52 protein-coding genes and 1 tRNA gene (1 of these 53 only partly in view) are annotated in these 55,641 nt (G+C 67.2%); 28 read left to right on the top strand and 25 right to left on the bottom strand.

From position 1 onward, the window contains the following. Nucleotides 1–102, top strand: the 3' portion of a protein-coding gene (locus O0J15_RS01495) for an NYN domain-containing protein (protein ID WP_010481148.1). Its footprint begins 678 nt before the window's first position; the window shows 102 of its 780 coding nt (coding positions 679–780); the start codon falls outside the window, past its left edge; it ends in the stop codon at nucleotides 100–102. A gap of 34 nt (nucleotides 103–136) precedes the next feature. Here O0J15_RS01495 and O0J15_RS01490 read toward each other — a convergent pair whose 3' ends face one another. Further along, nucleotides 137–328, bottom strand: a complete 192-nt coding sequence (locus O0J15_RS01490) for a hypothetical protein (RefSeq protein WP_308304973.1) — start codon at nucleotides 326–328, stop codon at nucleotides 137–139. A gap of 79 nt (nucleotides 329–407) precedes the next feature. Here O0J15_RS01490 and O0J15_RS01485 point away from each other — a divergent pair, with 79 nt between their 5' ends. Continuing rightward, entirely contained in the window at nucleotides 408–1,028 is a 621-nt protein-coding gene (locus O0J15_RS01485; protein WP_019660796.1) for a glutathione S-transferase family protein, read from the top strand. 82 nt (nucleotides 1,029–1,110) lie between these two features. Here the strand turns inward: O0J15_RS01485 and O0J15_RS01480 are convergent, their stop codons facing one another. Then, a complete protein-coding gene (locus tag O0J15_RS01480) occupies nucleotides 1,111–3,288 on the bottom strand; it encodes a primosomal protein N' (RefSeq protein WP_308304972.1) in 2,178 nt (725 codons plus the stop codon). Nucleotides 3,289–3,700: 412 nt separating this feature from the next. Between O0J15_RS01480 and O0J15_RS01475 the strand changes: the two genes are divergently transcribed. The 4 genes from O0J15_RS01475 (at nucleotide 3,701) to sppA (ending at nucleotide 8,882) form a co-directional block, all read left to right on the top strand. After that, on the top strand, nucleotides 3,701–4,705 hold the full coding sequence (locus O0J15_RS01475; RefSeq protein ID WP_019660794.1) for a hypothetical protein: 1,005 nt from the start codon (nucleotides 3,701–3,703) through the stop codon (nucleotides 4,703–4,705). Next, nucleotides 4,698–5,273, top strand: a complete 576-nt coding sequence (locus tag O0J15_RS01470; protein WP_019660793.1) for a DUF3106 domain-containing protein — start codon at nucleotides 4,698–4,700, stop codon at nucleotides 5,271–5,273. Before O0J15_RS01475 ends, O0J15_RS01470 begins: the two co-directional genes overlap by 8 nt. A 206-nt stretch (nucleotides 5,274–5,479) precedes the next feature. Continuing rightward, nucleotides 5,480–6,844 carry an MATE family efflux transporter gene (locus O0J15_RS01465; RefSeq protein ID WP_155030195.1) on the top strand — a complete coding sequence of 455 codons (1,365 nt, stop codon included), beginning with the start codon at nucleotides 5,480–5,482 and terminating at the stop codon, nucleotides 6,842–6,844. Nucleotides 6,845–6,959: 115 nt separating this feature from the next. Continuing rightward, nucleotides 6,960–8,882: a signal peptide peptidase SppA gene (gene sppA, locus O0J15_RS01460; protein WP_134730050.1), complete on the top strand. Its 1,923-nt coding sequence runs from the start codon at nucleotides 6,960–6,962 to the stop codon at nucleotides 8,880–8,882. Between the two features lie 112 nt (nucleotides 8,883–8,994). Here sppA and O0J15_RS01455 read toward each other — a convergent pair whose 3' ends face one another. Then, nucleotides 8,995–9,207 (bottom strand): hypothetical protein, encoded by a 213-nt coding sequence (locus O0J15_RS01455; protein WP_058978748.1) that lies wholly within the window; start codon nucleotides 9,205–9,207, stop codon nucleotides 8,995–8,997. 111 nt (nucleotides 9,208–9,318) lie between these two features. Between O0J15_RS01455 and O0J15_RS01450 the strand changes: the two genes are divergently transcribed. After that, complete coding sequence (locus O0J15_RS01450) at nucleotides 9,319–10,095, top strand: SDR family oxidoreductase (RefSeq protein ID WP_019660789.1); 777 nt, start codon at nucleotides 9,319–9,321, stop codon at nucleotides 10,093–10,095. A gap of 94 nt (nucleotides 10,096–10,189) precedes the next feature. Here the strand turns inward: O0J15_RS01450 and O0J15_RS01445 are convergent, their stop codons facing one another. The 9 genes from O0J15_RS01445 to O0J15_RS01405 all read right to left on the bottom strand — a co-directional run bounded on the left by O0J15_RS01445 (nucleotide 10,190) and on the right by O0J15_RS01405 (nucleotide 19,775). Further along, nucleotides 10,190–10,936 (bottom strand): hypothetical protein, encoded by a 747-nt coding sequence (locus tag O0J15_RS01445; protein WP_111097652.1) that lies wholly within the window; start codon nucleotides 10,934–10,936, stop codon nucleotides 10,190–10,192. Between the two features lie 35 nt (nucleotides 10,937–10,971). Next, nucleotides 10,972–11,649, bottom strand: a complete 678-nt coding sequence (locus O0J15_RS01440; RefSeq protein ID WP_021203232.1) for a DUF4124 domain-containing protein — start codon at nucleotides 11,647–11,649, stop codon at nucleotides 10,972–10,974. A 43-nt stretch (nucleotides 11,650–11,692) separates the two neighbouring features. Further along, nucleotides 11,693–12,283 (bottom strand): Sua5/YciO/YrdC/YwlC family protein, encoded by a 591-nt coding sequence (locus tag O0J15_RS01435; RefSeq protein WP_019660786.1) that lies wholly within the window; start codon nucleotides 12,281–12,283, stop codon nucleotides 11,693–11,695. Nucleotides 12,284–12,380: 97 nt separating this feature from the next. Continuing rightward, complete coding sequence (locus O0J15_RS01430) at nucleotides 12,381–14,864, bottom strand: DNA topoisomerase I (RefSeq protein ID WP_021203233.1); 2,484 nt, start codon at nucleotides 14,862–14,864, stop codon at nucleotides 12,381–12,383. A 192-nt stretch (nucleotides 14,865–15,056) separates the two neighbouring features. Beyond that, entirely contained in the window at nucleotides 15,057–15,989 is a 933-nt protein-coding gene (locus O0J15_RS01425; RefSeq protein WP_021203234.1) for an RDD family protein, read from the bottom strand. Nucleotides 15,990–16,038: 49 nt separating this feature from the next. Next, complete coding sequence (locus O0J15_RS01420) at nucleotides 16,039–16,791, bottom strand: pilin (protein WP_308304971.1); 753 nt, start codon at nucleotides 16,789–16,791, stop codon at nucleotides 16,039–16,041. A gap of 39 nt (nucleotides 16,792–16,830) precedes the next feature. Further along, nucleotides 16,831–17,304: a DUF494 family protein gene (locus O0J15_RS01415; protein WP_005411195.1), complete on the bottom strand. Its 474-nt coding sequence runs from the start codon at nucleotides 17,302–17,304 to the stop codon at nucleotides 16,831–16,833. Nucleotides 17,305–17,347: 43 nt separating this feature from the next. Then, entirely contained in the window at nucleotides 17,348–18,475 is a 1,128-nt protein-coding gene (dprA, locus tag O0J15_RS01410; protein ID WP_134735064.1) for a DNA-processing protein DprA, read from the bottom strand. A 166-nt stretch (nucleotides 18,476–18,641) separates the two neighbouring features. Further along, nucleotides 18,642–19,775: a LysM peptidoglycan-binding domain-containing protein gene (locus O0J15_RS01405; protein WP_134735063.1), complete on the bottom strand. Its 1,134-nt coding sequence runs from the start codon at nucleotides 19,773–19,775 to the stop codon at nucleotides 18,642–18,644. Between the two features lie 126 nt (nucleotides 19,776–19,901). On the opposite strand from O0J15_RS01405, the gene def reads away from it, so the two are divergent. The 5 genes from def (at nucleotide 19,902) to O0J15_RS01380 (ending at nucleotide 25,935) form a co-directional block, all read left to right on the top strand. After that, entirely contained in the window at nucleotides 19,902–20,414 is a 513-nt protein-coding gene (gene def / locus O0J15_RS01400) for a peptide deformylase (RefSeq protein ID WP_111101735.1), read from the top strand. 120 nt (nucleotides 20,415–20,534) lie between these two features. After that, nucleotides 20,535–21,458, top strand: a complete 924-nt coding sequence (gene fmt, locus O0J15_RS01395) for a methionyl-tRNA formyltransferase (protein ID WP_164143981.1) — start codon at nucleotides 20,535–20,537, stop codon at nucleotides 21,456–21,458. Between the two features lie 3 nt (nucleotides 21,459–21,461). After that, complete coding sequence (rsmB, locus tag O0J15_RS01390) at nucleotides 21,462–22,793, top strand: 16S rRNA (cytosine(967)-C(5))-methyltransferase RsmB (RefSeq protein ID WP_021203239.1); 1,332 nt, start codon at nucleotides 21,462–21,464, stop codon at nucleotides 22,791–22,793. 23 nt (nucleotides 22,794–22,816) lie between these two features. After that, complete coding sequence (locus O0J15_RS01385; RefSeq protein ID WP_111098729.1) at nucleotides 22,817–24,526, top strand: glycosyltransferase family 39 protein; 1,710 nt, start codon at nucleotides 22,817–22,819, stop codon at nucleotides 24,524–24,526. Nucleotides 24,527–24,678: 152 nt separating this feature from the next. Next, nucleotides 24,679–25,935, top strand: a complete 1,257-nt coding sequence (locus tag O0J15_RS01380; RefSeq protein WP_134730130.1) for an O-antigen ligase — start codon at nucleotides 24,679–24,681, stop codon at nucleotides 25,933–25,935. Between the two features lie 30 nt (nucleotides 25,936–25,965). Here the strand turns inward: O0J15_RS01380 and O0J15_RS01375 are convergent, their stop codons facing one another. Then, nucleotides 25,966–26,772: a glycosyltransferase family 2 protein gene (locus O0J15_RS01375; protein ID WP_021203241.1), complete on the bottom strand. Its 807-nt coding sequence runs from the start codon at nucleotides 26,770–26,772 to the stop codon at nucleotides 25,966–25,968. On the opposite strand from O0J15_RS01375, the gene O0J15_RS01370 reads away from it, so the two are divergent. Next, nucleotides 26,771–27,829 carry a CDP-glycerol glycerophosphotransferase family protein gene (locus tag O0J15_RS01370; protein WP_308304970.1) on the top strand — a complete coding sequence of 353 codons (1,059 nt, stop codon included), beginning with the start codon at nucleotides 26,771–26,773 and terminating at the stop codon, nucleotides 27,827–27,829. The two genes, O0J15_RS01375 and O0J15_RS01370, sit on opposite strands and share 2 nt — an antisense overlap. 130 nt (nucleotides 27,830–27,959) lie before the next feature. On the opposite strand, the gene O0J15_RS01365 is transcribed toward O0J15_RS01370, so the two are convergent. The 4 genes from O0J15_RS01365 to O0J15_RS01350 all read right to left on the bottom strand — a co-directional run bounded on the left by O0J15_RS01365 (nucleotide 27,960) and on the right by O0J15_RS01350 (nucleotide 32,193). Further along, a complete protein-coding gene (locus tag O0J15_RS01365) occupies nucleotides 27,960–29,498 on the bottom strand; it encodes a PH domain-containing protein (protein ID WP_134735058.1) in 1,539 nt (512 codons plus the stop codon). Next, nucleotides 29,495–29,995 (bottom strand): PH domain-containing protein, encoded by a 501-nt coding sequence (locus tag O0J15_RS01360; RefSeq protein ID WP_021203244.1) that lies wholly within the window; start codon nucleotides 29,993–29,995, stop codon nucleotides 29,495–29,497. The genes O0J15_RS01365 and O0J15_RS01360 overlap by 4 nt, the downstream gene beginning before the upstream one ends. Before the next feature lie 75 nt (nucleotides 29,996–30,070). Beyond that, a complete protein-coding gene (gene ribA, locus O0J15_RS01355) occupies nucleotides 30,071–31,207 on the bottom strand; it encodes a GTP cyclohydrolase II RibA (protein ID WP_134735057.1) in 1,137 nt (378 codons plus the stop codon). A 65-nt stretch (nucleotides 31,208–31,272) separates the two neighbouring features. Further along, a complete protein-coding gene (locus tag O0J15_RS01350; protein ID WP_021203245.1) occupies nucleotides 31,273–32,193 on the bottom strand; it encodes a lauroyl acyltransferase in 921 nt (306 codons plus the stop codon). 60 nt (nucleotides 32,194–32,253) lie between these two features. Between O0J15_RS01350 and dtd the strand changes: the two genes are divergently transcribed. The 4 genes from dtd (at nucleotide 32,254) to O0J15_RS01330 (ending at nucleotide 36,496) form a co-directional block, all read left to right on the top strand. Then, a complete protein-coding gene (gene dtd / locus O0J15_RS01345) occupies nucleotides 32,254–32,694 on the top strand; it encodes a D-aminoacyl-tRNA deacylase (protein ID WP_019660769.1) in 441 nt (146 codons plus the stop codon). 91 nt (nucleotides 32,695–32,785) lie between these two features. Next, nucleotides 32,786–34,639 carry an RNA polymerase sigma factor RpoD gene (rpoD, locus tag O0J15_RS01340; protein WP_019660768.1) on the top strand — a complete coding sequence of 618 codons (1,854 nt, stop codon included), beginning with the start codon at nucleotides 32,786–32,788 and terminating at the stop codon, nucleotides 34,637–34,639. A gap of 283 nt (nucleotides 34,640–34,922) precedes the next feature. Continuing rightward, a complete protein-coding gene (gene yjjJ / locus O0J15_RS01335) occupies nucleotides 34,923–36,296 on the top strand; it encodes a type II toxin-antitoxin system HipA family toxin YjjJ (RefSeq protein ID WP_308304969.1) in 1,374 nt (457 codons plus the stop codon). Nucleotides 36,297–36,420: 124 nt separating this feature from the next. Next, nucleotides 36,421–36,496: transfer RNA gene (locus O0J15_RS01330), tRNA-Ile, on the top strand. Nucleotides 36,497–36,604: 108 nt separating this feature from the next. On the opposite strand, the gene O0J15_RS01325 is transcribed toward O0J15_RS01330, so the two are convergent. Together O0J15_RS01325 and O0J15_RS01320 are read right to left on the bottom strand one after the other, a co-directional pair. Further along, a complete protein-coding gene (locus O0J15_RS01325; protein ID WP_155030172.1) occupies nucleotides 36,605–37,117 on the bottom strand; it encodes a hypothetical protein in 513 nt (170 codons plus the stop codon). Then, the gene (locus tag O0J15_RS01320) at nucleotides 37,114–37,641 is read right to left on the bottom strand and encodes a hypothetical protein (protein ID WP_019660765.1); all 528 of its coding nucleotides are present in this window, start codon (nucleotides 37,639–37,641) and stop codon (nucleotides 37,114–37,116) included. Before O0J15_RS01320 ends, O0J15_RS01325 begins: the two co-directional genes overlap by 4 nt. A gap of 680 nt (nucleotides 37,642–38,321) precedes the next feature. Here O0J15_RS01320 and O0J15_RS01315 point away from each other — a divergent pair. Continuing rightward, nucleotides 38,322–40,097: a serine hydrolase domain-containing protein gene (locus O0J15_RS01315; protein WP_308304968.1), complete on the top strand. Its 1,776-nt coding sequence runs from the start codon at nucleotides 38,322–38,324 to the stop codon at nucleotides 40,095–40,097. An 18-nt stretch (nucleotides 40,098–40,115) separates the two neighbouring features. On the opposite strand, the gene O0J15_RS01310 is transcribed toward O0J15_RS01315, so the two are convergent. Next, nucleotides 40,116–40,508: a DoxX family protein gene (locus O0J15_RS01310; RefSeq protein ID WP_019660763.1), complete on the bottom strand. Its 393-nt coding sequence runs from the start codon at nucleotides 40,506–40,508 to the stop codon at nucleotides 40,116–40,118. Nucleotides 40,509–40,626: 118 nt separating this feature from the next. Between O0J15_RS01310 and O0J15_RS01305 the strand changes: the two genes are divergently transcribed. Next, nucleotides 40,627–41,046, top strand: a complete 420-nt coding sequence (locus O0J15_RS01305; RefSeq protein WP_019660762.1) for an H-NS family nucleoid-associated regulatory protein — start codon at nucleotides 40,627–40,629, stop codon at nucleotides 41,044–41,046. 49 nt (nucleotides 41,047–41,095) lie between these two features. Beyond that, nucleotides 41,096–41,503 (top strand): hypothetical protein, encoded by a 408-nt coding sequence (locus tag O0J15_RS01300; protein WP_019660761.1) that lies wholly within the window; start codon nucleotides 41,096–41,098, stop codon nucleotides 41,501–41,503. A gap of 23 nt (nucleotides 41,504–41,526) precedes the next feature. Here O0J15_RS01300 and O0J15_RS01295 read toward each other — a convergent pair whose 3' ends face one another. Beyond that, nucleotides 41,527–42,168: a glutathione S-transferase family protein gene (locus O0J15_RS01295; protein ID WP_308304967.1), complete on the bottom strand. Its 642-nt coding sequence runs from the start codon at nucleotides 42,166–42,168 to the stop codon at nucleotides 41,527–41,529. A gap of 472 nt (nucleotides 42,169–42,640) precedes the next feature. On the opposite strand from O0J15_RS01295, the gene O0J15_RS01290 reads away from it, so the two are divergent. Together O0J15_RS01290 and cml are read left to right on the top strand one after the other, a co-directional pair. Continuing rightward, nucleotides 42,641–43,093 carry a PA2169 family four-helix-bundle protein gene (locus O0J15_RS01290; RefSeq protein ID WP_005419568.1) on the top strand — a complete coding sequence of 151 codons (453 nt, stop codon included), beginning with the start codon at nucleotides 42,641–42,643 and terminating at the stop codon, nucleotides 43,091–43,093. 252 nt (nucleotides 43,094–43,345) lie between these two features. Beyond that, complete coding sequence (gene cml / locus O0J15_RS01285; protein WP_308304966.1) at nucleotides 43,346–44,533, top strand: CmlA/FloR family chloramphenicol efflux MFS transporter; 1,188 nt, start codon at nucleotides 43,346–43,348, stop codon at nucleotides 44,531–44,533. Nucleotides 44,534–44,597: 64 nt separating this feature from the next. Here the strand turns inward: cml and O0J15_RS01280 are convergent, their stop codons facing one another. Then, nucleotides 44,598–47,990 (bottom strand): autotransporter domain-containing protein, encoded by a 3,393-nt coding sequence (locus O0J15_RS01280; protein ID WP_308304965.1) that lies wholly within the window; start codon nucleotides 47,988–47,990, stop codon nucleotides 44,598–44,600. A 189-nt stretch (nucleotides 47,991–48,179) separates the two neighbouring features. Here O0J15_RS01280 and O0J15_RS01275 point away from each other — a divergent pair, with 189 nt between their 5' ends. Both O0J15_RS01275 and O0J15_RS01270 read left to right on the top strand, forming a co-directional pair. Further along, a complete protein-coding gene (locus O0J15_RS01275) occupies nucleotides 48,180–48,380 on the top strand; it encodes a hypothetical protein (RefSeq protein WP_031270690.1) in 201 nt (66 codons plus the stop codon). Between the two features lie 104 nt (nucleotides 48,381–48,484). Continuing rightward, a complete protein-coding gene (locus O0J15_RS01270; RefSeq protein ID WP_308304964.1) occupies nucleotides 48,485–48,835 on the top strand; it encodes a VOC family protein in 351 nt (116 codons plus the stop codon). Nucleotides 48,836–49,094: 259 nt separating this feature from the next. Here the strand turns inward: O0J15_RS01270 and O0J15_RS01265 are convergent, their stop codons facing one another. Together O0J15_RS01265 and O0J15_RS01260 are read right to left on the bottom strand one after the other, a co-directional pair. Further along, nucleotides 49,095–49,397, bottom strand: coding sequence for a KGG domain-containing protein (locus O0J15_RS01265; protein WP_180877493.1), 303 nt, complete (start codon nucleotides 49,395–49,397; stop codon nucleotides 49,095–49,097). Nucleotides 49,398–49,593: 196 nt separating this feature from the next. After that, the gene (locus O0J15_RS01260) at nucleotides 49,594–50,058 is read right to left on the bottom strand and encodes a MarR family winged helix-turn-helix transcriptional regulator (protein ID WP_206621551.1); all 465 of its coding nucleotides are present in this window, start codon (nucleotides 50,056–50,058) and stop codon (nucleotides 49,594–49,596) included. Between the two features lie 52 nt (nucleotides 50,059–50,110). Here O0J15_RS01260 and O0J15_RS01255 point away from each other — a divergent pair, with 52 nt between their 5' ends. The 3 genes from O0J15_RS01255 to O0J15_RS01245 all read left to right on the top strand — a co-directional run bounded on the left by O0J15_RS01255 (nucleotide 50,111) and on the right by O0J15_RS01245 (nucleotide 54,759). Continuing rightward, the gene (locus tag O0J15_RS01255) at nucleotides 50,111–51,022 is read left to right on the top strand and encodes a S41 family peptidase (RefSeq protein ID WP_308304963.1); all 912 of its coding nucleotides are present in this window, start codon (nucleotides 50,111–50,113) and stop codon (nucleotides 51,020–51,022) included. A 98-nt stretch (nucleotides 51,023–51,120) separates the two neighbouring features. After that, nucleotides 51,121–52,014: an NAD(P)-dependent oxidoreductase gene (locus O0J15_RS01250; protein WP_019660752.1), complete on the top strand. Its 894-nt coding sequence runs from the start codon at nucleotides 51,121–51,123 to the stop codon at nucleotides 52,012–52,014. Nucleotides 52,015–52,227: 213 nt separating this feature from the next. After that, the gene (locus O0J15_RS01245) at nucleotides 52,228–54,759 is read left to right on the top strand and encodes a methyl-accepting chemotaxis protein (RefSeq protein WP_308304962.1); all 2,532 of its coding nucleotides are present in this window, start codon (nucleotides 52,228–52,230) and stop codon (nucleotides 54,757–54,759) included. Between the two features lie 78 nt (nucleotides 54,760–54,837). Here O0J15_RS01245 and O0J15_RS01240 read toward each other — a convergent pair whose 3' ends face one another. Beyond that, nucleotides 54,838–55,224 carry a DUF2628 domain-containing protein gene (locus O0J15_RS01240; protein WP_019660750.1) on the bottom strand — a complete coding sequence of 129 codons (387 nt, stop codon included), beginning with the start codon at nucleotides 55,222–55,224 and terminating at the stop codon, nucleotides 54,838–54,840. Between the two features lie 214 nt (nucleotides 55,225–55,438). Between O0J15_RS01240 and O0J15_RS01235 the strand changes: the two genes are divergently transcribed. Further along, nucleotides 55,439–55,609, top strand: a complete 171-nt coding sequence (locus O0J15_RS01235; protein ID WP_308304961.1) for a hypothetical protein — start codon at nucleotides 55,439–55,441, stop codon at nucleotides 55,607–55,609. The last annotated feature ends 32 nt before the right edge of the window (nucleotides 55,610–55,641 follow it).

The raw sequence follows: 55,641 nt of genomic DNA, 5'->3' as shown, positions 1-55,641 counted from the left end.
TACGGCAAGCTCAGTGACCTGCTGGCAGCGATCGGGCTGTTCGAGCTGAAGAAGGACGGCAAGTCATCCTACGTGCGCGCGCTGCCGAAGAAAAACCGGTAGTGCTGGCCGCTGGCCGGCACATCACCCAAACGAATCAGATCACCCGTGCTTCCGAATTCGCATAGCCGTCGGTGAACCCGGTGGCGAAATCCTCAATGCCGTTGAAGGCCAGCAGCAACAGGCCCGCACACAGCAGCAGATTGCGATTGGAGCGGCGGTAGCCCAGCACCAGCATCCCCAGCCCTGCTGCCAGCAGAACGTAGTTCAAAGCATCCCATGCAGTCACGTCGTCTCTCCCTGTGGATGGGCGTATCGTAGCGTTTCCGCGCCACCGTGGCGCACTGCTGCAGGCAAGGAAATCCGCAATGTTGAAGATCTGGGGCCGCCGCAATTCCAGTAACGTCCGCAAGGTGCTGTGGTGCGCCGAGGAGATCGGCCTGCCGTATGAATCCATCGAAGTCGGTGGCAGCCACGGCGGCACGCAGACGCCGGAGTACCAGGCGATGAATCCCAATAGCCTGGTGCCGGTGATCGAAGACCATGGCCTGCCGCTGTGGGAATCGAACGCCATCGTGCGCTATCTGAGCGCACGCTACGCATTGGGCACGCTGTACGCCGAAGACCCGATGGAGCGTGCCCAGGCCGAGAAGTGGATGGACTGGAGCACCTCGCGAATGGCGCCGCTGTACAGCGACCTGATCTGGGGCATCATGCGCACCGCCCCGGCCGACAGGGACGAATCGCGGATCAATGCCGCGATCGTGCGCGCCGGCGATTACCTGGCGATGGCCGATGCCACGCTGGCCAAACAGCCATGGCTGTCGGGCGACAAGTTCGCGATGGGTGACATTCCGCTGGGCTCGCTGATCTACGCCTGGTACGAGCTGCCGATCCAGCGGCCGGAACTGCCGCACCTGGCCGAGTGGTACGCCCGCCTGCGCGAGCGGCCGGCCTACCAGCGCGGCGTGATGTCGCCGCTGACGTAAGCACTGCCCGGTGCTGAAACGCAGCCGAGCATGGCTCGGCTCTACGGTAGTGCCGAGCCATGCTCGGCAGTGCTCTACGGGATCAATACAGGTCCGTTGGATCCACATCCAGCGACCAGCGCACCTTGCGTGCTTCCGGCAGCGCGTACAGCTGTGGCACCAGCTGCGAAAGCACGCCATGCAGTGGCGGCCGCTGCATGGCAGACAGCAGCAGCTGCGTACGCTGGTAGCCAGCGCGGCGTGGCATCGGTGCTGGCATCGGCCCGTAGGCCTCGACCACGTCCTGCTCGCCCAGCAACTGTCGTGCGGCCAGCAGGAACGCATTGGCATGCTCCACCTGCTGCGCTTCGGCGCGCATCAGCGCCAGGTGCGCGAATGGCGGGAATCCTGCGGCTTGCCGCTGGTTCAACTCCGCCTGTGCGAACGGGTGGTAACCACCGCTGACCAGGGTTTCCAGCAACGGATGCCCGGGGTGATGGGTCTGCAGCCAGACCTCGCCGGGGTCACGTGCGCGCCCGGCGCGACCGGCCACCTGGATCAGCTGTTGCGCGAGTTTCTCGCTGGCGCGGAAGTCAGCGGAGAACAGGCCTTCGTCGATGCCCACCACCACCACCAGGGTCAGCTTCGGCAGGTCGTGGCCCTTGGCCAGTATCTGCGTGCCGACCAGGATGCCGGGCTGGTCGCCCAGTCTCGCCAGCTGCTGTTCCAGTGCATCGCGACGTGACGTGGTGCCGCGGTCGATGCGCACCACAGGGACGTCGGCGAAGGCCGCGGTGAGATGCTCTTCCAGGCGTTCGGTGCCGATGCCCTGCGGTTGCAGCGCCAGGCTGCCGCAGGCCGGGCATGCCAGCGGTGCCGGTTGTCGCGCGCCGCAGTGATGGCACTGCAGGCGGCGGCCGCCGCCATGCACGGTCATCGGTGCATCGCAGCGGTTGCACGGTGCGGTCCAGCCGCAGTCGTGGCACAGCAGTACCGGCGCGTAGCCACGCCGGTTCTTGAACACCAGCACCTGTTGGCCGCGCTGCAGGTGCTCGCCGATGCCGGCCAGCACATCAGCCGAGAGGCCATCGTGGAGCGGCCGCTTGCGCACATCGAGGATGCGCACGCGCGGTGGCCGCGCATCACCGGCACGCTGCTTCAGGCGCAGGTGGGTGTAGCGCCCGGCGTAGGCGTTATGCAGCGTTTCCAGCGAAGGGGTGGCACTGCCGAGCAGCACCGGAATGCCGAGCGCCTTGGCTCGGACCAGAGCGAAATCGCGCGCGTGATAGCGGATGCCGTCCTGCTGCTTGTAGCTGCCGTCGTGTTCCTCGTCGATGATCAGCAGCCCGGCCTGCGGCAATGGCGTGAACACCGCCGAGCGGGTGCCGACGATGACCCGTGCCTCGCCGCGCGAAGCCGCAGCCCAGACGCGCGCGCGCTCGTTGTCGTTCAACCCCGAATGCAATGCGTGCACGGCGATGCCAAGGCGGCCGCGGAAGCGTGCCAGGGTCTGCGGGGTCAGGCCGATTTCCGGCACCAGCACCAGCGCCTGCCTGCCCTGCGCCAGGCAGTGGATGATGGCCTGCAGGTACACCTCGGTCTTGCCGCTGCCGGTCACGCCATCCAGCAGGAAGGGCTGGAAGCCTTGGGCGGCGTTGATGGCGGCCACCGCTTCGGCCTGGTCCGGGTTGAGGGTGGGGCCGGGCAGCGGCTGCGCATGCTGCGGTGCCACCGTCATCGCCACGCGCTCGGCCAGCGCACGCTTGGCCAGGCTGCGCGCGGCGGTGCGCCAGTCCTCCATGCGTTCGCCCAGCACGTCCTCATCCACCACGGCCCCGGCCAGCAGTTCGGCCAACTGCCGCGGGCGGCTGCCGGCGCGCAGCTTCCCGCGCTGGTCATGGCCTTGGGGGGTCAACTGCCAGCCCCAGTGGTGGGTGTCGGGCAGGGCTTCGCCATGACGCAGCGGTCCTGGCAGGGCGGTGCTCAGTACCTCGCCCAGCGGTGCGTGGGTGTAACGCGCCAGCCATTGCAGGCTCTGCCACAGCTCCCCCTGCAGCAGCGGCTGCGGGTCGCACCAGGCCAACGCCTGGCGCAGTCCCTGGCCGTCGTCGGTCTGGCCGTGCCCCACCACCAGCCCGACCAGCTCGCGGTTGCCGAACGGCACCTTCAGGCGGCAGCCGACCGCAACCGTGGGGCCATCGCCCTCGGGCGACAGGTAGTCGAACAGACGGGGCAGGGGGACGGGCAGGGCGACCTGCAGGGTCGGAATCGGTGAAAGCATCGGGCCAGTGTACCGGGCCATGCGCGCGCGAATGGCGGGGTGGGAGACGGCGGAGCGGCGCCCGTTGAATCATAAATGTCACCTAAATATCGGTGTCCATTGGAGATTCAGGCTTATCCACATGTTCTGTGGATAACGTTGTGCGTTACCGGTCGACGGCAACGCAGGAGGCCGATGGCGACGAGCTCACGCTTGGGTTGGTCAAAAAATAGCCACACTTAAAAACTATTCAAAATCAACAGTTTAAGTGTGAAACATTGCTGAAACAGAGTGAATTCAGCTGCTTGCCGCAGTTTCCCGCGCCGGGAGCGTGGTGCTGTGCACAACCTGCAGCACGAAGTATCCGTGGGCGCAAGTCCTACGGGCGTCGATTGCCTGCCGCTATCATTCCCCCAGACCTTTGGAGTGACCGATGACGGCTGTGCCCGCCCCTGTTTCCTCGACCGCGGCCGGCGCGCTGTCGGCGTTCCTGCGTGGCGTCGAGCGCCGCGCCCTGGTGGTGGCTGAGCTGCAGTGCGGCGATGCCGCGCGCGCCGAACAGACCCTGGTGGCAGTGATGCGCGCGTTCGCGGCCGTTGCCAGCGACCTGCCGATGGCGCAGTGGCCGACCCGCTTCTGGACCCTGCTGGGCCAGCGCCAGGCCCTGCGCGAGCCGGTGGGTGGCCAATGGGCGCCACCGTTGGCCGCGCTGGCTGCGATGTCGCCGCTGCCGCGCCTGGCGCTGCTGCTGCGGGTAGGCGGCAGCCTGGACGAGAGCATCGCCACGCGCGTGCTCGACCAGGACGAGGCCGGCTACCAGCACCTGCTGGCCGATGCCTGCCCGCGCGATGCCCAGGGCCAGCCCGATGCCGCGGCCTGGCGCCAGTTGGCCGAACAGGTACAGGCGCGTATCCGTGAACTGCCGGCCACGCGCCTGCAGCAGCTTCAGCAGCCGGCGGCACCCGCCGCCCACAATGAAGCGCCGACCTCCAGCTGGCGAGCACCGCAGCGGGACGAGCGCGCGGCCGCCCATGGCAAGCGCCGTCGTACGGGCGCCAAGCCGCGCTGGCGTGGTCCGCTGATCCTGCTGGTAACCGTGGCGGTGCTGCTGGCCGCTGCGCTGGGTTGGCGCTACCTGCAGGGACGTTCCTTCGGCAACGATGCGCCGCTGCCGGAAGGCGTCGTGGGCGAGGCCGGTCCGGTGACGGTGGAAGCCCTGCCACCGAGCAAGGTCGACGCCACGCCGGATGCAACGCATGCCCAAGCCAATGACGACGCAGCGATGCTGGCCGATCGCGACTACCCGCTGGTTGCCGATGCTGACCTGTACGCATGGACCGCCGCGGGCGGTCCGCTGCCGGTGGACGAATCGCAAGCCAAGCCGAGCCGACCGGAGCCGGCCAGTGCCACGCTGGAAACCGCCGCCGCCGATGAATAAGTCCGTGTTCGCCAGCCTGTTGCTGGCCTTGCCGCTGTCCCTGTCTGCGGCGCCGCAATCGTTGAACGTGCCATTGCCGCCGCCATCGCCGGCCACCCCGGCCGTGCCGCCGGCTTCGACCGCGGCACCGGCTGGCTTTGCCCAGCTCGATCCGCAGCAGCAGCGCCAGCGCCGTGCCGACTACGCCGCCTGGCGCGCGTTGCCGGAAGGAGAGCGCGAGCGCATCCGCCAGGCCGCTGCGCGATTCAATGCGCTGCCCGCGGACCAGCAGCAGCGTCTGCGACAGCAGTTCGGCGATCAGGACCAGGCGTTCCGCGACGGGTGGCGGCTGGGCCCGCAACTGGGCCTGGAATTCCCAAAGCTGCATGGCTTGTTCGGCTTCGTGCCTCCGGAGCAGCGCGAGACCGCGCTGGCCGTGCTGCGTCAGCTCAGCCCGGCGCAGCTGGCCCAGCTGGCCCTGGTCGCGCAGCGTACGCCGCCGCAGGAGCGCGACGCCGTGCGCAGCGCCTTCCTTGCGGTGCCGGCCGCCGAACGCGACAGCTGGCTCAAGCGCCAAGCGGGCCAGTAAAAAAGGGGACGGAGGGGATTAAGTCGCATTCGGCACTGACTGGCCAGATACGACTTAATCCCCTCCGTCCCCTTTTTGCTTGGGGCAGCCGGAACCCAGCATTCACCCCATGTCATGGGAATGCGCGCGCCGGGCGCGTAAGATGACCGGCCGCAACCCGGTGCCTGTGCCCTTCGCGCGCAACCGTAGTTCGCGTCAAGCACCTTATGTCTACTGCAACCTCCACGCCGCGCTTCAGCAAGGAAGTCGGCGCTACCGGTCTGCTCGCCCTGCCGCTTGTGCTGGGCCATGTGTCCACCGGTCTGATCTCCTTCGTCGACAACGTGATTGCCGGCCACCACGCCACCGCGACGCTGGCTGCGGTGACCATCGGTACCGCCCTGCTGTGGCTGCCGATGCTGATCCCGATCGGCACCCTGATCTCGCTCACCGCCTCGGTGTCGCAGCTGCACGGCGCTGGCCGCGAGCGCGAGATCGGCCCGCTGTTCCGACAGGCGCTGTGGCTGGCGTTGGGCCTGGGCCTGATCATGTTCACCTTCCTTACGGTGGTGCCGCCGCTGCTGCCGGCCTTCGGCATCGCACCGGACATCGTGCCGGGGGCGACTGCGTTCCTGCATGCGGTGCGCTGGGGCGGCCCGGCGCTGACCCTGTACTTCTGCATGCGCTACCTCAGCGAAGGCATGCACTGGACACTGCCCACCATGCTGCTTGGCTTCGGTGGCCTGCTGGTGCTGGCGCCGCTGGGCTATGTGCTGGCCAATGGCAAGCTCGGTTTCCCGGAACTGGGCGCCGAAGGCCTGGGGATCGCCTCGGCGGTGATGATGTGGCTGCAGGCAACCGCATTCGCCCTGTATCTGTGGCGGACCAGGCGCTTTGCCCATCTGCAGCTGTTCTCGCACTTCGAAGGGCCGCGCTGGAAGGCGATCTGGGACCTGCTGCGCACCGGCCTGCCGATCGGCATCACCGTGCTGATGGAAGGCGGCCTGTTCATCGTCACCGCGCTGCTGATCGGCCGCCTCGGTGCCAATGAAGCGGCTGCGCACCAGATCGCGATCAACGTCGCCCAGCTGTGCTTCATGATTCCGATGGGCGTGGCCGAGGCCACTACCGTGCGTGTCGGCCATGCGGTCGGCCGCGGCGATGGCTTCGGCGTGCGGCGCGCGGCCTGGGCCGGCTACGCGATCATCATGGGTACGCAGACATTGTCGGCGGCGGTACTGCTGTTCGGCCACGATGCCATCGTCGGTGTCTACACCAACGACCTGGCGGTGGCCGGCCTGGCCTCGACGCTGCTGCTGTACGCGGCCACCTTCCAGTTCCCGGATGGCATCCAGGTGCTGTCGGCCGGCGCGCTGCGCGGCCTGAAGGACACCCGTGTGCCGATGTTCATCGCCATGTTCGCGTACTGGGGCCTGGGCATGCCGCTGGGCGCCGGGCTCGGCCTGGGGCTGGGCATGGGCCCGCAGGGTATGTGGATCGGCCTGATCGTGGGCCTCACCGCCGCTGCCATCCTGATGGGCTGGCGCCTGCGGCGCAGCAGCCTGCGCATCGGCCAGTCGATGCTGTCCTGAACTTCCGCCCCGCCCCGGCCACCCGTGGCGGGCGATCCCCTGACTTGTGTCCGATGCCGCATCACGCGGCACCGGCTATGCTGGCACCACGGCAAGAAGCCATCCGGAGCGTTCCATGAATCACCCCGTGCCCCCGCTGCCCCCGGCGCGTCGCAACCCCGTCGCCAGTTTCTTCATCGGGCTGTGGGACGTCATGAACTTCACCCGCCGGTTGATCCTCAACCTGGTGTTCTTCGGCCTGCTGTTCCTGCTGCTGGTGATGTTCGTCATCGCCGCAGGCATGGGCGCCGGTGCCAGCAAGTCGCTGCAGGACCGCACCACCCTGGTGATCGCGCCGGAAGGCCGGCTGGTCGAGCAGTTCAGCGCCGATCCGGTCAGCCGCGCACTGGCCAAGGCGGTGGGCGACAACGGTGCCGAAGAGATCCAGCTGCGCGACCTGCTGCGGGTGATCGAGTCGGCCAAGGAAGACAAGAAGATCGAGCGCGTGGTGCTGGAGCTGGACAAGCTGCAGCCCTCGGGCTTCGCCTCGCTGCGTGAAGTGGCTGCGGCACTGCAGGACCTGCGTGCCTCCGGCAAGCAGCTGGTGGCCTACAGCGAGAGCATGGGCCAGTCGCAGTACCTGCTGGCCGCACAGGCCGACGAGGTCTACCTGGACCCGATGGGTTCGGTGGTGCTTGAGGGCCTGGGCCGCTACCGCCAGTACTTCCGCACCGGCCTGCAGGACAAGCTGGGCGTGGACGTGCACCTGTTCAAGGTGGGTGAGTACAAGTCCGCAGCCGAGCCGTACGTGCTCGACGCGGCGTCGCCGGCCTCCAAGGAAGCCGACCTGTTCTGGATGAACGACGTATGGCAGCGCTACCTGGGCGACATCGCCAAGGCCCGTCGCCTGGATCCGGCACAGCTGGCTGCCGGCATCGATACGCTGCCGGAAGGCATCGCTGCTGCTGGTGGTGATCTGGCCAAGTTCGCCCTGCAGCAGAAGCTGGTGACCGCGCTGAAGACCCGCGAAGAGTTCGAGGACCTGATGATCGAGCGCGGCGTGGCCGACGAAGATGCCGACGGAGGCTTCCGCAACGTCGACTTCGGCACCTACCTGGGCCAGCTTGATGCGCGCCGCAACCCGGTCGACAACCGTCCGCAGGTGGCAGTGGTGGTGGCGTCCGGCGAGATCAGCGGCGGTGACCTGCCGGCCGGCCGCATCGGTGGCGAATCGACGTCGGCGCTGCTGCGTGCCGCGCGCGACGACGACGATGTCAAGGCGGTGGTGCTGCGCGTGGATTCGCCGGGCGGAGAAGTGTTCGCTTCCGAGCAGATCCGCCGTGAAGTGGTCGCCCTGCAGGCCGCCGGCAAGCCGGTGGTGGTATCGATGGGCGACCTGGCCGCCTCCGGTGGCTACTGGATCAGCATGAACGCCGATCGCATCTACGCCGATCCGTCGACGATCACCGGTTCGATCGGCATCTTCGGCATGGTGCCGAACTTCAGCCGCGCGCTGGACAAGATCGGCGTGCACACCGATGGCGTCGGCACCACCCGCTTCGCCGGTGCGTTCGATGTCACCCGGCCGATGGATCCGGCCGTGGGCCAGGTCATCCAGTCGGTGATCAACAAGGGCTACGCCGACTTCACCGGTCGCGTCGCCGACGCCCGCAAGAAGCCTGTCGAGGCCGTCGACGAAGTGGCCCGTGGCCGCGTGTGGAGCGGTGCGCAGGCCAAGGAACGTGGCCTGGTCGATGCCTTCGGTGGGCTGAAGGATGCCGTGGCCGACGCCGCCAGCCGTGCCAAGCTGGGCAAGGCCGACGCTTATCGCGTGCGCTACATCGAGAAGGCGGCCACGCCGTTCGCGCAGTTCGTCAGCGGTTTCGCCGGCAGCCGCGCTGGTGCCTGGATGCTGTCCGATTCGGGCATGGCGCGGATGCTGCTGGCGCGCACGATGCCGGAAGTGGATACGCAGCTGCGCTTTGTCGAGAACGCGGCCCGCGAAAAGGGCAATGGCGCACCGGTGAAGGCGCTGGCGTACTGCTTCTGCGGGTTCTGACCGGAGCACATCCACGCATGGCGTGGATCTACTGTAAACGCCCGGCTTCGGCCGGGCGTTCTCGTTGGTGGGGTCGGATCCCTTTGCCCGCAAAGGGTTCTGACCCCACAGGTCACTGCGTCGCGTCGGCCTCGGCCTTGCGCTCGCCCGCAGCGGCGTCATCGACGGATTTCTGCGCGCCCTTGGCGCGGTCCAGCGGCTCCTGCATCGCGCGCGCCATCGCCTTGGGCACCGGTGGCTTCTCCGGGTTCGGCGTTGGCGGGCGCTGGCAGGCGGACAGCAGCACGGTGGCCAGCAGGGACGTGGACAGGACCAGGATGCGCATGGCGGCACTCCGTGATGGGCGTGCGGGCAGTGTCGCATCCTCGGCAGGGGGCGGCCGTGAGCGCGTATCCTTGTTGCATCGAAACACAGCGGGCGCGGCCCCGGAGGACTCATGACCCAGCAACGGTGGCGGCTGGACGGCCAGACTGCCCTGATCACCGGCGCCAGTGCCGGCATCGGCCTGGCCATCGCCCATGAACTGGCCGGGTTCGGTGCCGACCTGATGATCGTCGGCCGCGATATCGACATGCTGGAGACCGCGCGCGACGAGTTGCTGGATGTGTATCCGCAGATGCAGGTGCATGCGCTGGCCGCCGATGTTTCCGACGACGAGGACCGCCGCCAGATCCTGGACTGGGTGGAGGACCACAGCGATGGCCTGCATATCCTGGTAAACAACGCCGGCGGCAACGTCACCAAGGCGGCCACCGAGTACTCCGAAGACGAGTGGCGCAAGATCTTCGAGACCAACCTGTTCTCGGCGTTCGAGCTGTCGCGCTACGCACATCCGCTGCTGGCACGCCACGCGTCGTCGTCCATCGTCAACGTCGGCAGCGTGTCCGGCCTGACCCATGTGCGCAGTGGCGTGGTCTACGGCATGACCAAGGCGGCGATGCACCAGATGACCCGCAACCTGGCCGTCGAGTGGGCCGAAGATGGCATCCGCGTCAACGCAGTGGCACCGTGGTACATCCGTACCCGGCGCACGTCCGGCCCGTTGTCGGACCCGGACTACTACGAAGAAGTCATCAATCGCACGCCGATGCGTCGTATCGGCGAGCCGGAGGAAGTGGCTGCGGCCGTGGGCTTCCTGTGCCTGCCGGCAGCCAGCTACGTTACCGGCGAGTGCATCGCGGTGGACGGCGGCTTCCTGCGCTACGGGTTCTGATCTTCGGAAGGGTAGTGCCGGCCGCTGGCCGGCAACCACAGGATATTCAGTTGATTGCAGTTGCCGGCCAGCGGCCGGCACTACCGGATGGCGGTCACCCCGGCACCGGGCAGTTGCTGGCCTCCAGCACACCCTGCAACCGCTCGCGGTCCTTGCGCGCGCTGTCGCGGTTCTCGGGCGCGGCGAAGCGCTCCCGGCCGCGGGCATCGCGGAAGCGCTGCTGCCAGGCACCGCAGCGCTGCGCTTCGGGAAGCGCTTCGCACTGATCGCGCACCACTTCACAGCTGGCGGCATTCACCGGCGTCACTCCGCCAAGGCCCTGTACTGTCATCAGCTCGCAGCGACCTGGCGCAGCCTCGTACTCGTACAGGTAGCCGCCGCCCTGGCTGTCGGTGCACTGGAAGATAGGAGGAAGCGGCGGCTTCGGTGAACCGTCACTTCCAGCAGCACGGGCCTCGGCATCGCGACGCAGCGTCGCGCTGTCAAGGATCTGGTCGTCTCCTTCGTGTTCGACCATGCCTGCTTCCATGATCGTGCGTCCTTCGTCCGCGCGTCGTGCCTTCGCTGGGGCCGCAGGCGCAACACCCGGGTTGGCCGGCAGCGGCGCGGGTGTTTCCACCGGGGTGGGGGCAGGTTCAGCGGCCACAGGGGCAGCGGCGGCCGGCTGCGCGTTGCCCTTGCCGGGTATGCGCAGCACCTGCTGCTTGCTGCCAGTGGGGCACGGCGTGCGCTGCAGGGTAGGGATGTCACTGCTGCTGGAGGTACAGCGGTAGATCACGCCCTCTTCGGCCAATGCGCTTCCAGGCAGCAGCACCAGGAGCAGCCAGATCACTCGGTTCATGCGTACAGCGTACAGGCTGCGGCGGCTTGCTGCGGTCAGCGTTCGCAATCGCGCGACAGGCGCGCATCGATGCCGCGCTGTTCGTTGCTGATGGCGGTGCGTTCACTCTGCAGCGCACTGTTGTACCGGCGATCCAGTTCCCAGCGGCGATCACGCAGTCGCGCACAGACTTCCTGCGGCGGCAACGCATGGCAGCTGTCGCGGACCAGCACGCTGCCGGCCGGAACCTGCACGCCCATGCCGATCGAGGGGGGACGATAACCCGCGCCTTCGCCGATCGGCGTGCCGGTGGCCGGGCGCGGTCCGGGGTAGGCCGGGCCGTGATGGGCGTGTGGCAGCCAGACACTGGTCCACAACGGCACCCAGCGCGGATTGCCTTCGTTGTTGTCGCTGGTATAGCGTCGGCCATCATCGCTCACGCATTCGTACATCGGCTGCGGCGGCTGGATGTAGACGTGGCGGACTTCGCGCTCGCGGATGACCGGGGTTTCGCCGGGCGGCGCAGGCGGGGCATCACTGCGCACCACCCGTGGAGCGGGATCGCGCGGGCGCTGCAGGTCGCGAACCTGCTGGCGGCCGCTGTTGCAGGGCGTGTCCTGCAGGGCCACGGCCCCGTTGCTGGAAACGCAGCGGTACACCCGCACGTCTTCGGCTGCGGACGCCGTCCACGGCAGCAGCAGGCACAGGCTGAAGGTGGCGCGCAGCAGGCTCATGGCGGCAGCGTGCGTGATTGTCCGCGGCAGTGCAATCGGCGGCTCAGGAGCGCAGCACGTTGCCGCTGAGCGCGTCGCGTATGGGGGTGGGTTGGGCCAGGCCACCGGTCTGTCCGTCAAGGATGCCGTCGAGCAGGCGCAGCAGGCGCGGATCCAGCTCTTCGCGGCTGCGCGCCGGTGGTTCGCCGGCCAGATTGGCGCTGGTGGAGACCAGCGGGCCGCCCCAGGCGCGGCAGAGTTCGGCCACCAGCGGGTGCGCGCTGATGCGCACCGCAATGCCGCTGTGTTCGCCGGTGACCCAGGGCTGCGCGCGCGGGCCAGCGGGCAGGATCCAGGTGTTGGCGCCGGGCCAGCTGGCCAGTACCGCGCGCTGGCGGGCGTCGGGCAGCGCCTGCAGGCGCACCCAGCCTTCCAGCTGCGCCAGCTCGGCCGCGACCAGGATCATGCCTTTCTCGATCGGTCGCTGCTTCAGCCGCAGCACCATGTGCACTGCCGCTTCCTGCGAGGGATCACAGCCCAGGCCCCAGACCGCTTCGGTCGGGTAGGCGATCACGCCGCCAGCGCGGAGCGTGGCGACAGCAGAGTCCAGGGTGAGTTCTTTCATGGCGGCGACCGGCCCGGCGTGGGCCTCCATTATCCCCCTGCTGCGTGCAGAAGGGGTGGTCGGCGCGGACGGTAGGTGCGGACCGTTGGTCCGCACACCTTGCCCCTCATCCACGCATGGCGTGGATCTACTTCTTCGCAGCGGCCTTCTTGACGGCTTTCTTCGCCGGGGCCTTCTTTGCGGCGGCCTTCTTCACCGCCTTCTTTGCCGGCGCCTTCTTGGCAGCAGCCTTCTTCGGCGCCGCTTCCTTCTTCACTGCCGCCTTCTTGGCCGGTGCCTTTTTCGCTGCCGCCTTCTTGGCGCCGAAGCCCTTGCGCACCGGCTTGCCGGTTTCTTCCATCAGCTGCTGCACTTCGGCCAGGGTCAGCGATGCCGGCTCGCGGTCCTTGGGGATCTTGCCGTTCATCTTGCCGTCGCTGATATACGGGCCGAAGCGGCCGTTCAGCACCTGGATGTCGCTGCCCTCGAATTCCTTGATGATCCGGTTGCGCGCGATCTCTTCCTTCTCTTCGATCAGGAACACGGCACGGGCCAGGTCGATGGTGTACGGGTCGTCTTCCTTCTTCAGCGAGGCGTAGGTGCTGCCACGCTTGGCGAACGGCCCGAAGCGGCCAATCCCGACGCTGACCGGCTCGCCCTTGTCCTCACCCAGCGCGCGCGGCATCAGGAACAGCTCCAGCGCGTCTTCCAGGGAGATGGTGTGCATCGACTGGCCAGGGCGCAGCGAGGCGAACTTCGGCTTCTCCTCGGCGTCCTCGGCGGTGCTGCCGATGGCGGCATACGGCCCGAAGCGGCCCAGACGCACGCTGACCGGCTTGCCTGTCTTCGGATCGGTGCCAAGCTCGCGCGCGCCACTGGCCTCGGCGCGGTCGACCGATTCCTTCTTGTCTTCCACCAGTTCCTTGAACGGCTCCCAGAAGCGAGCCATCAGCGGAATCCACTCTTCTTCGCCACGCGAAACGGCATCAAGCTCGTCTTCGAGCTTGGCCGTGAAGTCGTAGTCCACGTACTGGGTGAAGTGGCTGGACAGGAACTTGGACACCGCGCGGCCGACGTCGGACGGGCGGAAGCTGCGGCCTTCCATTTCCACGTACTTGCGGAACAGCAGGGTCTGGATGATCGAGGCGTAGGTCGAGGGACGACCGATGCCGTACTCTTCCAGCGCCTTCACCAGCGCCGCTTCGGTGTAGCGCGGCGGCGGCTGGGTGAAATGCTGTTCGGCCTGGATGCGTTCCAGCGGCACGCGGTCGCCCGGCTTCATCGCCGGCAGCTTGCGGCCTTCGTCCTCGTCCTCGGCGCTCTTGCTGTCCTTGCCTTCCTCGTACACGGCCAGGAAGCCGGGCACCACCACCGTGGTGCCGCTGGCACGGAACACGTGCTCGCTGCCGGCCGACAGGTCGACGCTGACGGTATTGAGCGTGGCCGGGATCATCTGGCAGGCGACGGCGCGCTTCCAGATCAGTTCGTACAGGCGGCGCTCGTCGTCGGTGAGGAAGCGTGCGACCTGGGCCGGGGTGCGCAGGGCCGAGGTCGGGCGCACCGCTTCGTGCGCTTCCTGGGCGTTCTTCGACTTGGTCTGGTAGGTGTTGGGCTGGTCCGGCAGCGAGGCGATGCCGTAGTCGCGGGCGATCACGTCGCGGATTTCCGCCAGCGCGTCCTGCGACAGGTTCACCGAGTCGGTACGCATGTACGAAATCAGGCCGACGGTGCCTTCGTCGCCGATGGCCACGCCCTCATACAGCTTCTGCGCAACCTGCATGGTCTTGCGGGTAGTGAAGCCGAGCTTGCGCGAGGCTTCCTGCTGCAGGGTCGAGGTGGTGAACGGTGGCGCGGGACGGCGCTTGCGCTCCTTGCTGGCCACGTCGGTGACATGCAACGAGCCCTGCGCGGCCTGCTGGATACGCAGGCGGGCGGCTTCGGCGGTGTCACCGTCGGTGATGGTGAACTGCTCGAACTTCTGCCCGTCCAGCTTGACCAGCTTGGCGTTGAAGTGCTGCGACGGGTGCGCGCATTCGGCCGCGATCGACCAGTATTCGCGGGCGACGAAGGCTTCGATCTCTTCCTCGCGCTCGACGATCATGCGCAGCGCCGGGCTCTGCACGCGGCCTGCGGACAGGCCGCGCTGGACCTTGCGCCACAGCACCGGCGACAGGTTGAAGCCGACCAGGTAGTCCAGCGCGCGGCGCGCCTGCTGGGCATCGACCAGGTCGCTGGCGATCGCGCGCGGCTGGCTGATCGCTTCCTTGATGGCGCGCGGGGTGATCTCGGTGAACACCACGCGCTGCATCGGCTTGTCCTTGACCAGCCCGCGTTCCTTCAGGATCTCGGCGATGTGCCAGCTGATCGCTTCACCTTCGCGATCCGGGTCGGTTGCCAGCAGGATGTCGTCGGCACCCTTGGCGGCCTTGGCGATCGCATCGACATGCTTTTCGTTCTTGTCGATCACGTCGTAGTGCATGGCGAACCCGTTGTCCGGGTCGACCGCGCCTTCCTTCGGGATCAGGTCACGCACATGCCCATACGAGGCCAGGACGGTGTAGTCCTTGCCGAGGTATTTGTTGATCGTCTTGGCCTTGGCTGGCGATTCGACGATGAGCAGGTGCTTGGGCATGTCGGGAGAGGTCTGTGGGCGGACCGGGAGAAGGGGCCGCTAGGGTGGAGCAAACGGCCGCATTAGTGAAGCGGCCACGGGCAAATCCATAAACTGAACGCCCGGTAATGTGCCGGGCGTTCAGGTTTCACCTTATTAGAGGAATCACGCCCGGCCGGCCCGTGTCAAGCAGCCAGGCGTGAGGATGGCCGTTCACGAGGCCATCTTGGCGATGAAGCCTACCGCGAACACCAGCAGGGCCAGGCCGACCAGAGACAGCAGGCCGGTCAGCACGAGCACCAGTACGGTTACCGTGCCCAGCTCCCGGCGCTGCAGCTGCGGCTGGTCGGTGTAGGCCCAGCGGTCGACCACGAGGGTGTCGCAGACCATGTCGTGCAGGCCCTGCTTGCGTTCGGTGAAGGCGGCCATCAGGAAACCGATGCCGAGCGTGAAGCTGCTCAGCAGCATGGCCCAGTAGCGACCAAATGCGCGGGCCTTGGTCAGGCGTTCGCCGTTGCCGCGCACCACCTTGATACCGACTGCCATCTTGCCCAGCGTGGCGCCGCCCTGCGAGGCATGGAACCAGGTGTAGTAGGCCATGCCGATGCCGAGGTTGATCAGGGCACTGGCCAGCTGGGCAACGATCTCGATGGCCGATTCGCCGCTGCCCACCGCGCCCATGCTGGCGCCGAGTATCGCACCAAGAATGGCACCGATGATGCTGCCGGGGACGACCAGCACGAAGTAATCGATCATGTAGGCCGCCACACGCTTCCAGAAGCCTGCGTAGACCACTTCACCGCCAACCACCGGCTGCGCGTGGCCACCGCTGCTGGTGGCCGCTGGAGCGCTGTAAGGCGAGCTGCTGAGCGCGCCGGTGCCGGGCAGCGGTGCGGTGCCGCTGTCAATGGCGGCGTAGTCGCTGCGCAGGTCGAACCCGCCGCTGCTGCTGGCAGCGCTGGCATCGGCCAGCGTCTGCAGGCCGAGCTCGTCGACCATCTGCCGCAGCGCAGCCCACTGGGCCATGCCCTCCCGCCAGACCAGGGTGTCCAGGTTGAGCTGGCCGCGCTGGAAGCGCTGGCGGATCTCCTGGACCGGCAGCGGGCCCTGGCGTTGCTGTCCTTCGGCGTAGTACCACTCAGTCATTGCATGTTCCCTGTTTGAATCATCCTTGGAGGTGCTGCGTGCGCGCGGTTCAGCCGCGGCACGACGGCGGCAGGTACTTGTCGTTGCTCTCGCCGCTGCATTCCCAGCGGCCGCTGTCGCGATCGTATTCCAGCCACAGCAGATCGCCATCGAGGCTCTTGCCGGGCAGCGCCAGGGTGGCTTCGATGCCGCAGTGGCCGTTGTTGAAGCGACCGATGTTCACCGCTGACAGCCCTGCATGGGCGAAATCACCCGGGGACGGGAAGCCGGCGTCGTTGCCACCCGGGCAGCGGCCTTCGTCATCGGCGAAATGCTGCACCTGGTCCTTCAGCGGCTGCAGTGCGGTCACTGCGCCGGCGACCTTGGCGCGAAGGGTGTAGTCGTTGTAGGCGGGCAGCGCGATGGCGGCCAGGATGGCCACGATCGGTACCAGCACCAGCAGCAGGCCGCCGCCGATGATGGCGGTCAGGGCGCAGCCGGACAGCTTCTTCTTCGGCGTCGGCAGGGCGCTGGCCGCTGCGCTGGTGGCGTAGGGCGTGGACGGTGGCAGCACCGGTGGCTGCGGCGGAGGCGGTGCTGCCGGCTCCGGTTCGGGTTCCACGGGCGGTGCAGCGGCGTCCAGCGCCGGCACGATCAGGCCGAGCTCGTCGACCACGGTGCGCAACGGCTGCCATTGCGGCAGGCCGTCGCGCCAGACCAGGGTGTCCAGGGAGATCTGGTTGTTGCGGAACAACTCGACCAACTGTTCCGCCGGCAGCGGGCCTTGCTGCCGGTTGCCTTCTGCATGGAACCACTCGCTCACGGGGACGCTCCTGAATGCGCTATGCCCCCAAGTGTACGGTCAGTGCAGGGGTTCTGGCTCGTCCATGAACATCTGCGTCTCCATCCAGGCATACGCCGCCTCGGAGCCGGGCTGGTTGAACAGCACCATCAGCACGACCCACTTCAGGTCGTCCAGGTCCAGTTCGTCCTGGTCCAGGGCCATTGCCCGGTCCAGCACCAGCTCGCGCTGGTCGGCATCGAGGATGCCGTGCTGTTCCAGGTACAGCAGGAACCCGCGGCATTCCACGTCCAGCTTGTCCAGCTCGGGGCCGTGGTACACGCGCACGGGGCCATCGACCCGAGCCTGGGCCACGCTCGGCCGCTGCGCGGCCAGGGCATCGAGCCAGTCGAACGCCTTGTTGATCTCGGTTGGGCTGAAACCGGCCTGGATCAGGCCGTTCTGAAGCGAATCGCGGTCACGGATCAGGTCCGCATCTTCGCTGAAATAGTGTTCAAACAGGTACAGCAGTACATCCAGGATGCTCTCTTTCATTGCCCCTCGGCCTGCGTCGCGCGACGCTGTGGAGGTGAAGAAACTAGGGAGTTCGACAGTAGCGGCCGTGTACGCACACCACGATTCCCGCCAGTTCCATGGCCAGCAGCATGGAGGACACCTGGGGCGCCGTCAATCCACAGCGTGTGATCAGTGAATCCATACTGCTTGGGTTGTGCTCCAGCGCCCGCCACAAGCACTGGTAGTCAGGGTCGTCGGCCCAGTGCGCCGGCAGGCGTGCAGGCGGTGCCTGTTCAGTGGGGGTGGCCAGCCGTGATTGCAAGCCCGGCAGCTGCTGGCGGAGGGCGGGGGCCAGCAGTTCGAGGACCTCCTCCGGGCGCTCGACCAGTGCGGCACCCTCGCGGATCAGCCTGTGGCAGCCCGCAGCGCGCGGATTGAGCACCGAGCCGGGCAGGGCGCAGACCTCGCGGCCGGCCTCGGCGGCCAGGCGTGCGGTGATCAGGGCACCCGAGCGTTGGGCGGCCTCGACCACCACCGTGGCCAGGGCCAGCCCGGCTACCAGCCGGTTGCGGGCAGGAAAGTGGCCGGGGCGTGCGGGCGTGCCGGGCAGGTACTCGCTGAGCACCACGCCTTCGGCGGCGATGCGCGCCTGCAGCCGGGCGTGGCTGTCCGGATAGGCGCGGTCCGGTCCGGTGCCGATCACCGCCACGGTGCAGCCCCCCGCGTCCAGCGTGGCCTGGTGGGCGGCGGCATCGATGCCCGCCGCCAGGCCGCTGGTCACCGCCAGCCCGGCGTCGACGAAGCAGCCGGCAAACCGGGCTGCCAGCGCGCGTCCGCCCGGCGTTGGCGAGCGGCTGCCGACCAGCGCAACCGATGGGCGCCAGGCCCGGCTGGGGTCGCCGGCGATGAACAGCGCAAGGGGGGGATTGGGGACATCCAGCAGGGGCGGGGGGAAGGTCGGATCGGTGAAGGCCAGCAGGTGCTGGTTGTCGTCTTCCAGCCAGCGCCGTGCCACGGCCAAGGCCCGGGCGTCGGGGCGGTCCAGTGCGGCGCACTGCTCTGGCGTGCAACCGTGCGCGCGCCAGTTCGCGGCACCCTGCGCGATCGCGATTTCCGCCCTGCCTGCGGCCTGCAGCAGGGCCCGCCGTGGTGCCAGCGCGCCGCCTGCCATCAACAGGCGCAGCAGCGCCTCGTCAGCTTGGTTGGTCATCCCCCCACTATCGAGCGCATGCAACAAAGGCGCCCTAGGGCGCCTTCGCATGTGGCTGTCAGACTTTGCCGGAGACCGCCCCTGTAGAGTCGACTGTCAGTCGACTACCGCGCGCAGCGCGGGCGCTTTCGGGGGGTGGCGAAGAGCAGTCGACTGACAGTCGACTCTACCGCGCATCCGGGTGCAGTGCGTTGTATCCCACGCGCACCGGCTTCACGCCCTGCATCACCAGTGCGTAGCTGACGTTGTCGAAGGTACGGAACACCATGGCGTGTGCGGCGTATTCGTCCGGCAGCGAGACGCGGCCGGCGCCGGTGCTGAGCGAATCATCCATGCGCGAGGAGTTCGGGTACTTCATGCGGTGCGCCACGTGGCGGCCCGGGCGCCACAGCGAGAACACGGTGCCGTTGTCCACGCCCTGCGCGCGGCCTGCGGAGATCGCGATCACGTCGCGCGGCCCACCAGCGGTGAACATGTCGGCAACGGCCAGCACGCGCACGTCGACGCCCTCGACACCGGCGGCCGGGACATGGGGGATGAACTGCAGGTCGTAGGGCCTGGCCTCGACCGGGACCAGGCGGTCGCCCGCACGTACCTCGCGGCCGCCCTCGTTCTTGTCCAGCACCAGGGTGGACACCTCGACCTTGCCGCCGGCGACGTGGGTGATGGTGCCGGTGGCGACCTGGGCCAGCTCATAGCCAAGCACGCCGCGGCGGTGGTTGGGGGCGTTGTAGGCCCGCCACAGGTTGCCGCTGCCCGGGGTGACGTCGCCGTTGGCGGTCAGGTCCTCGGTCGGCTTGGGCTGGGCGTAGCGCACGGTCGGGCGGACCACGGCCCAGCGCTGGCCCAGCTGGGCGTCGGCCAGGCGCACGTACACCGCGCTGCCGCTGGTGACGCGCAGGCGCTCTTCTTCCAGGCCGGCCACGTAGGGCAGCTGGTCGATGCTGTCGACCACGCTCAGCTGCTTCAGGAACGGCTCGACCTGGGCCAGCGGAATGGCATCGATCGGGGCTTCCTGGCGCGGGCCGGGCTTGGCAGCGACGGTCACCCGGTCCAGGTAGGCCAGGCTGAGCACGTCACCGGGATAGATCAGGTGCGGATTGGCGATCTGTGGATTGGCCTGCCAGATCTCCGGCCACAGCCAGGGCTTCTGCAGGAAACTTGCGGCGATATCCCACAACGTATCCCCTTTTCGGACCACATAGGTGTCCGGGTGCCCGCCATTCACTTCCACGGCGGTAGCATAGGCAGCCACGGTCAGCATCGCCGCGGCGACGACCGTACGAAAACGAAGCAACATAGGTGTGAAGCCCTGATTCCCCAACAGGTCCGCGCACTATAGTCCAGAAACCGGGGCGCAAGGCAAGCGTTGGAGCTAGAATCTGCGACGTATGCCGGCGTGCCGGCCCATTACCCGGAAACAGCCATGGCCCTTCTCCCCATTCTCGAGTTCCCCGATCCGCGCCTGCGTACCAAGGCCGCGTTGATCGACGCTGCTGAAGTCACCACGCCGGCCTTCCAGGAACTGATCGACAACATGTTCCAGACCATGTACGACGCGCCGGGCATCGGCCTGGCTGCCACCCAGGTGGACGTGCACAAGCGCTTCATGGTCATCGACGTCAGCGAAGAAAAGAATGAACCGCAGGTGTTCATCAACCCGGAGATCGTCGCCAAGGACGGGGGCCGGGTGTACCAGGAAGGCTGCCTGTCGGTTCCGGGCATCTTCGCTGACGTCACCCGTGCCGATACCATCACCGTGAAATACCTGGACCGCAACGGCCAGGAACAGCAGATGGAAGCCGGCGAAGTGCTGGCCACCTGCATCCAGCATGAGATGGATCACCTGGACGGCAAGCTGTTCATCGACTATCTGTCGCCGCTCAAGCGCGAGATGGTGCGCAAGAAGCTGGCCAAGCAGCGCAAGCACGTGGCGTGATCGCCAATCCGGGCCACCCTTCGGGTGGCCCGCGCCTGCGCGGCAAGCGCGGGCTGTACGGCGCCGGCCGACGGCGCCGTTTTCTTTCCTGCACGAATCCATCCTGCAAGTGGGGTAGCCATGAGGATTGTCTTTGCCGGTACGCCGGAATTCGCGGTGTCGTCGCTGCGCGCTGCGGCGCGCCACCACGAGGTCGTGGCCGTCTACACCCAGCCTGACCGCCCGGCCGGCCGTGGCCGTGGCCTGGCGCCGTCGCCGGTCAAGCTCGAAGCCGTGGCCCGTGGCATTCCGGTCCACCAGCCCGAATCTCTGAAGGATGAAGCTGCCCAGCGGCAGCTGCGCGACCTGCAGCCGGACCTGATGGTGGTGGTCGCCTACGGCCTGATCCTGCCCAAGGCGGTGCTGGCCATTCCGACCCATGGCTGCTGGAACGTGCATGCCTCGCTGCTGCCGCGCTGGCGCGGTGCCGCGCCGATCCAGCGTGCGATCCAGGCCGGCGATGCGAAGACCGGCGTCTGCCTCATGCAGATGGAGGCCGGCCTGGATACCGGCCCGGTGCTGCTGCACCAGGAGCTGCCGATCGCGGCCACCGATACCGGCGGCCAGCTGCATGACAAGCTGGCCGAGCTTGGTGCCCAGGTGTTGTCCGATGGCCTGGGCCTGCTGCGCGCGGGCATCAAGCCGATCGCGCGGCCGCAGCCGGAACAGGGCGTGACGTATGCGCACAAGCTGGACAAGGCCGAAGCCAGGCTGGACTGGGCGCAGGACGCCGGCGCGCTGGCGCGTACCGTGCGCGCGTTCAATCCGTGGCCGATCGCCGAGGCAACGCTGGCCGGCGAACGCGTGCGCATCCATGGCGCGGTGGCACTGGAGGCAGACCACGGCCAGGCGCCGGGCACGGTGCTGGCCGCCGGCCGTGATGGCATCGACATCGCCTGTGGCCAGGGCGCACTGCGCCTGCGTGTACTGCAGCGGGAAGGTGGCAAGGCGATTACTGCGGCCGACTACCTCAACGCCCGCCGCGATCTGCGCGTGGGAGCATAAGCGGTGTCGAAGCAGAACGATTTCTCCGTCGCCAAGGCGGCGCCGGGAGCGGCCACGCGCATGCTGGCCGCACGCGTGCTGGCACAGGTGTTCACCCGTGGCCGGTCGCTGAAGGCCGAACTGGCCTGGGCGCTGCCGAAGCTGGCCGACAGCCGCGACCGCGCGCTGCTGGAAGCGCTGTGCTTCGCCGTCCTGCGCCGCCGCAGTACCTATGACGCGGCGCTGCAGTCGTGGATGCAGAAGCCGCTGTCGGCGCGTGATGCCGACCTGCGCACGCTGCTGATGGTCGGGTTCGCCCAACTGGACGTGCTGGCGTTGCCGGCGCACGCGGCGTTGTCGGCCACGGTCGATGCCGCGCGTGCCCTGGGTCGTGAGCGCCAGGCGGGCCTGGTCAATGCGATCCTGCGCCGCGCGCAGCGCGAAGGTTTCCCGGAACAGCCTGCGCGCGATGCCTTCCCGGCGTGGCTGGCCGATGCCGTCGAGCGCGACTGGCCGGCCCAGGCCGAGGCGATCTTTGCCGCCAGCCTGCAGCCGGCGCCGTTGTGGTTGCGCGCCAACCGCCAGCAGGGCGGCCGCGACAAGGCACTGGCGACGCTGGCCGAAGCTGGCATTACCGCGCAAGCCAGTCCGCTCAGCGCCGACGCGTTGCGCCTGGCCTCGCCGGTTGCCGTGAATCAGCTGCCCGGCTTCGCCGAAGGCGCCATCTCGGTGCAGGACCTGTCGGCGCAGTGTGCGGCCGACGCGCTGGCCCCGGCGGCCGGTGCCCGCGTGCTGGACGCCTGTGCGGCCCCCGGTGGCAAGTCGGCGCACCTGCTGGAGCGCGACCCCGGCCTGCGCCTGCTGGCGCTGGATATCGACGCGCGCCGTCTGGCCCGTGCACGTGACACCTACGTTCGCACTGGCGTGGGCGAGCATGCGCAGACCCTGGCTGCCGATGCCAGTGATCCGGGTGCCTGGTGGGATGGCGTGCCGTTCGACGCGATCCTGCTCGATGCCCCGTGCTCGGCCACCGGCGTGATCCGGCGGCAGCCGGATGTGATGTTCCACCGACGTGCCGAGGATATCGATGCGCTGGTCGGTGTGCAGGCCCGCCTGCTGGAGGCCTGCTGGTCGATGCTGCGTCCGGGCGGCGTGCTGCTGTATGCCACCTGCTCGATCCTGCGTGCGGAGAACATCGACCAGGTGCGGGCGTTCCTGAAATGGCACCCGGACGCGGTGGCAGAGCCGCTGGATGACCGATTCGGCCTGGACTGCGAGGGAATCGCGCGCCAGCGACTGCCGGGTGACAGCGATGCTGACGGATTCTTTTACGCGCGTCTGCTAAAAACAGCCTGACCCCCGCTGACGTTCCGAGTCCCATGCTGAATTCCCGCGCGTCGCGCGAGACGTGGTTGTTCGTGGCGATGGCCCTGCTGCTGCTGGGGGCCGGGCTGGGCCTTCGTGATCCGTGGCCATCGGACGAGCCGCGCTTTGCGCTGGTGGCCAAGCAGATGGTCGACAGCGGCCACTGGCTGTTCCCGCACCGCGGTACCGAGTTGTATTCGGACAAGCCGCCGATGCTGATGTGGTGGCAGGCTACGCTGTACGGCCTGGTCGGGCAGTGGCGCGTGGCCTTCCTGCTGCCGTCGCTGCTGGCGGCACTGGGTACGCTGTGGTGCGTGGTCGACCTCGGGCGGCGGCTGTGGACACGGCGGGTGGGGCTTTACGCCGGCTGGGCGCTGCTGTTCGCGCTGCAGTTCACCTTCCAGGCGAAGAAGGCGCAGATCGATCCACTGCTGCTGCTGTTCATCACCCTGGCCAACTACGGCCTGCTGCGCCACCTGTTGCTGGGACCAGGCTGGCGCTGGTGGTGGCTGGGCTGGTTCTTCGCTGGCATCGGCGTGATCACCAAGGGCGTGGGCATGCTGGCGCTGCTGATGATCGTGCCGGCGGTGACCGCTGCGGTACTGCAATGGCCACGGGTGGCACTGCACGCGCGCGATGCCCGCTTCTGGCTGGCGCCGCTGGCCTTCCTGCTGGCGGTGTCGTTGTGGCTGGCGCCGATGCTGCTGGCCGGTTTTGCCACCGGTTCGGACGAATACCGCGCGTACATGGACGACATCCTGTTCCAGCAGACGGCGCGTCGCTATACGCACTCGTGGGACCACCACCAGCCCTGGTGGTACTTCCTGGCGATCATGCCGTCGATGTGGATCCCCGCGTTCCTGCTGCTGCCGTGGGCGCTTCCGGCTTGGTTGCGGCGGCTGCGCCGGCGCGATCCGCGCTATCTGCTGCCGCTGTCCTGGTGGTTGATGGTGGTGCTGTTCTTCTCGATCCCCGACGGCAAGCGCGATGTCTACATCCTGCCGGCGCTGCCGATGTTCTGCCTGGCGCTGGCGCCGTTGCTGCCGGGGCTGCTGAAGCGGCGCGATGTGCAGGCCGTGGTGGGAGTGTTCACCGGCCTGCTGTCACTGGGCCTGGTCCTGGCTGGCGCGATGGCGGTGCTGGGCGACCCGGCCTTCGAGCTGCGCCTGACCCACAGCCGCGGACTGGCGCCCGGCGCCGTCGACGCGCTGGCCTGGACGATCCTGGCGATGGGCGTGTGGGGCGCATTGAGCCTGCTGGCCTGCGGTCGTCGCCGGCATCTGGCGCTGGTGTCCACCCTGGCGATGGTCTGGGTGCTGTACAGCCTGGTCGGCTACCCGCTGCTGAACGATTCCAGTTCCGCCCGCGGCCTGATGCGCACGGTTGGTACACGGCTGGGCCCGGATGCCGAGCTTGGGCTGGTGGCCTGGAAGGAACAGCATCTGCTGCTGGCCGACCGCCCCGCAGCGACCTTCGGTTTCGAGTCGGACTGGGACGAGCAGCTGATTGCGGCCACGCGCTGGCAGCGGCTTGCGCCCGAACGCCGTTGGTTGCTGGTCCACGAGTACGCAATGCTGTCGTGCGTCGACCGCAGCCGCTCTGAACTGGCCGGCGTAGCCAACCGGCGGCGCTGGTGGCTGGTGCCGGCGACGGCGGTGAAGGTGCCCTGCGTGGTCACCGCAGAGGAGCGGGAACGTGAACGGCGTCTGCAGGAACATGACTAGTCCCCCCCTTCCTGCTTGTCCAGTCTGCCCAAGCGGGGTCAAAGGCAGTAAAACAGCAGGCCGGGATGGCCTGCACCGCCCCTTCCCGTTCTTTCCAGCCGATTGCAGCGATACTTCCCGACGTGCCAGCTTCACCGGACAACCTGAACCTCATGGCCGGCGATCCGCTGGGCGTTCCCGCCGGCGGACGTCAGCGGGTGGCGCATGGGCTGGCCCAACTGGGCCTGTTCTGCCTGCCGGCACTGGTGCTGACCGTGCCCATCAACCTGTTGCCGTATGGCCTGCTGCTGCTGCTGAGCACGCTGCTGGCGCCGGAGCTGCTGTGGCGCGCGCGCGGGATGGCCGGCCAGCCGGTGAAAGTGCTGGCCTGGCTGATGCTGGCGGTGCTGGCGCTCGGCCTAATGTCGGTAGTGTTGTTCGAGCAGGGCCTGCGTGACGTCGACAACCGGTCGCGGTTCGTGGTGATCCCGTGGATCGCGCTGTGGGTCTGCGCGCTGCGTCCCAACCTGCGGTGGCTCTGGTACGGATCATTGACCGGCCTGCTCGCCGCCTTCTCGATGTCACTGTGGCAGGTGCTGGGTGGCGCCCCGCGCGCAGAGTTGTTCACCAACGCCATCGTGCTGGCCGACATCGTGATGGTTTTGATGGTGCTGCTGGTGTTCTGTCGCCCGTCGCGGCGCTGGTCGCTGGTGATCCTCGGCATGGCGGCCGGCTGCGGCACCATCGTGCTGACCGGCAGCCGCGGTGTGTTCGCCGCCTTGCTGGCGCTGCTGGTGGTGCTGACGTTGAGCCTGCGCTGGCGCACCGGCGCGGCGCGCCTGTCGGTGCTGGCAGGCATGCTGGCGATCGGTGCGACCCTGCTGCTGTCGGTACCGGAACTGCGCCACCAGGTCCGCCTGAGCGAGCTGCACAGTGACGTGCAGCGGATGGAGTTGGGCGACAGTGATTCTTCCGCCGGTGCCCGCGTGGAACGCCTGCAGGTGGCCTGGGAGACCTTCCTCGACCACCCGCTGGTGGGTGTTGGCATCGGTCATTTCGACAGCGCGATGCTGCGCGTGCCGGTCTGCCGTGAGAACCCGGAAGAGTTGCGTTGCCACCTGGGGCATGCGCACAACGATGTTGCCGAATGGGCAGCGACCCAGGGCGTACCGGGCCTGCTGCTGTTGCTGGCGGTGTATGGCATCCCGCTCTGGTTGTTCGTGCGCCTGCATCGCCGCAGCGGACGGTCGACCTTCCGGGGGCCGGCCGCAGCCGGCATCATGCTGGTGATCACCTACGCACTGTGCGGCCTGACCCAGTCGATGTTCGCGCACCAGATGACAGCCAGTTTCTACGTGACCCTGGTCGGCCTGCTGACCGGCCTGTCGATCGTCGAGGGCGCGCGCCACCGGGCAATCACCGGGGCGTGATCCAGCGGCGCCCCGGACAGGGCCGGGCGATCAGGGGTTCGGCGGGTCAGCCACGGCCTGGCCGTTGCCCAGCATCCACAGCATGATGGTTTTCTGCCGCACGTAGTTGGCGCGTACGTAGGCATAGACCAGTCCATGCCAGCCGTCGCGGAAGCCGCCACGGAACAGGAAGCCGCGCCAGAACCGCCAGGCCGGCGCCAGCACCAGCTTGCCCAGCGTGGCCCGCTTGCCGCGTGCGAACTCGTGCTCGGCCATCATCCGCGCGTATTTCTCGGTCTTGGCCAGCTGTTGCTGCAAGGAGCGGTAGGGATAGTGGACCAGGTCGCCGCGCAGGGTACCGACGCTGCCGTCGACGCTGGCAGCCTCGTGGATCTCGCGCTTGCCGCGCCAGCCGCCCTGGCGGCGGTCGAACAGGCGCAACACTCGGTCCGGGTAGGCGTTGCCATGGCGCAGGAACCTGCCGAAATACTCCGACAGGCGGGCGAAACGGTAGCCGGCATGGCCGCTGAAGCCACTGTCGCGGGCCTGTTCGATGGCCGCGCGCAGTTCCGGACTGATCCGTTCGTCGGCATCCAGGCACAGTACCCAGTCGTGGCGGGCCTGCTCGACGCAGAATGCCTTCTGGCTGCGGAAACCGTCGAACCGGCGCTGCAGAACACGGGCGCCGGCAGCTTCGGCGATGGCGACGGTGGCATCGGTGGAGTACGAGTCCACCACCACGATCTCATCGCAGAACGCCAGCGAGGCCAGGCAGTCGCCGATGCGCCCGGCCTCGTTGAACGCGATAATGCACGCCGAGATGCGAGGCCGTTCGATGGGAGCGGTCGTGGAGGACATGATGGCCGGGTACCTGTTGTTTGCGACGGAGCGCTATGCGCTGCCTATTCTCGCCCCGTTGGCGCAGGCCTTGCACGCATCCGGGCAGGAGGTGGCGGCCTGGTTCGAGGACGGCGCGGCCGGCAGCAGCCTGCCGGGGGTGCCCAACGTGGGCCTGAAGCAGGCCCTGGCCCTGCGTCCGCGGGCGGTGTTCAGCGCGGCCAACTGGGTGCCGACGTTCCTTTCGGGCGCCAAGGTGCAGCTGTTCCATGGCTTCAACGTGGAGAAGCGGGACAGCGCGCGCGGCCACTTCCGGGTGCGCGGCATGTTCGACCTGTACTGCACGCAGGGGCCGGCCACCACCGCGCCGTTTCGTGAGATCGCGGCCCTGCAGGGCCACTTCGTGGTGGCCGAGACGGGCTGGCCGAAGCTGGATCCGCTGTTCCGCGACGATGGTGGCGAGAGCGCCGCGCTGCGCGCCGCCGCTGGAGGACGCCCGGTGATCCTGTTCGGTTCGACCTTCACCGAGCGCCTGAGCGCAGCGCCGCACCTGCACCCGCAGATCGCCGCCGATATCGCCGCCGGTGACCATTACTGGCTTCTCACCCTGCACCCGAAGTGCCCGCAGGACCTGTTCGAACGCTACCGCGCGCTGGCCGGCGCCAATGCCCGCTTCATCGAGCCGGAGCAGGTGATGGCCGCGCAGCGCGCCGCCGATGTGCTGGTGTCGGATACCTCGTCGATCGTTTCGGAGTTCATCGTGCAGCACAAGCCGGTGGTGACCTTCCGCAACCGCGTGCCCAAGCCACACATGATCGACTTCAATGATCCTGCGCAGCTGCAGGCGATGCTGACGCGTGCGCTGCACCCGGACGCGGCGCTGCAGGCGGAGATCGTGCGCTATGCCGATGCCATCCATCCGTACCGCGACGGCCTGTCCAGCGAGCGGGTAATCGCGGCCACCGAGGATTTCCTGTCCGGTGAAATGGGCGCGCTGCGGCGCAAGCCGTTCGGCAGCTGGATGCGTGATCTGCAGATCCGCAGGGACCTGGGCTATTGGGGCCCGTCGCAGCGGTAAGCCGAGCATTGGCTCGGCTCTAGAGTAGATCCATGCCATGCGTGGATGCGCGCCCCCGCTCGCGGTAGTGCCGGCCGCTGGCCGGCAAGCTCGGGGATGTCTGCGGTTGCCGGCCAGCGGCCGGCACTACCTACCAGCGCAGCTTGCGCCGCGCCAGCGCCGCAGCCAGCTGATCCATCACCTGCTGCGCCTGTGCCTGCGGCAGATGGTGCAGGGTCAATGCCACATCGCCATGCGCGCCGGCAGTATCCAGCTGCAGGCTGCTGGTGCCCAACAGCTTGTCCAGCGGCGAGCGCAGCAGGCGCAGGCCCTGCACCTTGTCCAGTTCGGCCCAGCGCCACCAGCGCTTCCACCAACCGCCACGCACTGCCACGTAGTGCTCGTCCAGGTGCCAGGCCATGCGTGCCATCTGCCGATGAGCGACCAGCAGCGCCACCGGCAGCCACGCCAGCACCAGCAGGCCCCATGGCCCCCAGCGCCAGTACGCGGCTGCGGCCAGCAGGGGTACCAGCAGCAGCGTTCCCAAGCACAGCCGCCACCAGCCACGCTGCGGAATGGAGTGCCATTGCGTCGGCGGCCACTGCAGCTGAGGCAACAGGTGCTGCACCAGCTGCTCGCAGCGCGTCGCCTGGGCCAGTGGTGCCAGCTCGCGCAGGGCGCGGTCCTCATCGCGCGCAGGGCCACCGGCAGCGCTGTCGATGCGCAGCTGGCGCAGGCCGAACCAGCGATGCAGGGTGGTTTCGCGCAGCGTCCAGGCCTGGATGCGGCGACGCGCGACACTGCTGCGGGTGCGGCTGAGCAGACCGGCCGAGACGGTCAGGCGGCGATCCTGCTCGCTGAGGGTAAAGCCGTGATAGCGCAGCAGGGTCAGTACCACCGACAGCACGCGCAGCGCCAGCCAGCCCAGCAGCAGTGCGGCGGCCAGCAGCAGGAAAGCGCCTGCCACGCCGGGGTGCAGGTGGCTGGCGTAACCGAAAGCCTCGCGGCCACCACGTTGGATGGCTTCGTCCATCACCGGCCGCGGCACGGTCTGGAACAGCACGCCGAAGGCGGCAACCGCCAGTGCCCAGCCCCGATTGGAGAGCAGGCCCATGCGCATCACGTCCCAGCTGGACAGGCGCAGCAGGACGTGTTCGGAGTCGGCCACGGTGACCGCAGGCGCGGGGACAGCGTCGGTGGCCTGTGGTGCCTGCCCGCGCTGGCGCACGAGACGTTCCAGCGCCAGCGCCTGGTCCAGCTTCAGCACTCGCATTTCCGCTTCGGGGCGCACGCCGCCGGCCGACTCCAGGCGCAGCTCGGCCACGCCGAACAGCCGGTGCAGCGGATTCTGCCGCACTTCCACGTTGTGGATGCGGGCGAACGGAATCTCGCGCCGGTTGCGCGCAAGCAGACCGCTGCGCACGGTGATCGCATCGCTGCCGATGCGGTAACGGTAGCTGAGGTACTGCAGCACCGAGACCAGGACCAGCGCGGCGATCGCCGACAGTGGGATCAACTGCGCCCACATCGGATCGTGGTCGCCGCGCTGACCGAATACCAGCAGTGCGACCAGCGGCAGGAAGTAGTGGCGCAGCTGCATCAGCAGCACGAACAGCCATGACCACGGGTGCAGGCGGTGGTCCTCGCCACCGGCGCGCAGTGCTGCAGGCAGAGGCGGTGGCAGGCTCACAGGGCGTCAGCGTCCTGGTCGAGCTGGTGCGAAAGGGTGTCGCGCAGACGCTCGGCGTCGGTTTCATCCAGGCCGCTCACGGTTACCGCGCTCATGCGGGTGCCGGCGGTATGCACGATCAGCGTGGCAAGTCCTGCACGGCGTTCCAGCGGGCCCCTGCGCAGGTCCAGGTGTTGTACGCGCGAAATGGGAATACGGGTTTCCAGCTGCCACATCAGGTCTCGCCGCAGGCCCAGGCCCTGTGCGTCCAGCCGCCAACGGGTGCGGACCAGGCGGCGGTGGCTGAGCCATGCGCCACATGCAGCCCCTGCCAGCAGCCCGAGGGCGGCGACCCACGCGCCGCCGGGTAGATCGAAGAACCACCATGCGGCCGCCAGCGGCAGGCCTGGCACAAACAGGCCGCCGAAAGCGCCTTCCAATGCCGCCAGCCGCGCGGCGCGGCGCGGCAGCGACTGCCACGCGTCGGCGGGCGGAGCGGTCAGGGAGATGTCGGTCACGCGGGCTCCGTCAGGTGGCAGGGCGAGCGGTGGCGGCGGTAGCCGCATCGCGCAGACGGTAGCAGGTCGGCTGCGTTACTGGGCAGCCTGGATCAGCGCATCCACGTCCAGCAGATGTCCTGCGCGATCGGCCTTGGTGCGCAGGTAGTGCTCGTTCTCGGCGGTGATCTCGCCGGTGACCGGAATGCAGTCCAGTACCTCGATGCCGGCATTGCGCAGGCGCTGTGCCTTGGTCGGGTTGTTGCTGAGCAGCGCCACGCGCGAAATGCCAAGGCCGTGCAGCATGGCCACCGCACTGCCGTAGCGGCGCTCGTCGGCGCCGAAGCCGAGCTGCGCATCGGCGTCGATGGTGTCCAGGCCGTCGTGCTGGTAGCCGTAGGCACGCATCTTGGCTGCGATGCCGGTGCCACGGCCTTCCTGGTCCAGGTACAGCAACACGCCGCCGCCCAGCTCCTTCAGCTTGCGCAGGCCGCGCCGCAGCTGGTCACCACAGTCGCACTTGAGCGAACCGAACAGGTCGCCGGTCAGGCATGAGGAGTGCACGCGCACCGGCACCACCGCCGACAGGTCCGGTTCGCCGACGATGATCGCGACCTGGTCGCGCTGGGCCACGCCGCCGCGGAACACCGCGAAGGTGGTCATGCCGACGTCGCGCAGCGGCACCGGCGAACGCGCCACCAGTTCGTAGTCGTGGGCCGCATGTGCTGCGCCTTCGGCCAGGTCGCACAGGGCCACCTCGGCGGCACCCTCGAAGGTGCGGTCATCAACGTCCAGGCGTACCGCCACCATCGCCGGCAGCAACAGGCCCAGGCGGGCCAGCTCCACCGCGCCGGCATCGAAGGCATCGCCCGCCGTCCAGCCGTCGGGCATCGGGCCCGGCTCGCGCAGGTAGCCCAGCGAGGGGAGGGCATCGAAGGCAACGCCGGCCAGCGGCAGGCGTGCGCCTTGCGGGGCCTCCACGCCGAGCACGCGGGCGCGGGTGGCGGTCAGGAACAGGTAATGCCGCTCGCGGGCGGCATTGGCGAAGGCAGCGAAGCTGCTGGCCGTGGCGCTGTCCAGCGCGATCACCGCCAGGCGCTGGCCGTGGCCATCGTGGAGCAGCACCGGGCGACCGGCGCGCAGTTCGGCCACCGCGCGCTCACAGCGGATCGCGGCCGGATCGCCGAACAGGGAAGAAGCAGCAGGCATGGCAGGATCGGGGGAGGCGGACATCGCAGTCTCTATGGGGGCGACGGCGTCGTATTCAACGTGGTGCGGCCAGTGGTCGCAGGCGGCCGTCAGTGGGGGTGTTCCTCAGTTGCGTACGGGTCTTCCTCGCCGCTGCCCGGCGGCCGCAACGTATAGCGCTTGTAGGTCCACTGGTACTGCGCCGGGTCGCGGCGGGCGATGCGCTCGATGCCGGCGTTGAGCGCGGTGGCGGCCACCTGCGGGTCCGGGTCGGCCACGGCCGGGTCGGTCGGTTCGATGTGCAGGGCGAATTGCATGCCCGGCCCGATGCGCTCGCACCAGCCGTACAGCACGGTGGCGCCGGTGCGCTCGGCCAGTCGGTTGACCAGGGTCATGGTCAGTGCCTGCACGCCGAAGAACGGCACGAACACGCCGTCGCCGGCTTTGGGCTGCTGGTCGGGCAGGATGCCGGTGGCACCGCCGTCCTTGAGCACCTTGAACAGCTGGCGCACGGCCGGACCCTCGGCGCGCACCTGCTGCACGTTCTGGCCGCCGCGCACCAGCTGCAGGAAGGCATCGCTGGCCTCGTCCTCCGGCGGCTTGTAGACGATGGCGATCTGCCCGCGCGAGGCCAGCCACTGGTTCAGCAGCTCCCAGTTGCCGAAGTGCGGCGCGGCCACGATCACGCCCTTGCCGCTGGCCAGGGCTGCGTCGTACAGGGCCTCGCCGTGGCGCTGCTTCAGATGCAGGCGCAGGTTGTCGGCCGGCCTCTGGCTCCACAGCCGCAGGGTCTCGATGGCCTGCAGCGCGGTGGAGCGCAGGAGATCGCGGTGCAGGCGGTCCCGCGCGGCACTGTCCAGGTCGGGGTAGGCCAGTTCGAGGTTGCGCCGGGTGACACGGCTCTCACGGGCGTTGAGACGGATCCAGGCCCACGCCAGGGTGCGCGCGAACGCCCGCAGCAGCGGCCAGGGCAGGCGGGCGAACAGGGTGGTGGCGCGGTGGACCAGCCGGGCTTTGCGTTGCGGATTCATCGGCGCCAGTTTAGCCAAGGGCGCTGCTATCGTGGCCGGCCCTGTTCATTGGAAGCCCAGATGCTCGTCCTGATCCAGCGTGTCAGCCAGGCTGCTGTCCATGTAGATGATGAAACCGTGGGCCAGATCGGACCAGGCCTGCTGGCGCTGGTGGGCATGGAGCCGGGCGATACCGAGGCCCAGCTGCGACGGATGGCCGAGCGCCTGCTGGGCTACCGGGTGTTCGCCGACGAGGCCGGGAAAATGAACCGGTCGCTGCGTGACACCGGCGGCGGCCTGTTGCTGGTCAGCCAGTTCACCCTGGCCGCTGACACCCGTTCGGGCATGCGGCCGAGCTTCACCAGCGCCGCAGCGCCGGAGGAGGCTGAACGCGGGTTCAATCAATTTGTCGAGATCTGCCGTGAAAATCACGCGCCAGGGGTGGAAACAGGCCGGTTTGGTGCCCATATGGTCGTCAGCCTGGTCAATGACGGTCCTGTGACCTTCCTTCTCCGGCCCTGAGCCTGCGGGACCACCGCCCGGCAGGCGGGGCCCCGGGCTGGTATAATGCTACGTTCCCTATTTCCTACCCAGCCGGTGGCGCGAGCACTACATGGCCAACGAACGTCCTGCCCAATCCGAAATCAAGCAACTGATCAGCAAGGGCCTGGAACAGGGCTACCTGACCTACGCCGAAGTCAATGACCATCTGCCGGACGACATGGTCGACCCGGAACAGATCGAAGACATCATCGGCATGATCAACGGCATGGGCATCGATGTCCATGAAGTTGCGCCGGATGTGGAAACCCTGCTTCTCAACGACGGCAACACCGGCAACCGCGAAGTCGATGACACCGCGGCCGAAGAAGCTGCCGCCGCGCTGAGCGCGCTCGACACCGAAGGTGGCCGTACCACCGACCCGGTGCGCATGTACATGCGCGAAATGGGCACCGTCGAGCTGCTGACCCGCGAAGGCGAAATCGCCATTGCCAAGCGCATCGAGGAAGGCCTCTCCCAGGTCCAGGCCGCGCTCGGCCAGTTCCCGGTGTCGGTCGAGTCGCTGCTGAACGACTACGAAGCCCACAAGGAAGGCAAGAAGCGCCTGGCCGAAGTGATCGTCGGGTTCAATGATCTGGTCGACGAAGAGCCGGCGCCGCCGGCGGTCGCTGCCGATGACAGCAGCGATGCCGACGCCGAAGGCGACGAGGACGAGGACGATGATGTCGAGGGTGGCGAGGAAGAAGCCGCACCGACCGGTCCGGACCCGGAGGAAGTCGCCGCGCGCATGCAGGCGCTGAGCGATGCCTTCAATGCGTTCAAGAAAGCCGCGACCAAGGGCGACAAGAAGAACCTGCCGCGCCTGCGCGAAGAGATGTCGGCGGTGTTCGTCACCCTGAAGCTGCCGCTGCCGCTGACCGACGTGCTGACCAAGCAGCTGCGCGACACCATGGCCGACATCAAGTCGCATGAGCGCCGTGTGCTGAACCTGGCCACCGTCACCGCGCGCATGCCGCGCAAGGACTTCATCCGTTCCTGGGAAGGCAACCAGACCAACCTGGAATGGGTGGAAGACGCACTGAAGCGCAAGCAGAAGTGGTCGTCGGCCCTGCGCGAAGTGAAGGACCAGATCATTGCCGAACAGCAGGCGACGATCGACATCGAGAAGCTGACCCAGCTGGACCTGGAAGAGCTGAAGGAAATCAGCCGTGCCATGGCCTACGGTGAAGCCAAGGCGCGCAAGGCCAAGAAGGAAATGGTCGAGGCCAACCTGCGCCTGGTGATCTCGATTGCCAAGAAGTACACCAACCGCGGCCTGCAGTTCCTGGACCTGATCCAGGAAGGCAACATCGGCCTGATGAAGGCGGTGGACAAGTTCGAATACCGCCGCGGCTACAAGTTCTCGACCTACGCCACCTGGTGGATCCGCCAGGCGATCACCCGCTCGATCGCCGACCAGGCGCGCACCATCCGTATCCCGGTGCACATGATCGAGACGATCAACAAGTTGAACCGCATTTCCCGCCAGATGCTCCAGCAGTACGGCCGCGAGGCCACGCCGGAGGAGCTGGCCAAGGAAATGGACATGCCGGAAGACAAGATCCGCAAGGTGATGAAGATCGCCAAGGAGCCGATCTCGATGGAAACCCCGATCGGTGACGACGAGGATTCCCATCTGGGCGACTTCATCGAGGACACCAACGTGGAGTCCCCGATCGAGAACACCACCAACATCAACTTGTCTGAAACCGTGCGCGACGTGCTGGCCGGCCTCACCCCGAGGGAAGCCAAGGTGCTGCGCATGCGCTTCGGCATCGACATGAACACCGACCACACGCTGGAAGAGGTCGGCAAGCAGTTCGACGTGACCCGCGAGCGCATCCGCCAGATCGAAGCGAAGGCCCTGCGCAAGCTGCGTCACCCGAGCCGCTCGGAGCAGTTGCGCAGCTTCCTGGATATCGATTGATATCCGGCGATGGCTGATGTGTTGAGAGAAACCCCGCTTCGGCGGGGTTTTTCTTTGCCACCACATCCCTGTAACGCCCCGCCAGTGCTCGGCAGGGCCATATAATTACGTAACAAATAATATAACAAAGATCCGCATCGAAGCTGGCGCTTCGTGAATATGTCCATTATTTTCAGGCTCATAGATGCAAGATCGTGCTTGCAGTCCCGTTTTTTTGATGCTAATTACGTAACAAGTTTCGTATTACGTAATGCACATGCCACGCGCTCAACGCCCACAGGTATTGGATCTGATCGCTCAGCTGGCCCCCGGCCAGCCGCTACCAGCCGCGGCGCTGGCCGAGCGTCTGGGGGTGGACCGGATGGCGCTCAGCCGGCTGGTGGCCGCCAGTGGCCCGCAGGTGGTGCGCATGGGCAGAACGCGGGCAACCGCCTATGCGCTGCGGCGGCCCACCCGGGCAGGCAGCGAATGGCCGCTGTACCGGCTGCGCGAAGATGCGACGCTGGAGGAGCTGGGGCGGGTAATTGCGCTGGTAGGAGGCGGCTTCCATGTCGACGCCGGGCCTGACTGCCCGAACCTGCGACGCGCGCCCGAAGGTGACGTTGCTGCCTTCTTTCCTGACTTACCGTGGTACCTGGATGACCTGCGACCGCAGGGATTTCTTGGTCGCAGCTTCGCCCATGGCCGTGGGCAGGCGCTCGGCCTGCCGAAGGACCTCAAGGGCTGGCAACCGGACGATGTGTTGATGGCCCTGGTAACCGCTGGCGGGACTGAAGCGGGCGATCTGCTGCTCGGTATCGCTGCTGTGGAGGCGGCGATGGAGACGTTGCAGGCGCCGATCGATCGGGTTGCGGCCGACGATCGTCTTGCACAGTATCGCGAGCGTGCGCGTGCTGCGCTGGACGGAGAGGATGTGGGCTCCTCGCCGGGTGGCGAGCAACCCAAGTTCACCGCCACCGTGGAGGTCCACGGCAGGCGCCGCTCGGTGCTGGTCAAGTTCGCGCAGCCCGATGAAGGCGCCGCCGCCCAGCGCTGGAGCGATCTGCTGGTCTGCGAACATCTGGCGCTTGAGGCCCTGCGCCAGTCCGGACAAGCCGCGGCGTGCAGTGAACTGCTGCAGTCGCCCACGCACACCTTCCTGGAAATCGAGCGCTTCGACCGCACGCCCAATCTGCTGGGGCGGCGAGGCCTGGTCTCGCTGCTGTCGCTATCGTCCGCGTTCACCGGCGAGGTCACCCCAGCGTGGCCGGTTGCAGGCGCCGAACTGCGTGATCAAGGCTGGCTGACGGCCGACACCGTGCAGGCGATGGGCCGACGCCACGCGTTCGGGCGGCTGATCGGCAACAGCGACATGCACCACGGCAACATCGCCTTCCACTTCGTTGATCGCGGCCCGCTGCCGTTGGCGCCGGTCTACGACATGCTGCCGATGTCGCTGGCGCCGTCAAAGCTGGGCGTGTTGCGCGCGGACGAGCCGCTGTCGCCGGTCGCACCGCTGGGCAGTGGTGATCTGCAGCATCTGCGCTGGGCGGCACCGGTGGCTGAAGCATTCTGGCAGTGCGTGGCTGTTGACGGGCGGATCCAGTCGCCAGCAATGCGGTCATTGGCGGGGGCGAACGCCGAGCGGGTGCGGGAGATGGGCGCGCGGTTTGGGTGAGCCAGCTGTTGCGCAAGCCTGGGCGCGCGGCGTTGCGCAGCGATGGCTGAGGGTTTTCCAGTGTGTCTTGGCGCCGGCGGGTAGCCGGTTGAGCGCAGGCTCCACTACACTGTGGCGCTGCGCCGGGCCTATAGCTCAACGGTTAGAGCAGGGGACTCATAATCCCTTGGTTCCAGGTTCGAATCCTGGTGGGCCCACCACATTGACGTCCAGCGAAGTCCAGAGACGACGCCCCGATGGCGTCTGGCTGGTGCGTCAGGGGCGCCAAGGGCAGCACCTTGCGGCGATGCCCTTTCATTGTGGTGCCCTCAGGATCGTGGCAGATTCTCGATAGGACCAACGCGACCGGGCGGCGGCGGCTGACAGTTGCCGAAGCACCCGCCACCACCGGGGAACCAGCCGCCGATCCCGCCACCACCGCCAGTGCTGCCACCACCACCACCGCCAGACGGGGGCGTCGAGGCGAAGCTGTCCTCGGTGCCGCCTGACTCTTCTGCCGACTTCCCGCACGGCTTGCTGACGGTGATCATGCTTGAGCCGGTCATCATCATGATTTTTGTTTTGTACATGACGTTGCCGACGAAGGACGTGTTGCGCCATGCATCCGCACCGAACGTCCTTTCAGCGGTCTCATCCAGCTTCTTCAGGAATGCCCGGTTGGGCGCATCTGCGGATGAGGCACCGGCTTGCTTGGCCGCCGCGATATCCTTCAGGTCGACCGATATCGAGAACGGGAGCATTGGAAGAACGGTGCAGGCCAGAGCAACACCGGTAACGGTGAAAGCAGCGGTGGCCAGGACGAATTTACTTGCAGGTTTCATTGCCATCCTTGCGAGTTGTCAACGGGGAACGGGCGGTAATCGGGAACGAACGGGACGCCGGTTCGTTCCTGGTAGAGCTGGTTGAATGTGGCATTCAGACGAAGCGCTTCGGCCTCCCCCTGCATCCGCTCTTCGATAGTGAGCGGTGCAGAGAACATGATTTCCCTGCCAAGCGCGGCGGAAGGGTCTGCGCGCATCTCCAGGACGCGCGAAACCGCGTATGCGTTGATGTTTCCCGCTCGACCGGTGGATGCGAAATGAGTCGCAAGCAGTTGCAGTGCAAAGTAGTTGCCGTCCACTGCGGACGACATCATCCGGTCCAAGGCGGTTCGATCGGGCAGCTTTCGCGAGTCCAGCATGGTGCGCGCAAGCTTGTCGCCGCCGTGGGCGGCTTGTTCCAGCAACGCATCGGGCGCGCTGGAATAGGAAGCCCACTGCGCGGTATTCGGATAGCCGTGTTCATCCAGCCAGCGTTGCTCCTCGCGGCTACGCCCATCAAATGGATCATCGTCCTTGGGTTCCATTCCATCGCGATTCTGCGGAACACCAGGAAACAGCATGCTCGTGCTGTTGGCAGGCCGTAACGCGGGTGACGCAGCCGAGGGTGTCGGCGCAGAAGGATCCTTGCGCTGCCCGCCCGCCTGTTCAACGTTCGGTGCCGTTTGCGAGGACTGTGGCGTGGGGCGAAGGAGGAGAAGGGCCGCCACCGCTCCCGTGGCGAGTACGGCAACGACGAGTGCTGCAGCGAATTTCTGCGATGAACTTCTGTATTCCATGAGGGTGGTGCAGTTTCCTTGCGATTAACACTGGGTCGGGTAGGCGACGCAACAACGTTGGAGCTGCTCGCGCAACTGAAACGGAGTGCATGCAAGTCCCCAGAGATGGACTCGATCGTCTTGTGCACATCTGCATCGCCCGCAGAGAACGGAAAAGTGGTGCAGCCTCCCCCGGTCCGCCTTGGTTTGTATTCAGTCCTTGTTTACGTTCTGGTCCTTCACGCGCTTCGGACCCGGTGCCGAGCCGTTGCACATCACCGACGACTGGTCACGACCAGAGCTCCGGGCACCGCCACAGGCCTATTGGAGCGAGTGCCGCGCCTTTGTTGCGGCGCAGGGAATCCGCTTGCCGCTCTCTCCGGGCTGAGGCCTGCGCAGCCGGCGAAGGTGCAGCACTGTCGATCACCGCACTCTGTGCCGAATGACACATGCCCCGCCATTTCTGCTGGCGGGAAGATGGCGGCATCCCGAAGTGGAGTGATCTGATGCCTGGTACGCTCAGTCGTCGCGCCTTCCTGGCCAACGCTGCTGCCGTTCCGGCGGCCACGCTCATGGCCACCGGCGTTGCTGCGGTGGCGCAGCCAACCGTCACCACCGGGAGCCTGATCGACGCGGAACGCGGCGTGATCCGCTCGGCCATGGACGGCAGCGGCATCGGTGCCGCTGCCGTCTGCCTGGTCGAAGGCGGGCAGGTGCGCTGGACTGAAGGCTTCGGTCACGTATCAGGCCAGGGCAGCGCGGCCGTAGACGCCAGCACGATGTTCAGCATCCAGTCCACCTCGAAGAATTTCGCGGCGGTGGCGGTGCTGTTGGCCGTGCAGGACGGCATCCTTGATCTGGACGCGCCCATTACCCGCTATCTGCCGTCGTTCACGGTGCGCAGCCGCTTCGAGCATGATCCACAGGAGCGCATCAGCCTGCGCCTGCTGCTTGCCAATCGCGCGGGATTCACGCACGAGGCGCCACTGGGCAACAACTACGAACCGGCGTCGCCGGGCTTTGATGCGCACGTCCGCAGCATCTCGCAGACATGGCTGCGCTTTCCAGTGGGTACGCGCTATCGCTACTCCAACCTGGGCTTCGACCTTGCCGGTCATGTCATTGAGCAGGTTGCGGGCATCAGCTATCCGGCCTGGCTGCAGCGCCGGATCTTCGAGCCGCTGGGAATGCACGACAGTACGGCCGATGCCTCGATCTACCTGGCAAGCAAGGGGCGGGCACTGGGAACCCAGGAAGGCCATGCGCAGGTACCGCCGGTGACGCCGCTGGTGGTGTCGGGAGGCGTCTGGACCAGTGCCGCCGACATGGCGAAGTATCTTGGCTTCCTGCTCGGTAGCGGTCGATCCGGTGCGCAGCAACTGCTCGAGCCTCACCTTTGGGACGAGATGCATGGTTTCGGCCTGGGCGGTGACTACGGGCTCGGTGTAATGCGCAGCGAACGCCTCTACGGCAGTACATCGGTGAGGCTGCTGCACCACCGCGGCGGGGGCTTCGGGTTCGGGTGCGTGTTCACCTACTGCAGGCAGGCAAACGCTGGATTTGCCGCGATGTTCAATCGCGCGACGTCTGCGGGGTACGGCATTGGCGAGCGTCTGCTCGATCAGCTGTTGTCGGCGCGTTTCGGGCCTCGTCAGCCGCGTGTGCCCCTGTCTTCCCTGGCGCCGATCAGGTTGATCCAGGACCAGGTGCAGCGGATGGCGGGAAGCTGGATCGGGCGCAGCGGCAAGGCGAAGATCGTGGTTGCCGGAAGCGGTGAACTGCAACTGCATCGTGGGGCGCAAGCTGTGGGCGGCCGTTTTGCGGCCATCGACGGCGACCAAGTGATCACCGTGGACACCGATGGAGAAGTTGCGACGTACCGCTACCATGCGGCGACGGACATGCTGCCGGCGCACCTGGAATGCAGCAACGGCGAGGACGGCCTGGACCAGAACGATCCCATCGATGGGCCCACGGGGCCGCAGGCGCCCCATTGGCAACCCTGGCTGGGGCGCTATCGCATCGACCAGTGGGGAAAACCGTCGATGTCCGTTGTGCTGGAGCAGCGACAGGGCTGGCTGTACATCGATGGCATCCGCCTGGTCACCGAAGTGGAGCCAGGCTTGTTGTTCACCAGCGATGGCGAAGCGGTGGATTTCCGCAGCTCCCAGCCGACATGGCGAAACCTGCGTCTGCAGCGCGTCCCGCCCGTGGGCCAGGGGTGATGGCGGCATGCAGCCTGCTTATCCGCGCCGCCCACGCCCATCAATACTGTAGCGCCCGGCTCCGGTGCAGGCCAGCAGCAGGAAGCCACCGGCCAGGCCCAGGTTCTTCAGGAACATGATCTGCTGGGTCTGATCGGCGAAGTTGTGGTGGAAGATGAAAGCGGTGACCAGGCTGAAACCTGCCAGTACGACCGCCACCAGCCGGGTCTGGAAGCCGAGCAGGATGCACAGGCCGCTGCCGATTTCGAAAGCGATGGTCGGCCAGAGCAGGATGCCGGGAACTCCCATTGCCTCCATGTAGCCCTGGGTACCACTGAGATCACCGAGCTTGCCCAGCCCGGAGACCAGGAACAGGGCCATCAGCAGGATGCGTGCAAGCAGGTAGGCGAGCGAATGCGATGAAGTGCTCACGTCGAGGTCCTCGGAGATGGCCGACGCAGGCGATCGGAGCCCACCGGCGGTGAAGCCCGTGTCTACGCGCCGGGCAGGGCGCCTTGACAGCTGCCGCGCTGCAGTAGACCTTTCCCGCATGACGATCGATATTGAATCGCTCAGCCTTCGCGAGCTGGGTGCCCTGGTGGTTGCCGCTGAACGGCGGAAACAGCTGATTTCCAGCCGCCGTCCGGCCAGTGCGGTGCGCCGGATGCTGAAGGCCGCCGCCGCCGAAGCCGGATACACCATCGAAGAACTCTTTGGCGGCCAAGCCTCGGAAACACCTGCGCCCGCCCGCAAACCCGCCCGCCGTAAATCCGGCAAAGTCGCGCCCAAGTATCGCGACCCGGAATACAAGCGCCTGACCTGGACCGGTCGCGGGCGCATGCCGCGCTGGTTGGCGTCCAAGGTGTCGATGGGCCACAAGGTCACCGATTTCCTGATTCCTGGCTTGGCCAGGCCGACCGCTGGCAAGACCAGCACCATCGGCAAGCGGACCGTCATCAAGAAGGGATGAGGCTGCAGCACTGCTACCCTGCCTAGGTCTTTCAACCAAGGAGCACGGGATGGCACACGAGAGTGGCATGATGATCACGCCGAAAGTCCTGCACGCCGCGGCAGGCGCGGCCGTGCTGGTCAGCCTGCTGGCCTGGGCGGTGGAATGGAGCGGGATGGCCTATGTCTGCCCGTACTGCCGCGTGCAGCGCACGGTCATCGGCGTGCTCGGCCTGCTCACGCTGTTCGCGCGCCCGGGGAGCCTCATCGTGCCTTGGTTGTCGTACACAGCCGGTGGCTTCGCGTTCGTGGTCGCAGCGATGCAGCACTTCAACGGCTGGAAGCGCATTTCCGCCGGTGATTTCAGTTTCAACGCGCAGTGGTACATCGATCCGTGGCTGCTGTCCGGCTGCGCGATGCTGATCCTGGTGGCGCAGCTGATGCTGGTGCAGGCCGCCTGCCGGCGCAGCTTGCGCTGAGTATTTCCACGCATGGCGCGGAACTACCCGTTCTGGAATACCGCCAGCTGCGCAGCAAACGCGCGCTGATAGGCGGGACGCTGCGTTGCCCGTGCCACATAGGCCACCAGCAGCGGATACTCGTCAAGCAGCCCGCTGCTCTTCAGGCGCAGCAGCACCGAAACCATCATCAGGTCGCCCACGCTGAAATCGCCGTCCAGCCACGGCGCGTTGGCCAGCCATGTTGACAGTTGCGCCAATCGCGCCCGAACCCGCTCATCCAGCATCGGCAGCCGCTGTGCGTACCACGGCTGCTCGCGCTCCAGCACCCAGGCCATGGAGCGCTCGACGATCGGCGGCTCTACCGTGTTCAGTGCGGCAAACAGCCACATGGCCGCGCGCATGCGGGCATCCGGATCAACCGGGAGCAGGCCGGAATGTTGTTCGGCCAGGTGCAGGACGATCGCGCCGGATTCAAACAGGACCTGGTGGCCCTCCTGCCAGGTAGGAATCTGCCCGAACGGATTGCGTGCCAGGTGCGCGGGCTGCTTCAGCTCGGCAAAGCTGAGCAGCCGCACGTCATAGGGCACGTCCAGCTCTTCCAGCGCCCAGCGAACGCGCATGTCACGGGCCAGGCCCTGGCCGCGGTCGGGAGAGGTGGCGAAGGCGGTGAGGATGGCGGTCATGGCAGCAGTCCGCGTGGTGAGGGAAGGGCTTTGATGATCTGACGAGCGGGCGTCCCGGAAATCGACATCGATGGCGGCGCCCTGCACGTCACCTGCACGCGTCCTGCACGCACGTACCGCCGCCGATCCATCAGTCTGCCGGGGTCATCCGCAGAGACAGGTAGCAGGCATGAATACCCCCGGAAAACCGAAGCCCAGTTGGCGCCAGAGAAACGTACTGATGGGAGCGCTCGCCGCGGTCGTGGTGATCGTGCTGATCATCCTGTTCGTTCCCTGGTGAGGCTGGCCAGCACCGCTCGATGTGAGCCACGCGCCACTGTGGCGTGAAGCAGTCAGTGCGGGTTGGGTGAAGTGATGTGCATATCAATCGCTGCTCACCCGCGAACCACACGAGCATGTCCACAGTGGATCCGCAGGCAGCGCAGTCGAGGCTGCTTTTCTCCCCCTGAAACGAAGATACAGGAGCAAGGCCATGAGCACCCAGTCCACCATCGAACACCGCCTCAACGACCTGATCGAGATCGCCCGCGACGGCAAGTCGTTCTACGAAGAGGCCGCAACCAAGGTGAAGGATGCCGAGCTGTCGGCCTTGTTCACCCGTATCGCCGGCGTCAAGGGCCGCATCGTCGCGGCGCTGAGCGGTTCGGTGGCTGCCAGCGGCGGCAAGCCGGCCGAGCATGGCACCGTGGTGGGTTCGATGCAGCAGTTCTACGGCAAGGTCCGCGCCGCGTTCGGAGATACCAACTATGGCTACGTGGCCGAGCTGGAAGAGTCCGAGGATCGCCTGCTGGGCGCGTTCAAGGATGTGCTGAAGGACAATGAACTGCCGCCGGCGGTGCGCCAGGAAGTCACTCAGCTGTTGCCCGAAGTGCAGGAGTGCCACAACGTGATGCGCGCGCGCAAGCATGCGATGAAGGCGGCCTGACGATCAGCGGCGGCCCACTCCCCAGGGTCGCCGCGGCCGGGGCGGCACCGCTGCCCCGGCCACCCTGAACCGGTCGCTGTTACACTTGCACCGGTTCCGCACCGCCAACGATCAACACCATGAGCAACGGGAACGGTCCGCAGACAGTTCGCTGAGCCGCAACAACGATGCAGACGTTGTTGCGGTGATCATCCCTGCGATGCACGCGAAGTGGATGGATCGCCGCCGGATCACTCCGGGCGGAGACTCCCCATGCTCAATCGAAAGGCCCCGCGTTGGGCCCACCCGTTGCCGTCGGCCATTGTGCTGATGGCGCCGTTCGACCTCCTGGCCTCGCTGGCCATGGATATCTATCTTCCTGTGGTGCCGGTGATGCCGCAGGCACTGCAGACATCCCCGACGCTGGTGCAGCTCACGTTGAGCAGTTACCTGCTGGCGCTCGGGCTGGGCCAGTTGCTGTTTGGCCCATTGTCCGACCGCATCGGGCGACGCCCGGTCCTGTTGCTGGGGGCGTTGCTGTTCGCGCTTTCGTCGTTTGCGCTGGCCTTGTCCGGCAGCGGCGCTGCTTTTCTGGCCTGGCGAACCGTACAGGCGGTGGGAGCGTCGGCGGCATTGGTGGCGACCTTCGCCACGGTCCGTGACGTCTATGCCGATACACCCGAAGGCGCCTCGCTGTACGGGTTGTTCGCTTCGATGCTGGCCTTCGTGCCGGCGCTGGGGCCTGTTCTGGGCGCACTGCTGGCTGGTGCCGTCGGCTGGCGCGCGATCTTCGTTCTGCTCGGCGTACTGGGCACGATCGCCGGCCTGCGCGCGGTGCGGCATTGGCACGAAACCCGCCCGCAGTGCCATGACGGGGCGCGACCGGCGGCACGACGCATCCTCGGCAGCGGCGCGTTCTGGGTCTACACGCTGGGCTTCAGCGCGGGCATGGGCACATTCTTCGTGTTCTTCTCAGTCGCGCCCCGGTTGCTGGTCGGGCGCATGCAGTACTCGCCGCTGTCGTTCAGCCTGGCCTTCGCGACGGTGGCACTGGTGATGATCGTCACGGCGCGGATGGCGAACGCGTGCATTGGGCGCTGGAACGTGCGCGGTACCTTCCTGCGCGGCCTGTGGGTGATGGTGGCCGGGGCGCTGCTGATAGCGTCGGCCGCCGCGTGGCGTCCCTCGTTGATCGGCGTGGTGCTGCCCATGTGGGGCATCGCGGTGGGGCTGGTGATGGTGGTTTCAGTGGCTGCCAACGGTGCGCTGCGTGATTTCGCCGATGCGTCGGGTGCGGCAGTGGCCCTGTACTACGCAGTGCAGAGCCTTATCGTGGCAGGCATCGGCACGCTGGTGATCCTTGTGCTACCCGGCGATACCGTGTGGCCGCTGGTGGCCTATGGGTTGCTGCTGCCACTTGCCAGCCTGGCAGGTGCCGCCGCCCTGCGCCGTCGCGCATAGCGCTGGGGGTGGGCAAAAAAGGGGCGGCCGCAAGGCCGCCCCAACCCGTCAAGAGAACACGTGTTTAGAAGCGGATGGACCAGCGAGCACTGGCCCCATGGTCGCGGCTTTCACTGCCGAACTGGCCGCTGTAGCCCAGCTCCAGCTGCTGCCGCGGCGTCAGCCACGCCGACAGGCCCAGCTCGGCCACGACAGCGTTCTCGGCAATCGGTGCGCCTTCGACTGCAAAGGGCGTGCTGCTGTTGGCAAAGGCCAGGTTGGCCACCTGGCTGCGGTCTCCGAAGGCGCGGCGATAGCCCAGACCACCGCGCAGATGCAGCCAGCTGTCCTGCTGGAATGATGCCTTCAGGCCCTTGTCGAAGCGCAGCCCTGCGGTAGCGGTGGTGGTGCCGGTGTCGTCCACCTCGCCGTGCAGCGCCGCCGCGCCACCGCGCTCGTTGATCTGCTTGAGGTCCACTTCCACGCGAGCCACCTGCAGGTAGGGCTCCAACCCGCCTTCCGCGTTGCCGAAGCGATAGCCCGCTTCGATGAACGCTTGGCGCGCATGCGCGTTGTAGCGCGCGCTCAGGCTGTCACTGAAGCCGGCGAAGCCGACATCGCGCGTGCTCTTCACCTTGTGCTTGCTCCATGCCACGCCACCGCGCAGGCCGAAGCCGCCCCAGGCGTGGCTGGCATAGGCGCCGACGTGCGTGTTGTCGATCTTCGACTTGGCACGGCGCTCCAGCTGCTTCACGTCGGTGCGGCCGGTACCGGCCAGCACGCCGACCTGCCAGCCATCGAACTCGCGGTCGATGCCCACCAGCAGGCCATTGCTGTTGGCATCGGTGCGCGCGGTGTTGCTGTTGCCATCCAGCCTGCTGTTGCCGCCCAGTGCCTGCACCCAGGCACCGGTGGCGTCACCCGTATCGGATCCCGGTGCGGTTGCGCCGGCACGGCGTGACAACGCAGCGTCACGGACATGACGGCTGCCTTCCACCAGCGCCAGCGAGGTGGCTGCGTGCAGCTCGCCGCTGAGGCCATCGAGTACGGCACCGACCTGCTGCGGGAACAGCTGTGTCAGCGGCTTGGGCAGGCCCTGGTTGATCGCCAGGCCATCGGCCGCCGCCGCAACCGCATGCTGGTTGGGCGTAGTGGCCGCACTGGCCAGCGATGCACCACGGGCCACGTCGATGCGTGCTCCGTTGGCACCGTACGCCAGGCTGAACTGCAGGAACGGCGAGAACGCGCTGAAGTCGGTCTTCGCGAACTGCCCGTTGAGACCGCCGTCGGCGCGGATGAAATTGAACTGCTCGCCGAGGTAATAGGTGCCCGGCTCCGGCAGCGCGAGCAGGGTACCGCCCAGGGTGGCGGTGCCGGTCACGTGCAACTGGTCACTGCGCCCGCCTGGAGCAAGTTCGGCGGCATAGACGCCGGTTGCGCCCTGCACGTAGTTACCGTTGATGGTCAGCGTGCCGATTGAATTGCCGGGCGCGATGATGCCGTCGACTTGGGTGGTGCCGAGCGTACCGACACCCTTCAGCAGGCCGTTGGCACCGACCGTGGTGGTGCCGCCGGTCTGCGTGCCGTTGAAGGACACCACGCCGCCGTTGACGCTCAGGTTGCTGTCCTTCAGCACGGCGCTGGCGCTGACCGTACTCACGCCACCGGTAGTGGTCAGTGCGGTGGAGAACAGGCTGCCGTTGAGCAGGAACTGGCCGCCCTGCACTTCGACCGCCGCGGTAAGCGCGTTGGCGCCGTTCAGTTCCAGCGTACCGTCCTGCAGTACCGCGCCGTTGAAGCTGTTGTCACCGCTCAGGCGCAACCAGCCGATGCCGGACTTGGTCAGCTTGCCGGGGCCGCCGATGTCATTGGTCCAGTCATCCCAGGCATCGCCTTCCCACACCTTCAGGCCACCGGCCTTCTGGTTCATCACCACGTTGGTGTCCACGCGCAGCGAGCCGTAGCCTTCGATGGCCTTGCGCAGGTCCATCAGTCCCCAGCCGTAGATCTCGTCGATGCCGGGTGCGCCAAGATCACGCGCGGTGGTCAGCAGCACGTCGCGGACCTGCGCGCTGTCCAGATAGGGGAAGCGTTCGAACAACAGGCCCAGCGCACCGGTGACGTGCGGTGCAGCCATCGACGTGCCGCTGAGCAGCCCGTAGCTGTAGGTTGGCACGCGCTGGGTGACGTCGAGCGACAGGTTGCCGTTGGCATCAACGCCCAACGACGCCGCAACGGCGGAGTCATCGCCGTAGACCGTGGAGTTGATGTTGGAACCCGGGGCCGCCAGGCACCAGTTGGCGCTGAGCCCGCACTTGTTGGAGGTCAGGCTGAGGGTGAAATCCTGTCCAACGTTGACGACGCTGAGCCAGTATTTTTCGATGTCGGCGAAGGCACGCGGCAGGGTGGCGTACATGCCGGCGATCGGGCTGGCCGATACAGGAGCCGCAGCACCGCGCGCCGGCGAATTGCCTGCCGCCCAGACCTGGATCATTCCCCTGGCGCGTGATCCGTCTGCATAAGTGGCAAGGTAGTCGCGATAATCGGGATCGTTGTAGATCCGGTCCATCAGCACCGCATCGGGTTCCTTGCTCAGGCCCCAGCTGTGGTTGACCGCGCGCACGCCCTGGGCATTCATCTGCGCATACATGTCGACCACGGCGGACGAATCCGGCCCGACGCTGCCCAGCGAGACTACCGAATACCCGGTCGCCGTACGCTGCCATTCGCTGGCGCTGTTGAAGAACAGGCGGGCCACACTGAGATCGGCGCCGAAGGCCACGCCATGCATGCCGTTGCCATCACGGTTGGCAGCGATGGTGCCGGCAACATGGGTGCCGTGCACTTCGTAGCCGATACCGGGCTGTACATAGGGCCCCGCCAGGATCAGATCGCGGATGTTCTGCGGGACGTTTGCGTTGAACCCGACGTAGCTGACCTGCACGTCGTCGCCGTCACTTGAGAAGCAGGCACCCGGGCCAGTGAGCTGTGCAGTGTTGGTGCAGCGCGTGCCATCGGCGAGCACGTCGGCGATGTGGATGCTGCGATGGTTCTTGCCAGCGAATTCCGGATGGTCCAGGCCGGTGCCACTGTCGAACACGCCAAGGCGGATGCCGGTGCCCGTCAGGCCACGCGCATAGGCGTCGTCGGCGTGGGTCGCCGCCAGGCCCCAGTCGGCGTTGAATTCCTCCGTGCGCCAACTGGCCGGATCACCTGCGTTACCGAGGAGCGACGTGCTGCTGGCTGCTGCCGTGGGTGTTGCGGCCGCTGCGTTGGCGCCGGCCGACGCGCTCGCCATCGACGTGGGCTGCGCCCATGCCGCCTGCAGTTGGCGCTGCTGCTGCCAAGCGTCGAGTGACTCGCTGGCCATGGCGGGAAGCGCTGCAGCCAGCAACAGCGAACTGGCCACGGCCAACGCCAGGCGGCTGTGCAGCGGGAAGCGGGAGTGGGACGAACAGCCGTGCTGCGGGTGATTCATCGGACAACATTCCTTGGTTGACGGACAACAACGCCGTTAACCCCGCAGCGCGCCAATCACCCCCAGTAGTGTGAAGGAATTTTTATGAACGCGTTAAGGTGGCGTGACGCCGGTGTTCACGTTGCCTCGCGGCTCCCCCGCTACCGTGAGCCGGCCTGGGCTCACCAGGCTTATCAGGGAGTGATGGTGATGCGTACTGTCAGGAAAGTGATCGTGGCGGCGCTGTTCGCGCTGGCGTGTACCGGTTCGGTGGCGGTGGCGGGCCCTGTCGAGCCTTGCGACGCGCCCTGCTGGCGGGCCTACCAGATGTGCCTGGCCAGTGGGGCCGACGCTGGGGAATGCCAGCAGGCGTACAATACCTGCGTGGTCGATCTGTGCATGGGCGTGTGAGTCGCGCCGATTGAGCCGTGTGGGAGCCCCGTCACTGACGGGGCTCTTCTGTTTCCGTGGAAGGTCGGGCAGTCTGGATGGGCCTTGTCCAACGGAAGCATGCCATGGCCGTCAAACGCGTCGTCGCCAACATCGCCACGGCTGAGCCGGAACGGGCCGCTGCCTTCTATGGCGAGCTGCTTGGCATGCCCGTGGTGATGGACCATGGCTGGATCGTCACCCATGGCGGGCAGGGCAGTGCGCTGGGGCAGGTCAGCTTTGCCAGTGAAGGCGGTTCCGGCACTGCGGTGCCGGACCTGTCGATCGAGGTGGACGACCTGCAGCAGGTGCTGGAGCGCATGCGTAAGGCCGGCATCGCGCTGGAGTATGGGCCGGTCGATGAACCCTGGGGCGTGCGCCGCTTCTTTGTCCGCGATCCATTCGGGCGGCTGTTGAACATCCTCGTGCACACCTGAGCAGGACGGTTCCAACGCCGCCTGCTACCCCGTGACAGGCCGACCTTGCGTGGCAATCGACATCACAGGGGCTGGCAGGACACGCGCGTGCGCTCATCGCGCAACCGGGCGCAATGCACGCCGCGCCGCGGATGCTTACGTGGTACCGCAGTGGCACGGCCGTCGGCGTCGGCTGGGCGATGGCATCGGCCGGTACCCTGGCCCAGCTTGTGGCTGCAGGATGGCACCGCCGACGGGAAACGGCCTGGCCGCGTGATGATCACTTCTGCTGGCGGTGCGGAGCCTCTCCACCATGCTCGATCTGCTGCTGCTGCTGCTGCTGCTGGCGCGCGTTGGCGTGGCGCGCGTGCCCACCCTCGCGCCCGATCGCGGCCATGTGCTGCCGATCACGGCTGATCGCCTCGCCGCCCTTGCGGCCTGCCGCACGTGCCTCATCGCGGCTGAACTCATGCGCATTGCCGGAGGCATGCGCCGCACGTCCGCCTTTGGCAGCGATCGCGCGCTGCTTGGCCTGGTCCATCGAGGCGAAGCCCCGGTTGGAGCGGTGATTCTGCTCAGTCATGGGAAGTATCCTTCTGCATGGGCGGCGCCGTGGTCGGCGACAGCGCCAATGCTTGGCCAGTGCGTGCTAAGCCGAGGTCGCCATCCCCGCCGTGGTCTTCACCCGGCATGCGCACGTGGTTGATGAGTCCTCCATTCAGGCGAATGCCAGGACCACCACCACCGGCGAACACGCGGGGTGTCGCCGACGCACTGCATCAGCGCAGGCGGGCGTCGCGCAGGCGTTGCGCGAACGGTCGTTGCTCCAGCACCTTCAATGCCTCACGCAGCACCTGTTCCAACGACTGTCCAAGATCGGCGTCGAGACTGCGGGCCGCTAGCTCCGTAGCCTGCCACTGCGCCTGCAGCGCCGGCAATGCCTGCAGGGCGTGCGGGCTCAACTGCAGGATGCGTTCGCGGCTGTCCTCGCCCACCGCAGCGTGCAGCCAGCCGTCGTGCACCATCGCTGAAACCGTCTGGCTGAGCGCGGAGTGGCTGAGCCCGCAGGCCAGTGCCAGATCCTTGATGCGGCAGGGGCCCTGCACCATCAGCGTGCGCAGCACCGGGGTGTAGCGCGGCCGGTAGTCCAGTTGCAGATCCCGGTAGGCCTGCTCGACCGCCGGGTCGAGCTGGTCGAGCAGGGCACGCAGCAGCGTTCCCAGAGTTGCGCGTTGGAGATCCATGATGACAATGATATATAAGCACTTATATATCATCAAGGCGACGGAGGCGATCATGACGGTTTCGTGGATGCTTGGCGCGTTGCTGGCGGCCGCCTGCCCGGCGCAGGACGCCGTGCTGCAGGCAGCGGCCACGGCGATAGAGGCGCAGTACCTGGATGCGGCCGAAGGCGCACGCATTGCCGAAGCCGTGCGCGGCTGGTCCACCCAGCAGCGCTATGTGGACAGCTGCTCGGATCCGAAGGCTTTCAGCGCACGCCTGAACCAGGACCTGGACACGTTCGATGGCCACTTCCATGTAGAGCGCGTGGACGCAACGGCCGGCCAGGACGACTGGCTGATGGCATGGCGCGCGGATGCGCGCAGCAATGGCGCTGGCGTGCGCGAGGTACGGGTGCTGGAGGGCAACATCGGTTACCTGCGGCTGAGTACATTCTATCCGCTGGATCTGGCCCGGCCGAAACTCGCCGCCGCCCTCGAGCTGCTGGCCGACACCGATGGCCTGGTGCTGGATCTGCGCCAGAACGGCGGCGGGGATGACGGCAGTGCCGACCTGCTGGTGCGCACGCTGTTGGACGCGAAGATCGACGCGGTGCAGCAGTTGGACCAGCGCGGGCGGCGCACGCTGGTACCACTGCCGCCGGCAAGCCTGCCCACTTACCTGAAGCCGCTGGTCGTGCTGATCGATCGCCGCACCGCGTCGGCTGCCGAGTTCGTCGCCTACTCGCTGCAGGCGCTGGGCCGTGCACGCATTGTCGGCACGCGCAGCGGCGGCGCTGCACACATGATCGATGATCCTGTGCTGCTGCCGGATGGCTATCAGATCAGCATTCCCGATCGGCAGCCGATCAATCTACATACCGGAACCAACTGGGAACGCACCGGTGTCACGCCCGACGCGGCAGGCGGTGACGATCCGCTGTTCGTCGCGCGGCAGCTGCTGGCCCGATCGGCCTCGCGGGAATGAACGCACAATTGCAATTGCGCCCTATCGCAGACGACATGCAGCGTGCCTAGAATCGAAGCATCCCGGTAGTTCCCGGGCGCTTCGAGTGAATGGACTCAATGAAGATTCTGCTGACCGGCAGTTCCGGGCGGATCGGGCGCGCGATCTTCGGCGCATTGGCGGCCTCCCACGAAGTGGTGGGGCTGGATCGCAGCCCATTCGCCACCACCCGCATCATTGCCGATGTCACCGATCACCAGGCTGTCGCACGGGCGGTGCAGGGCGTTGACGCCGTGATCCATACCGCCGCCCTGCACGCACCCCATGTCGGCCTGGTGCCGGACGGGGTGTTCCACCAGATCAACGTGGAGGCGACCGCGCACCTGCTGCAGGCCGCACGCGAAGCCGGGGCGCGGCGATTCGTGCTGACCAGTACAACCGCGCTGTACGGCCACGCCGTGGTCGCCGGTGGCTGCCGTTGGATCGATGAAGACACCGAGCCGTTGCCGCGCACGATCTACCACCGCACCAAGCTGCAGGCCGAAGCACTGGCCGAAGCCGCTGCGGCGCCGGCCTTCAGCGTGCGCGTGCTGCGCATGGCCCGCTGCTTCCCCGAGCCGCCCGAACGCATGGCGATGTTCCGCCTGCACCGCGGTATCGACGCACGTGATGTAGCCAGCGCGCATGCTGCACTGCTGCTGGACGAAGGCGCCGCTTTCGCGCGTTACATCGCGTGCGCTCCGACGCCGTTCCGGCGTGAGGATTGCCTGGAGCTGGCCACCCACCCGCGCAGCGTGCTGGCACGCCGCGCGCCACAGCTGCTGGCCGAGTTCGAACGACGGGGCTGGCCGCTGCCGTTGAGCATCGATCGCGTCTACGACAGTGCCCGCCTGCGCAGCGTGCTGGGCTGGCAGCCGCGCTTCGGCCCGGACGACGTGCTGCAGCAGTACGCCGCCGGCAGCATTGAGGTGCTGCCAAGGGCGGAGTGGATCAAGGATCGGGTCGCCGAATGAGATGGTCGCAGGGGGCGGGGCACCGAGCCCACCCTGAGCAGGTTCAGGAATGTGCAGGCCGCTGGCCTCAATCTCGATGGCGGCCGGCCGCTAAACCCGGTGTGCCTCGTGCACCGGGCGCGGCCCGGCGGCCGGTGGCCTGCGCGACGGATCGCGCGCCTGCGCGGTGTCCTCGTGACGCCGGTCGTCCTGAATTGCCTTGCGGACCCTCCCATGCCTTCTTCCCGCTCCGCCACTGCCCAACGCCCGGGCAGCATCGCCCACAAGCTGATGCTGGGCACCGCTGTGATCGCGCTGCTGTGCTTCGGCCTGACCGCGTTCCTGATCTACCGGCAGGCCAGCGCCAGTCTGATCGGCGCCTCGCGCCAGACCATGACCAGCGAGGCCAACGCCGAGGCGCGCCAGGTGGCGGCTGACCTGGGCACCGCCTTTGCCAGCAACGATGCCATGGTTGAAAGCGTGCTGGCCCAGCGTGCCCGTGGCGACGTGCCCGACCGCGCCAGCCTAGCGGCGGTGCTCGGCGAACAGCTGCGTGCTCATCCGCAATGGCTCGGCAAGAGCACCATGTGGGAGGCCGATGCCTTCGACGGCAAGGATGCGGAGTTCGTCAATACCGAAGCACACGATGCCACCGGCCGTTACATGAGCTACTGGGCCTGGCAGGACGGCAAGCCGCAGCAGTCGGTGATGACCGACTACACCGAGACCGCCAGCGGATCGGGCGACTGGTACATGGGGCCCAGCCGTGACAAGCTGCCCAAGGTCAGCGAACCCTACGCCTATGACATCGCCGGCCAGAAGGTGCTCATGAGCACCCTGAGCACGCCGATCATCGAGAACGGCAGATTCCTGGGCGTGTTCACCGTGGACTTCTCGCTGGCGGCGTTGCAGAAGCACCTGGCCACGCTGAAGCCGATGGGGGCCGGTCGTGTCGAACTGCTGTCGCCGAAGGGTGTGGTGCTGGCCTCGGCCAATGCCGCCGAGATCGGCAAGCCACGCAGCGACGCGCAGACCCGCAGCATGCTGGCCGACATTGCCGCCGACCGTCCGTTCGAGGCCTTCACTCCGGATGCGGCCGGCAATGTGCGGGTGTATGTACCGCTGCGGGTCGGCGATGCGCCGCAGCGTTTTGCCCTGGGCGTGGTGATGCCGCACGCGGTGATCGTGGCTGAGGCACGCCAGCTGCTGTGGCTGACCCTGCTGGTCGGCGTGATCGCCGCGCTGAGCCTCAGCGCCGGTGTCCATGTACTGCTGCGCCGCCTGGCGATCCGTCCGTTGGCCGAAGCGGTGCGCGTGGCCGGTGATGTCGCCGCCGGCAAGCTGGACAGCACGCTGCCGGCGCGCAGCAACGACGAAGTGGGGCGCCTGCTGGACGCGATGCAGGGCATGCGTGGGCAGTTGCAGTCAGTGATGGCTGCGCAGGCCGAAATGGCGCGCCGCCACGATGCCGGGGAACTCAGCTACCGCATGGATGCTGCGGCGTTCCCGGGCGAGTACGGCCGCATGGTGGCCGACAGCAACCAGCTGGTGGCCTCCAGCAATGCGGTCACCCAGCGCCTGGTCGAGGTGATGCAGCGCTACGCCGTGGGCGACCTCAGCGTGGACATGGAAGCGCTGCCGGGCGAGAAGGCGGCATTCACCGCCGCGATGGCAACCACCAAGGGCAACCTGGCTGCGATCAACGAGCAGATCCAGCAGCTGGCCGCCGCCGCCGCTGCCGGTGATTTCGCCGTGCGCGGTGATGCGCTGCGCTTCGAGCATGATTTCCGCCGCATGGTGGAGACCTTGAACACAATGATGCAGGTCAGCGACCACAACCTGGCTGCACTGTCTACGCTGCTGCGCGCGATCGCCGCCGGCGACCTCACTGCGCGCATGCAGGGTGAGTTCCACGGGGTGTTCGCGGTGATGCGCGACGATGCCAACAGCACCGTGCAGCAGCTGACTCAGATCGTCGGACAGATCCAGCAGTCGGCGGCCAGCATCCGCCTGGCCGCTGGCGAGATCGCGGCCGGCAACAGCGACCTGTCGCGCCGCACCGAACAGCAGGCCGCCAATCTGGAAGAAACCGCCGCGTCGATGGAGGAACTGACCTCCACCGTGCGCCAGAATGCCGACCACGCGCTGCAGGCCAACATGCTGGCCGGTTCCGCAGCGGGCGTGGCCAGCGAAGGGGGCGAGGTGGTCAGCCAGGTGGTGCAGACGATGCAGCAGATCGAAGCCTCGTCGCAGCGCATCGCCGAGATCATCTCGGTGATCGATGGCATTGCGTTCCAGACCAACATCCTGGCATTGAACGCGGCGGTGGAAGCCGCGCGCGCCGGCGAGCAGGGCCGTGGCTTCGCCGTGGTCGCCAGCGAAGTCCGTGCGCTGGCGCAGCGCTCAGCGGGTGCCGCCAAGGAGATCAAGGAGCTGATCGACGCTTCGGTGGCACAGGTCGGAGCCGGTGCGCAGCTGGTGCACGGTGCCGGACGCACCATGCAGGACATCGTCGGTCAGGTCGGCCGCGTCAATGAGATCATGGCCGAGATCTCGGCCGCCTCGCGCGAACAGTCGGCCGGCATCGAGCAGGTCAACCAGACCGTGGTGCAGATGGACGAAACCACCCAGCAGAATGCTGCACTGGTGGAGGAAGCCAGTGCAGCAGCCCGCTCGATGGAGGAGCAGGCCGAGCAGCTGGCGGTGGCGGTGTCGCGCTTCCGCCTGCAGGCCGGGCCGATGGCCACGGCACGCCGCGCGGCCTGAGCCAGAAAACGAAGACGCCCGGCGGGGGCGGGGCGTCGCTTGCATCCTTGCCGCGCATCCCTGCGCAGGTCTGATGGCTCAGAACATGCCTTCAAACGGGTTCCAGCTGGTGCGCCCTTCCACCTTCTCCAGGTAGTAGCTGTAGTTGGTGCTGGAGGCGACCAGCAGGTTCATGGCGATGAACAGCATGCGCCCGACAACGTCGGGAAGGAACATGGTGATGATGGCCAGTACGATGTTGATGCCGATCACCACCAGTGCCTTGCGCCACATGCCAAGGATCAGCAGGTAGATGGCGCCGAAGAACAGCGCGAAGAAGTTCAGGTTGATCTTCAGGCGGTCACCAAAGGACAGCGCCTTCCAGGCCTGCTTGAAGCCGGGGTTCTTGGGGGCGCCGTGCTGGCGGAAGAAGTTGAAGCGGAACTGCCACTTCGGGCTGAACTGGGAAAGGTCAGTGGTATTCATTGGGGAAACATCCCTGTGAGAAAACGTTTTCATGATAGGACAAGTCCTATTCAGGATCCAAGCGCTGCCGTCAAAAATGTGACGCCTGCCTTGTTCCGACGGCTGCGGCCCGGCGCCGCACCGTCACCCGCCCGCCTTGTTTTTAGGTTAGGGTGCGCAGTTCCGCTGCCGCCGCGGTTGACCCCGGCGGCGGCGGGATGTCCATGGAGGTTGCATGACCACAGCTGCTACACCGGAAAACGCACCGGGGCCGGTGCTCCTGCCGACACCTGAAGTGGTGCAGGCACAACAACTGCTCGCGCGCCAGCAACTGGCGGTGGCGATGGACCGTGCGCGCACGGCCGCCACGCGGGACGCGGCGCCGGCCGCGCCGGAAAGCGAGTAATCCGCCACCGTTGATCGCGCTGGCATCACGCC

The sequence above is a fragment of the Stenotrophomonas sp. Sm10 genome (assembly GCF_030985515.1).
GTDB lineage: Bacteria > Pseudomonadota > Gammaproteobacteria > Xanthomonadales > Xanthomonadaceae > Stenotrophomonas > Stenotrophomonas hibiscicola.
The sequence above is the reverse complement of the archived record's forward strand: the minus strand, read 5'-3'. Positions and strand labels throughout refer to the sequence as shown.

Coding starts and splice junctions, on each gene's coding strand:
- O0J15_RS01485 (WP_019660796.1), top strand. CDS start 408: ATGTTGAAGATCTGGGGCCGCCGCAATTCCAGTAACGTCCGCAAGGTG.
- O0J15_RS01480 (WP_308304972.1), bottom strand. CDS start 3,288: ATGCTTTCACCGATTCCGACCCTGCAGGTCGCCCTGCCCGTCCCCCTG.
- O0J15_RS01475 (WP_019660794.1), top strand. CDS start 3,701: ATGACGGCTGTGCCCGCCCCTGTTTCCTCGACCGCGGCCGGCGCGCTG.
- O0J15_RS01470 (WP_019660793.1), top strand. CDS start 4,698: ATGAATAAGTCCGTGTTCGCCAGCCTGTTGCTGGCCTTGCCGCTGTCC.
- O0J15_RS01465 (WP_155030195.1), top strand. CDS start 5,480: ATGTCTACTGCAACCTCCACGCCGCGCTTCAGCAAGGAAGTCGGCGCT.
- sppA (WP_134730050.1), top strand. CDS start 6,960: ATGAATCACCCCGTGCCCCCGCTGCCCCCGGCGCGTCGCAACCCCGTC.
- O0J15_RS01455 (WP_058978748.1), bottom strand. CDS start 9,207: ATGCGCATCCTGGTCCTGTCCACGTCCCTGCTGGCCACCGTGCTGCTG.
- O0J15_RS01450 (WP_019660789.1), top strand. CDS start 9,319: ATGACCCAGCAACGGTGGCGGCTGGACGGCCAGACTGCCCTGATCACC.
- O0J15_RS01445 (WP_111097652.1), bottom strand. CDS start 10,936: ATGAACCGAGTGATCTGGCTGCTCCTGGTGCTGCTGCCTGGAAGCGCA.
- O0J15_RS01440 (WP_021203232.1), bottom strand. CDS start 11,649: ATGAGCCTGCTGCGCGCCACCTTCAGCCTGTGCCTGCTGCTGCCGTGG.
- O0J15_RS01435 (WP_019660786.1), bottom strand. CDS start 12,283: ATGGAGGCCCACGCCGGGCCGGTCGCCGCCATGAAAGAACTCACCCTG.
- O0J15_RS01430 (WP_021203233.1), bottom strand. CDS start 14,864: ATGCCCAAGCACCTGCTCATCGTCGAATCGCCAGCCAAGGCCAAGACG.
- O0J15_RS01425 (WP_021203234.1), bottom strand. CDS start 15,989: ATGACTGAGTGGTACTACGCCGAAGGACAGCAACGCCAGGGCCCGCTG.
- O0J15_RS01415 (WP_005411195.1), bottom strand. CDS start 17,304: ATGAAAGAGAGCATCCTGGATGTACTGCTGTACCTGTTTGAACACTAT.
- dprA (WP_134735064.1), bottom strand. CDS start 18,475: ATGACCAACCAAGCTGACGAGGCGCTGCTGCGCCTGTTGATGGCAGGC.
- O0J15_RS01405 (WP_134735063.1), bottom strand. CDS start 19,775: ATGTTGCTTCGTTTTCGTACGGTCGTCGCCGCGGCGATGCTGACCGTG.
- def (WP_111101735.1), top strand. CDS start 19,902: ATGGCCCTTCTCCCCATTCTCGAGTTCCCCGATCCGCGCCTGCGTACC.
- fmt (WP_164143981.1), top strand. CDS start 20,535: ATGAGGATTGTCTTTGCCGGTACGCCGGAATTCGCGGTGTCGTCGCTG.
- O0J15_RS01385 (WP_111098729.1), top strand. CDS start 22,817: ATGCTGAATTCCCGCGCGTCGCGCGAGACGTGGTTGTTCGTGGCGATG.
- O0J15_RS01380 (WP_134730130.1), top strand. CDS start 24,679: ATGGCCGGCGATCCGCTGGGCGTTCCCGCCGGCGGACGTCAGCGGGTG.
- O0J15_RS01370 (WP_308304970.1), top strand. CDS start 26,771: ATGATGGCCGGGTACCTGTTGTTTGCGACGGAGCGCTATGCGCTGCCT.
- O0J15_RS01375 (WP_021203241.1), bottom strand. CDS start 26,772: ATGTCCTCCACGACCGCTCCCATCGAACGGCCTCGCATCTCGGCGTGC.
- ribA (WP_134735057.1), bottom strand. CDS start 31,207: ATGTCCGCCTCCCCCGATCCTGCCATGCCTGCTGCTTCTTCCCTGTTC.
- O0J15_RS01350 (WP_021203245.1), bottom strand. CDS start 32,193: ATGAATCCGCAACGCAAAGCCCGGCTGGTCCACCGCGCCACCACCCTG.
- dtd (WP_019660769.1), top strand. CDS start 32,254: ATGCTCGTCCTGATCCAGCGTGTCAGCCAGGCTGCTGTCCATGTAGAT.
- rpoD (WP_019660768.1), top strand. CDS start 32,786: ATGGCCAACGAACGTCCTGCCCAATCCGAAATCAAGCAACTGATCAGC.
- O0J15_RS01325 (WP_155030172.1), bottom strand. CDS start 37,117: ATGAAACCTGCAAGTAAATTCGTCCTGGCCACCGCTGCTTTCACCGTT.
- O0J15_RS01320 (WP_019660765.1), bottom strand. CDS start 37,641: ATGGAACCCAAGGACGATGATCCATTTGATGGGCGTAGCCGCGAGGAG.
- O0J15_RS01315 (WP_308304968.1), top strand. CDS start 38,322: ATGCCCCGCCATTTCTGCTGGCGGGAAGATGGCGGCATCCCGAAGTGG.
- O0J15_RS01305 (WP_019660762.1), top strand. CDS start 40,627: ATGACGATCGATATTGAATCGCTCAGCCTTCGCGAGCTGGGTGCCCTG.
- O0J15_RS01300 (WP_019660761.1), top strand. CDS start 41,096: ATGGCACACGAGAGTGGCATGATGATCACGCCGAAAGTCCTGCACGCC.
- O0J15_RS01295 (WP_308304967.1), bottom strand. CDS start 42,168: ATGACCGCCATCCTCACCGCCTTCGCCACCTCTCCCGACCGCGGCCAG.
- O0J15_RS01290 (WP_005419568.1), top strand. CDS start 42,641: ATGAGCACCCAGTCCACCATCGAACACCGCCTCAACGACCTGATCGAG.
- cml (WP_308304966.1), top strand. CDS start 43,346: ATGCTCAATCGAAAGGCCCCGCGTTGGGCCCACCCGTTGCCGTCGGCC.
- O0J15_RS01280 (WP_308304965.1), bottom strand. CDS start 47,990: ATGAATCACCCGCAGCACGGCTGTTCGTCCCACTCCCGCTTCCCGCTG.
- O0J15_RS01275 (WP_031270690.1), top strand. CDS start 48,180: ATGCGTACTGTCAGGAAAGTGATCGTGGCGGCGCTGTTCGCGCTGGCG.
- O0J15_RS01270 (WP_308304964.1), top strand. CDS start 48,485: ATGGCCGTCAAACGCGTCGTCGCCAACATCGCCACGGCTGAGCCGGAA.
- O0J15_RS01265 (WP_180877493.1), bottom strand. CDS start 49,397: ATGACTGAGCAGAATCACCGCTCCAACCGGGGCTTCGCCTCGATGGAC.
- O0J15_RS01260 (WP_206621551.1), bottom strand. CDS start 50,058: ATGGATCTCCAACGCGCAACTCTGGGAACGCTGCTGCGTGCCCTGCTC.
- O0J15_RS01255 (WP_308304963.1), top strand. CDS start 50,111: ATGACGGTTTCGTGGATGCTTGGCGCGTTGCTGGCGGCCGCCTGCCCG.
- O0J15_RS01250 (WP_019660752.1), top strand. CDS start 51,121: ATGAAGATTCTGCTGACCGGCAGTTCCGGGCGGATCGGGCGCGCGATC.
- O0J15_RS01245 (WP_308304962.1), top strand. CDS start 52,228: ATGCCTTCTTCCCGCTCCGCCACTGCCCAACGCCCGGGCAGCATCGCC.
- O0J15_RS01240 (WP_019660750.1), bottom strand. CDS start 55,224: ATGAATACCACTGACCTTTCCCAGTTCAGCCCGAAGTGGCAGTTCCGC.
- O0J15_RS01235 (WP_308304961.1), top strand. CDS start 55,439: ATGACCACAGCTGCTACACCGGAAAACGCACCGGGGCCGGTGCTCCTG.